We start from the raw sequence: 57671 nt of genomic DNA, 5'->3' as shown, positions 1-57671 counted from the left end.
GCAGGGCGGCTGCCCTGGACGAGCCACTCCTCGAGCAGTCCGAAGGTCCGGCGGCCGAGGTCCGTGAAGTCCTGGCGGACGGTGGTCAGGGCGGGCATCCACATGCGCGCGAAGGGCTGGTCGTCGAAGCCGACGATGCTGACATCGTCGGGCACCCGGCGCCCCCTCTCCTGGAAGGCGCGCGCGGCGCCGATCGCGAGTTCGTCGTTCCCGCACAGGAGCGCGGTGATCCGGGGGTCGTCCGTGAGCTTCTGCGCGGAGTCGTAGCCCGACGTGGGGGAGTAGCTCGCCTGCTCGACGGGAGGGATGGGAGCCCCCGCCTCTTCGAGCGCCTTCCGCCATCCCCACGCGCGCCCGCTGCGGGACCTCGTCGCCGGGATGGCGAGGTGATGAACGGTTCTGTGCCCCAGGGACAGCAGGTAGCGGGTGGCTTCGTACCCTCCGGTGTAGTCGTCGAGGAACGCGTGCGGTGTGTCGCCCGCGGGCCGTTGGGCGCCCGCCGCGGCGACGACGGGGAGCGTCGCGGGAAGAGCGGCGAGGGTCGCGACCCCCACCTTGTCGAACTCGATGACGATCGCGCCCGCGAGGGGTTGTGAGAGGGCGTTGTTCACGGCCCGGGCGATGTCGTCGGGGTCGCCGGACTCGACCACGGCGATGATGACGACGTACCCGGCGGCGCGTGCCGCTTCTTCGATGCCCTGCAACGTCGCCGCGTACCCGTAGCGGATGGTGTTGCGCGCGAAGACCGCGACGGTCGAGCGGCGGCCGCTGACCAGCGACTGGGCCGCAGCGTTGGGGCGGTAGCCGAGCTCCGCGACGGCGGCTTCGACCTGTGCCCGGAGCTTGTCGCTCACCCGGGTCCGGCCGGAGAGCACACGCGAGACCGTGGAGAGGCTCACTCCCGCCTTCGCCGCGACGTCGACGATCCCGGGGACGTGGTGACCGGATGACGACATCTCGCCAGCCTATGACCAACGTTGCTCTTTCGAGCCTGAAAGTTCTTGACCAACGTTTGCAGGCGTTCTATCCTCGACGTGGCTTGACCAACGTTTGCAGGCCCGATGACGGGCGATGGAAGGCGATGACGCTGTGACCACCCAAGTGATCCCCGAGATCCCCGAGGAGCTCGACGCGCCGTGGGCGCCCGTCGTGGCACTCCACGCCGCCGGCGTCTCCCTCGTGCTGGCGGTGCCCCGCGACGCCCTTCCTCACGTCGTGCACTGGGGAGCGGACGTGGGAGCGCTCGACGACGGAGCATTGCAGGAGCTCGCGGCCGACGCGCTGCCCCCGCTGGCCACCAACGGTGTGGACACGAGTGTCGTCGCATCCGTCCTTCCGGAGAACGCGAACGGATGGACGGGTACGACGGGACTGGCCGGCCACCGCGCGGGCCAGGCGTGGTCCCCCAAGTTCATCCCGGTCACCGTCGAAGTCGTCGAGCGCGGTATCCAGGGCGGTTCTGTTCTCGTCCACGCGACGGATGCCGACGCGGGACTGGCCCTGACCGTGTCGATCGAGATGCTGTCCAGCGGACTCGTGCGCCTCTCGGCGGAGCTCACCAACACGGGCGACGGCGACTACACCGTCGACGGGCTCCAACTCGCCCTGCCGGTGCCCACCCGCGCTGACGTCCTGTTCGACCTGGCCGGACGCTGGGGCAAAGAGAAGGTCCCGCAGTGGCGGGAGTTCACGGTCGGCACCCACCTTCGGGAGGGGCGACACGGTCGCACCGGCGCAGACGCGGCGACGGTACTCACCGCGGGCACCCCCGACCTCGACTTCGGTCACGGCGAAGCCTGGGGGATGCACGTCGCCTTCAGCGGCAACCACCGCACCCTCGCCGAGCGGACGTTCTCGGGAGATCGGCTCCTTCTGGGCGGTGAATTGCTGCTCCCCGGCGAAGTGACGCTGGCGGCGGGGGAGACGTACGCTTCCCCACGGGTCTTCGGAGCGTACGGCCTCGGCCTGGACGACGTCGCAGCCCGGTTCCACACGTACCTGCGCACCCGCGCCGGCCACCCGCGTCCCCCTCGCCCCGTGGTGATGAACGTGTGGGAGGCGGTCTACTTCGACCACGACCTCACCCGCATCCTCGAACTCGCCGACGCGGCCCAGGCGGTCGGGGTCGAGCGGTTCGTCCTGGACGACGGATGGTTCGGGTCCCGGCGCGACGACACCTCCGGTCTCGGCGACTGGGTGATCGCCGAGGACGTCTGGGGTGGCGGCAAGTTCCGCGCCCTCGTCGAAGGCGTGAAGCAGCGCGGTATGCAGTTCGGCCTCTGGTTCGAGCCCGAGATGGTGAACGTCGCCTCGGAGCTCGCGGCATCCCACCCGGAGTGGCTGCTCCAGGTCCCCGGTCGCCTGCCCATCGACTTCCGCCATCAGCAGGTGCTCGACCTCTCGCACCCGGGCGCGTTCGCCCACGTCGAGCAGCAGATCGTCTCCCTCGTGCGCGAGTACGGCATCGACTACATCAAGTGGGACCACAACCGCGACCTCATGGACGCCGGCTCCACCCGTACCGGTCGCGCCGGCGTCCACGAGCAGACCCTCGCCACTTATCGACTTCTCGACTCCATCCGCGCGGCCTGCCGCGGGCTCGAGATCGAATCGTGCTCGTCGGGCGGGGCCCGGGTCGATCTCGAGATCCTCGACCACACCGACCGGGTCTGGGCGTCCGATTGCATCGACGCTCGCGAGCGACAGCAGATCCAGCGGTGGACGTCGCAGCTGCTTCCCCCCGAGCTGGTGGGCAGCCACGTCGGGGCCGACCGCGCCCACACGACCCGTCGCCGTCTCGACCTCGACTTCCGGGCGGCGACCGCTCTGTTCGGGCATTTCGGCATCGAGTGGGACCTCACGACCGCCTCGGCGGAAGAGGTCGCGCGCCTCGCCGAGTGGGTCGCCTACTACAAGGACGTGCGGGGGCTCCTGCACACCGGCACGACCGTCCGCCGCACCCTCGAGGGCGGCGATCTGTGGCTGCACGGCCTCGTGAGTCCCGAGCGGAACCGTGCGCTGTACGCGCTCACCCTTCGCGAACGGCACGTCACCTGGCCCGCCGGTCGCGTGCAGCTGCCGGGACTCGACCGATCGACTCCGTACCGCGTCACGGTCGCCGGACCGAGCGCGGATGCCGAGTACGACCCTCGCATCCACCCGTCCTGGTACCGCACCGGCATCGTCCTCGCGGGAGCCGTTCTGGACCAGGTCGGCGTGAACATTCCGGCCCTGGATCCCGACACCACGGTCCTTCTCGATGTGGAGGCACTCGCATGAGCACCCGGACCGACTCGCTCGACACCAGAGCGATCATCGCCCCCGCGAGCAAGCGCCGCCGTCGCGGCGACGCGAAGGTCGCCCTGATCTTCATCGCGCCCGCGGCCGTCGGATTCCTCGCGTTCTACCTCGTTCCCTCGCTGCGCGGAATCTGGTTCAGCTTCACCGATCAGAACCTCATCGGTGCCGGGAGGTTCATCGGGGTCGACAACTACACGCGGATGTTCGCCGATCCGCTGTTCTGGAACTCCCTCGGGGTGACCCTCGAGTACGTCGTCATCAACATCGGTGTGCAGACGGTCCTCGCCGTCGGGATCGCCGTCCTCATGCACCGCTTGACCCGCTCCGTCGTCATCCGCGGGATCATCCTGCTTCCGTACCTCGTGGCGAATGTCGTGGTGGCGCTGGTGTGGTTCTGGATGATGGATTACTCCACCGGCATCATCAACGTCTTCCTCGACGCGGTCGGCGGAGACCGCATGGCGTTCTTCGGCAACGAAGCCCTTGCCATCCCCACGATCGCCCTGATCAACGTCTGGCGGTACGTCGGTTACACGGCGCTGCTCGTCTTCGCCGGCCTGCAGACCATCCCCACGCAGCTGTACGAAGCTGCCGCTCTCGACGGCGCGTCGGAAGTGCGCATGTTCCGCTCCATCACCCTGCCGCTGCTGCGTCCCGTGCTCGCCCTGGTCCTCGTGATCACCGTGGTCGGGTCGTTCCAGATCTTCGACACCGTCGCCGTGACCACCGAGGGCGGACCGATCAATTCGACCCGCGTCATCTACTACTACATCTATCAACAGGCCTTCGAACGCTTCGACCTCGGCTACGCCTCGGCGATGTCCGTCTTCCTCCTGGTCGTGCTCGCCGTCGTGGCGTACTTCCAGCTGAAGATCATGCGCTCCAACTCGTCCGATCTGGCCTAGGAGATTCCGATGACCGCCATCGCCACCCCGCTGCAGACGCCGACCCGGTCGCAGGCACCGTCGCGTCGCGACGACCCGTCGCCGGCCCGTCGCCCGCGGCGGATGAACCTGGGCCGCGTCCTCGCCTGGGCCGCGCTCGTCGTGCTCCTCGTCGTCACCCTGTTCCCGTTCTATTGGATGCTGCGGACCGCCCTGTCCACGAACACGGCGTTGTACACCCACGCGGGCAGCCTCCTGCCGGTCGAGTTCAGCTGGGGGGATTCGCACGCGTGCTGGGCCTGTCCACTCCCGAGCAGGCGGCGGCGGAGGGCGGCACCACCGGCTCGATCAACTTCTGGCTCTACCTGCGCAACACCGTCATCGTCGCGACCGTGATCACGATCGGCCAGGTGCTGTTCTCGTCGATGGCGGCGTACGCCTTCGCGCGGCTGCACTGGAAGGGGCGCGACGCCGTGTTCTTCCTCTTCCTCACCGCGTTGATGATCCCGCCCATCTTCGTGCAGCTTCCCAACTTCATCCTGATCCGCGATCTGGGGCTGTTGAACTCCCTGGCCGGCATCATCCTGCCGTTCTTCTTCATGACCCCGTTCGCCATCTTCTTCATGCGGCAGTTCTTCCTCGGCATCAGCCGTGAGGTCGAGGAGTCCGCCAAGATCGACGGCGCCGGTCACCTGCGCATCTTCTTCCGCATCGTTCTGCCGATGTCATCGACGCCGGTCTTCACCCTCGCGCTGCTGACCTACATCACCGCCTGGGGCGAGTACTTCTGGCCCCTCCTCGTCGGTCGCGCCGACGAGTCCCGAGTGCTCACCGTCGCCCTCGGCATCTTCCGGTCGCAGACCCCGCAGACCGGACCCGACTGGGCGGGGCTCATGGCCGGCACCCTCATCGCGGCCCTCCCGATCTTCGTCCTGTTCGTCCTCTTCGGCCGCAAGCTCGTCGACAATCTCGGCTACTCCGGCATCAAGTAGGCCCCCCGGCCCGCATCTCCCGCCCGGTGGCCCGAACCACCCGGCGGGACGTTCCACCGCATTCACATCACGAAAGGCACCTCTATGCGCACCACCTCACGCGCGCGCCGCACCGTCGCGGTCGCCGTCATCGCAGCAGCCGTCCCGGTCGTCCTCGCCGGCTGCGCCGCCCCCGGCAACACCGACTCCGCGAACGGCAAGACGATCACCTACTGGCTGTGGGACAGCAACCAGCAGCCGGCCTACCAGCAGTGCGCCGACGCCTTCCAGGCGTCCTCCGGGATCACCGTCGACATCGAGCAGTACGGATGGGCCGACTACTGGCAGGGCCTCACCACCGGCTTCGCCTCGGGGACCGCCCCGGATGTCTTCGCCGACCACCTGTCGTACTATCCCCAGTTCGTCTCCCAGGGTCAGCTCCTCGACATCTCCGACCGCGTCGAGAAGGACGGCATCGACCTCGGCATCTACCAGGACGGCCTCGCAGAGCTGTGGACGAACCAGGACGGCGGTCGTTACGGTCTCCCGAAGGACTTCGACACCGTCGCCACCTTCTACAACGAGAAGATGATCGCCGACGCCGGTTACACCGCCGACCAGCTCGCCGACCTCGCCTGGAACACCACCGACGGCGGCACGTTCGAGAAGCTCGTCGCCCACCTCACCGTCGACCAGAACGGCGTCCGCGGAGATGAGGCCGGCTTCGACAAGACCAAGGTCGCCGTCTACGGCCTCGCCCTCAGCGGCAACGGTCTCAACGCCAGCGGTCAGCAGACCTGGTCGCCCTACGCGCTGAGCGACGACTGGTACTACGGCGACAAGACGCCCTGGACCAGCTCGTGGAACTTCGGCGACGAGTCCTTCGGCAGCACCCTCGCCTGGTACAAGGGACTGATCGACAAGGGCTACATGCCGAGCGTCGACATCGCTCTGTCCGAGCAGGATCCGCTGAACGGATACCTCGCCGGCCGCTACGCGCTCGTCACCGACGGCAGCTGGATGAACAGCTCCTACCTCGGCCAGGATGCCGTTCCCACCAAGGTCGCCCCCACCCCGGTCGGCCCCAGCGGTCAGCGCGCCAGCCTGTTCAACGGGCTCTCCGACGGCATCTGGTCCGGCAGCAAGAACCAGGATGCCGCGTGGCAATGGGTCACGTACCTCGCCTCGGCCCAGTGCCAGGACGTCGTCGGCGAAGCCGCGGTCGTGTTCCCCGCGGTGAAGACGTCCACGGAGAAGGCCGAAGCGGCTTTCGCCGAGAAGGGCTGGGACGTGTCCGGATTCACGGTGCAGGTGACCGACGGCACCACCAAGCTGCTGCCCATCGCCGACCAGTGGTCCGAGGTCAACGACACCATGAAGGCCGCCATCGAGTCCTACCTGAAGGGCGCCTCGGACGAGAGCGCGTTGCAGACCGCCAACGACCAGGTCAACGCGCTCTTCAAGTAACCCGACTCCGGGGCGTCCGGCTGCCCCCGACCGACCGGACGCCCCGGGTACCCCCCCGTCCCCGTTCTCGTCTCCCGCTTCTGCCGTCGCTTCTCGATGGCCCGCCTCCCACACCACCCATGTACGAAGGAGTACTCGTGATCACCCCTCATTCCCGCTCGCGCATCGCGCGCGCGACGGCCTGCACGGCGCTCGGCGCGCTGGTGCTGTCCGGCCTCGCCGTCGGCGTCGCCGCCCCGGCCCACGCGGCCACGGTCGACGTCATCGGCGTCGATTTCAGCAAGACCGACGGAGGCGTCCAGGGCGGCGCCTCCGGCATGCTCTACGGTCTGTCCGACGACGGTGTCCCCACCGACGCCATCATCGCGGGAGCACGCCCCACGAACCTCACCCAGAAGGCCCCCCACGGCGCCCAGCACCCCAACGGCGACCCGCTCGAGGTGGAGCGCGCGTTCTTCGAGAACGGGGGCGAATACATGATGACCAACATCCAGGACTACTACCCCGACTGGGCGTACAACGGCGGGAAGCGGCCGTCCGACTTCACCACCTACCTCGACATCGTCCGCACGGTCGTCAAGAGCGTCGTGGACGAGTCCGACCACCCCGAGAAATACATCTTCACGCCGTTCAACGAGCCGGACGGGGGGAACTGGTACGGCGACTGGAACTCGATGAAGGACACCTACCTGCAGGACTGGAAAGCGGTGTACCAGGTCATCAAGGACGTCTACCCCGACGCCAAGATCGCCGGCAACGGCGACACGCGCTGGCAGCCCGGCCGCACCCGCGACTTCCTCGCGTACGCGAAGGCCAACAACGTCCTTCCGGACATGTTCACCTGGCATGAGCTGGGTCGCAGCAGCCTGCAGTACTTCCGTCAGCACCTCGCTGAGTACCGGCAGATCGAGAACGACCTCGGCATCACGGCGCGCCCTGTCAACATCACCGAGTACGCCATGCGGCGCGACATGTCGGTGCCGGGCAACCTCGTGCAGTGGTTGGCGATGTTCGAGGACGAGAAGGTCGACGCGCAGACCGCGTACTGGACCTACGCGGGCAATCTGAACGACAACATGGCCAAGAACAACAGCGCCAACGGCGCCTGGTGGCTGCTGAAGTGGTACGGCGACCTGTCCGGTCAGACCGTCGCCGTGACCCCGCCGTCTCTGAACGCACCCGACACCCTCCAGGGGCTCGGATCGATCGATGCGGCCAAGAAGCAGGCGACCGTTCTGTTCGGCGGTACGAACAACGCCACCCGCCTCGACCTCTCCGGTCTCGACCCGGCCGTCTTCGGCAGTACCGTCGACATCCAGATCCGCGAAGCGGAGTGGTCCGGACAGGAGGGCGAGGCGCAGGCCCCGCCGGTCGTCGTCGCCAAGCGCGTCGCCGTCGGGGGCACGATCCAGGTGGACGTTCCGAGCAGCAACCGGCTCGACGCCTACCAGGCGGTCATCACCCCTGCCCTGCCCGCACAGCCCGCGGCGGACGCGACGTGGTCGACCAGCATCGAGGCGGAGAACACCGTCCTGCGCGACGTGACGGCCTACACCCAGGACCCTGCGGCCGACTGGACGTTCTCGGCCTCCGGCGGCCGCGACGTGGGATCGACCAACCGGGTCACCTCGGCGCTCACGTGGACCGTGGAGGTGCCGACCACCGGGACCTACCGATTCGGCGCCATCGCCGGGGTGAACGGGTCGAGGATCGGACCCGGAAAGCACGCCCTCTTCGTCGACGGCCAGAATGCGTCGACCATCGAGTACGAAGCGGGCTTCGACTGGAGTTACCGCGGGCGCGGGGAGACACTCGTCCAGCTCACGCAGGGACGCCACGAGCTCTCCGTCCGCATGAGCGCCGACGGCTCCACGCTCCTTCCCGGATCCGACATCTCCCTCGACCGATTCGACCTCACCCGCATCGACGGACCCGAGACGACCACCTACCCGGCCGTCCTCGCCCGCACCGACGCCCCGCTCGATTACACCAAGGGCGCGGTCAGCCTGACGGGTGACCAGACGGCGACGTTCTTCCCCTCCGCGCGGGAGACCGGGTACTACGACGTCGCCATCCGTTACGCCACCACCGGCGCCGCCGGCCTGGGGGTCCAGGTGAACGAGCGCGGCATCACCGGTCTGGGCGCCGACAAGGGCGGGGTGTGGACCTCGACGGCACGCGTCCACCTCGCCGAGGGCATCACGGACCTCCGCATCAGCTCCGCACAGGGCGCTGCCGTGCAGTCCGTCACGCTCACCCGTGCGACGGACGGCGACGCCGCCACGGTCCGTGTCGAAGGCGAGGACGGCTCGAAGATCACGCGCAACGGGGCGGCACGTCTGGAGACGCCGGGCCAGCCGACCAACGTCTCCGGCCAGCAGCTCAGCTACTTGGGCGGTGGCGCGAACAACTACGCCACCCTCGCTCGGCCGGCGGGTCTCGGCGCCGGCGCCTACGACCTGACCGTGCGGTACTCGAACGCGGAGAAGAACACCGGTCACGCGTACAACACCGACGTCATCACCCGGTTTCTCGACATCACCGAGGACAGCGGGACGACCACCCGCGGTGCGTTCCGGAACAACTACTCGTGGAAGGGGTTCTGGACGCACACCGTGCCGCTGGATCTGTCGACGACGGGCGGCTCGCTGCGCCTGGGAAACACCACCGGCAACGCCCCGAACATCGATTGGCTCGCGCTGTCGCCGTTGGTGGTGAAGGCCACCAACACGGCCGATGTCCTGCTCACGGCGGAGGCGGCCGCGTCCACGCGGAAGATCGCCGGCAAGGCCTATGTGGCTGTGGAGGTGACGAACACGTCGTCGGTGCCGGTCGATGTGGCGATCGCCACCGGCTACGGAACCAAGAGTTTCACAGCCGTGCAGCCCGGGAAGAGGGTCAGTGCCGCGATCAACTCGACGAAGAGCTCCATCCCCGCCGGAGAAGCGATCGTCACGCTGAAGGGCACGGTCAACGGGTCGCCCGCGACCCAGCAGATCACGGCGGCGTACTCCGCCCAGAACTAGGGGCCGGTGGGGGGTGGGACTCCGCCCCCCACCGCACCACTCATCGAGGGACACGACACCCATGAAGACCCGTCGAACCGGGGGCACGGCCCCGGTGGCGGCGACCCCGCCTCCCTCGGCGGGGGCCCACCGACTGGTGTGGGTGAAACGGGGGGCCGTCGTGGCGCGCGACGCGGGGACGATCTACCTCGTTCCTCAGGGGCACGGCCTCTGGGCCCCCGCGGGCAGCACCATCTCGACACACGTCGCGCCCGGCTCCGACGTGGGAAGCACATCGCTGCACATCGCTCTGCTGCCCATGCGATTCGCGACAGTCGCCGGCTTCGAGATCGCGGCTCCCGCGCGCCGCGAGTCATGGCCCGGGACAGCGGACGGTCGCGAACGCGACACCTGGCATGCCGTCTCCGACGTCCTGACGCCGGCGCACCCCGCGATGACGCTCGTTCTTCCGTCCGACCCGACGCTGCGAGAGATCGCGGAGAAGATCCTCGGGGCCCCGTCCGGGTCTCACGTCACAGAGCGCTACGCGGCCGCGACGGGCATGCAAGCGGCGACGCTCAGCTCGCGCTTCCGGCGCCAGACCGGCCTGTCGCTGTCGCAGTGGCACTCTCGCGTGAGGCTGTACGCAGCCGTCTTCCTCCTCGGTCAGGGCATCTCGGCCGGTGAGGTGGCCCATTCGATCGGCTACGCGGGGCCCAGCGGTCTCAGCGCCGCTCACAAACGTCTCTTCGGGGTGACCCCGATGGCGTTCAAGAGGCGGGGGCGTCGTTCGAGCCTCGACGGCGCCGTGGGGTTCGAGGTCGATCTCCCGTGCCCGATCGCCGACACGCCGGAGCCCACACCACCCCACCAACCCTGAGGAGTCACCGGCCGAACGGCGCGCGGTACGCAGCCGTTCCTGGCGTGGTCGACAGGGAGCTCTGACCTCAGGCCTTCCGCCGAGAGCAGAGGCGGTCGCGAACGGGTGAGGCCGCGTCCGTGTCAGGCGGACGGATTCCCGGTCCCCGAGGTGACGGACGCACGCCCCGTACGTCGGAAGCCGGCCAAGTCAGTCGTGATCTGGTGTGTTGCTCACGAGCCCATGCCGAGGTGCGCTCCTCCTGCGACGTCGAGGGACACGCCGGTGATGTACCTGTTCTCCGGCGCCGTGAGGAACTCGACGGCGCGGGCGACCTCGACGGACTCGGCGAAGCGCTTCATCGGGAGCTGCGCGGCGCGGGCGACGCGAGCAGCGTGAGCCGCGCCCGACTGGTCGGCCAACTGCGACCACATCGGTGTATTCACCGGTCCGGGGTTGACGGCATTGACGGAGATGCCCGCGGGTCCGAGGATCTTCGCCATCGACCACATGATGTGCAGGACGGCGATCTTGCTCGCGTTATAGGGCAGGTAGTCGACGCGCGCCTCCTTCGCCGCTACGGACGACAGCAGAAGGATCGTGCCCGTGGTGCCCGCGTCACGCATGAGGGTGGCGGTCTCGCGTGTGATCGTGAACGTCCCCGTCGCGTTCACCCGCATGATGCGCTCGAACTCCTCGGTGGTGGTGACGAGGGGGTCTGCGGTCCCGCCGAGGACGCCCGCGCAATGGATCAACGCCTCGACGCGACCGTGGCGTTCCACGATGAGCCGGAGCACGTCTTTCGTCTGTCGCTCATCGGTGACGTCGAGCTCGAAGAAGTCGTCGATCTGCTGCCCGTCGAGCGGGGCGCGGTCAGCGCCGACGACGATGTCACCACGAGAGCGGAGGACGTCCACGACGGCGGCGCCGATCCCCCCGCTGGATCCGGTGACCAACGTGACCTGCTGCGTGACACGGCTCACTTGACTGCTTTGCTCGCCCATTGCCGTCCCTCCTGTTCGTGGGTCGGAAGACCCGAGACCGTGAGAATCCGGTCGAGCAACTGCTGCGTCTTCACGGCTTCCCACCCCGAGGTCAGGGGCTGCTGGCGGTCGCGGACACGATCGAGGAAATGACGGACGGCGCCGGCGAAGCCGAAGGTTTCCGTCGCCGTGGCCCAGCCGAACGCTTCCGGGCTCATGGACCGGACGGTGCGAATGCCGTCCACGGTGACGGCGACGAAGTCGGGAGCGATGACCTCGGCCGACCGCATCTGCCCGTAAGCGTCGAGCTTCTCGCTCCACGCGCCGGCGGTTCGCGCCGCCATCAGAACACCGGTGTTGCCGGTGGAGAAGCGGATGAGGGCGGCCGTGCCGTCTTCCTCCCACGGGTCGGTACCGGCGGCCGAGGCGCTGACATCGACCACATCCCCGCTGCAGAACCACCGCAGAAGATCGACCATGTGGATGGCGTTCTCGAACGTCGCCCGATACTCCGAGCCGGGGCGGTTCTTCTGGGCGACGCAGAACGTGGCGCCGCTCTCACCGAAGGCTTCGCGGGCGGCGACGTAGACGGGCGCGAAGCGTCGGTTGAGCCCGACCATCAGGATGCGCTGATGCGCGTCGGCGAGTTCGGCGAGCCGGACCGCATCCGCCGTCGAGGTGGCGAGCGGCTTCTCGCAGAACACGTCCACCCCGGCGCGCAGGGCGCTCTCCACGCCGGCGACGTGCTCGGAACGCGGCGTGAGCACGAAGACGGCGTCGAGGTCTTCGTGGGCGAGCATCTCGTCCGCCGTGCGGTAGACCGTGTCGAATCCCCAGCGGCGTTGCACCTGCGTCGGATCATCGCGCCGGGACACCAGGGCGCGCAGATCGACGTCGTCCCGCTGGACGAGGGTGGGCAGTTGGGCGATGCTCGCGATGTTCCCGGCCCCGACGACGCCGACGCGGATGGCCGTCACGACAGCACCTCGGCGTCGCGGTCGGCGGAACGGCGGGAGATCTCGGCGAGGAGACTCCGGATGTGATCGGCTCCGCGGCGGAACCCGATCTCGGGCTCATCGAGGTCCTGCGGATGCCACCGGTACTCGTACTCGAGCGTGAGGGCGTCGTCGTACCCGATTCCGCGCAGCCGCTGGAGGATTCGGGGCCAGTCGAGGGAGCCGTCCCCGACGACCCGTGAGATGACGGCTCGTTCGTCCGCGTGCACGCGCGCCGTCTCGGAGGCGACGAAGGGGGCGTTCGGGTCTTTGAACACGAGGTCTTTCACGTGGACGTGTGCGATGAGGTCCCCCTGCAAGGCGAACGCGTCATCGACGCCTTCGTCGTGCGTGAAGGTGAGGTTCGCCTGGTCGTAGAGCACGCGCACCGCGGGCGAGTCGACCGCCCGGACCAGCGCGGCGGTATCGCGAGCGGTCTGCGTCATCGTGCCGAAGTGGTTCTCGGCACACAGGACGACGCCTGCGGCCGCCGCGGGGGCAGAGAGCTCCTTCAGCGAATGGACGAGGCGCTCCCAGTGGGCGGCGTGTTCATCGCGATCGGGTTGCCACGACCCCGAGTAGATGCGGATCCGCGTCGCACCCAGGACGTGGGCGGTGTCGATCGCGCCGCGCAGCTCGTCGACGGCCGCGACGCGCTCGAGCTCATTCAGGGAGTTGAACGCCGTCGTATAGGGGGTGAGGCCGATGACGGGGATCCCCTCCCCGTCGGCGACGCGGGCAGCCTCGGCCGCGGCTGAGGTGTCGCCCACGCGCAGACCGCTGCGGTAACCGTCCTGATAGATGACCTCCGCGGCATCCAGGCCCGCTCGGGCGAAGAGCCGGAGGGCTTCCGGGACGGAGTGGTCGGGAGTGCCGAGGGTGTGGCCGGCGATGATCATGCGGGGTTCTCCGAAGTGTGCGTGGTCGGGTGGTTCTGCCAGTCGGCGGGACCGACGAGACGAGGAGGATCGACGACGCGCGAGCGGTCGACGAACTCGAGGATCAGGCCCCAGGAGGTGCGCGCGTAGACCCAGCGATTGCCGGCGACGGTGGGGCTGTCGGCGGCGACCTCCTTGCGGAAGCCCAGCACCTCGACCCCCGTCAATCCGTTGATCGCGTCGACGACGTCGTCGACGTCGTCGACGACGAAGCAGAGGTGGTGCCCGCCGGCGTCGCTCGCACGGGGGAAGGCGGGAGCGCGATCCGCGCTCCACCACTGGAAGAGCTCGACGTTCAGGTTGGGAGGGAGGCGCATCATGCGCAGTTCCAGACGCGCGTCGGCGGGAACACCGAAATGTTCCGGCATGACGTCGGCGTCGGGGCCGCGGGAGGAGCGGTAGAGCTCTTCGGCGCCGAGGAGAACCGTGAACATCGTGGCCGCCTCGTCGAGGTCGGGAACGGTGAACGCGACGTGGTCGACGTGTTGCAGGCCGGGAAGGCGGCTGGTGCTCATGAAGCAATCCTCGGGGTCAGGGGCGGGGCGATGCGTGGGACGACGACGCCGACGCGGGCGGCGACGAAGGGCCCGCGCTGCCGTCGGCCCGCTCCTGCGGTCGTTCGCCCGCGGCGGGGAAGGGGATCGCGGGCGTCGCAGACCACGTTCCCGGGCACGGGCGGACGGACGTGGTCATCCATGCGCAGCTCCTTCGCCTCGTGCGGCGATCCCGCAAATGAGAACGGTTGCTGAGATCGATTGCAAAAAGAGTGTCACAGGGTTCGCGATGCTGTCAACGTCGCTGTGGCCGAGCTCGCGGAGCGGCGCGAATTCGTGTATCCATCAGTGTCATGTTCCAAAAACTCGAAGTCCTGGAGACGGTCCGCCAATCCGGAAACGTCCTCATCGTCCGCTTACCGACCGCCGAGGAGGCATACGACGTCGCGACGGCTGCCGTTGACGGAGGCATCCGTGCCCTCGAAATCACCCTGTCCATCCCCGGCGCCCTCGGCGTGATCGAGCGTCTCGCCGAACGCTTCGCCGATCGCGACGTGATCTTCGGCGCGGGCACCGTTCTCGACGGGCACGCCGCATGGGCGAGCATCCAGGCGGGCGCGCGGTTCCTCGTGAGCCCGAACCTGAACCCCGACATGATCCGCGTCGCCAACCGGTATCAGGTCGTCACCATGAGCGGTGCGTACACGCCCACCGAGATCCTAGACACCGCGGAAGCCGGTGCCGACATCGTCAAGCTCTTCCCCACCGAGGCGGGCGGCATCCCGTACACGAAGGCGGTGCTCGCCCCCCTCGCCCACGTCCCGTTGCTCCCGGCCGGCGGGGTCACCACGGCGAACGTCGGGGAGTGGTTCGCCGCTGGCGTCGCCGCAGTCGGTGTCGGCAGTGCCATCACGAAAGCCGGTGGACCCTCTCGCGACCTGCGCAAGGTCACCGAGGCCGCGGAGGGCTTCGTCGCCGCGATCGACCGGGTGAAGCGGTGACAGCGGATGCCGACAGGCTCCCCCTCGCGTACATCACCCTCGGTGGGGCGGGGTCGGGCAAGTCGACCCTCTCGCAGCGGCTGAGTGCCGAGACGGGGGCGGTGTACCTCGATAAAGACACGATCGCCGGCCCCCTCGTGCGAGTCGCCCTCGACGCCCTGGGGCAGGACCCGTCCGACCGAGAATCCAACGACGTCTACGTCACGGCGATCATGCCCGCCGAGTACGAGACGCTGTTCGCCGCCGCGGGGAGCAATCTCGCGCTCGGTCACGCCGTCGTGCTGGACGCGCCATTCGTCGCGTACCTCGACGACCCCGGATTCCTGCGGCGCTCCGTCGCGCAGGCGGGGTGGCCCCCCGCTCGAATCCGGGTGATCCGGGTGCGCGCGTCACCGGAGGTCGTGCGGCGGCGCCTCATCGAGCGAGGCAGCGAGCGCGACCGCGCGAAGCTCGCCGACTGGGATGGGTACTGGGACCGGTTCGGCGCGCTCCTGTGTCGCTGGGAAGGAATCGAGATCGTCGACTTCTGGAACGAGGATGCCGATGCCCTCGACCGACTCGACGAAGTGACGGCACCGAGCGACGACGCAGATCCGACCGTCGCGGGACATTCCGGCCCGCCCGCTTGACAAGCGCGACCGACGCGTGTGAGCCTGCTGTAACAGCGTTACAAGACGCGACGGATCCACGAAGATGAGGAGGTGTCGTCATGGCTCTCGCTGATGATGTCGCCAACACCATGCGTGTTCTCGAGTTACTGTCGTCTCGCCCGGAGGGGCGGCGCGTTAGCGAGATCGCGGAGCGCCTCGAGATCAACAAGGCGATCGCCCATCGCCTGCTCACGGCTCTCGTCGGCGTCGGATACGTCATGCAGGATGCGCGCAGCTCGAGCTACGTAGCGACGCACAGCCTCGGGGCCCTGGGTCTTCGACAGCTGTCGTCGTCCGGCGTCGGCACCTGGGCGCAGCACACGCTGGAGACGCTTGCCGGAGCGTGCGAGGAGCTTGTCCGTCTCGCGGTCGCGACCAACGACTCCCTTCAGTGGATCGCCAAAGCTCAGGGGTCCAACTCGTCCCTTCGCCTTGATCCCGTCATGGGCCAAGACGTGGTGCCGCACGCGACGGCCTCCGGAAAGGCGTGGCTTTCGACGCTCTCCCGAGAGCGCGTCGAAGCCGTCCTCGATGGCGAGAGTCGCCTGAGCGTCGCGGCACGCTCGGCGCTTCATCGCGACGACCTGCTGGTCGAGCTGGACGAAGTACGTCACCGGGGCTACGCGACCACCTTCGAGGAGATGGACCTCGGCATCCACGCCGTGGCCGCTCCCATCTACGGCGCCGGACCCGACGGCGAAGCAACGGGAACCATCAGCATCGCGGGACCGTCCGTGCGCATGACCCGCGCGCGGATGGCCGAGCTGTCGCCTTCGCTCATCGCAGCCGCGGCGGAGATATCGAAGAGCTGGCCCAGCTACGCCTATCTCGTCGCCGACGCCGCACTGACCGCCTGACCCACCCGGCCGGCAGAAGTCGGTCATCCTTCTCGGCTCACACAGCCACCCGTCGACCGGGGCGACGTTCGTCGTGCCCGCCACTCATTGGAGAGTCCATGTCCACTCCGCACTCCGTCCCCGGTCGGGCGGCAGATCATCCGCCGGCACTCGCGCCGAAAGGCCGAGCTCGAAACCTCCTCGCCGGGACGGTCGGACACTTCGTCGAGTGGTACGACTGGTACGTCTATGGACTCCTCGCCGCGGTGTTCTCATCGCAGATCTTCCCCTCCGACTCCCCGTTCGCGTCGCTCATCGCCGCCTTCCTGACGTACGCGATCGGCTTCGTGGTGCGCCCGCTCAGCGGCATCATCATCTCGCCCCTCGCCGACCGGTACGGCCGGCGACGGATCCTCGCCCTGGCGGTCTCCGGCATGGCGCTCGGCGCTCTCATCATCGGACTCACTCCTCCGTTCGCCACCGTCGGCTACCTCGCCCCGATCATGTTCGTCGTCGCGCGCATCCTGCAGGGCATCTCGGCCGGAACGGAGGGGCAGAGCGCGATCGCGTTCATGGTCGAGCACGCCCCCGCCGATCGTCGCGGCCTGTTCGGATCGTTCACCAACATGGCCAGCGGTCTGGCCACCCTGGCAGCGACCGCCGCCGCGGCCATCGTCACATCGGTGTTCGCCAGCGACGCATTGCAGTCCTACGGGTGGCGGATTCCCTTCATCCTCGGCGGTGTCTTCGGCATCGTCGGTCTGCTGCTGCGCGCCCGTTCCGACGAATCGCCGGAGTTCGAAGCCAGCGCGGTCGTGGAGCAGAAGTCGGCTCCTGCTCGACTGCTCGAACTGCTGCGCTCCCACCCCAAGGCGCTCCTGCAGACGGCAGCGCTGTCGGCGCCCGCCGTGGCCTACTACACCTGGGCGACGTTCCTGCCGACGTACGCGAACCTCACGTCCGGCCGGGACCTGTCGTCGACCCTGGCGGGCAGCGTCATCGGGCTCGCCCTCCTGGTCATCGTGGTTCCGGTCACCGGGTATCTGTCCGACCGCCTCGGACGCCGCAAGATCTTCCCCATCATCGGCGCGAGCGGAATGATCGTGCTCTTCTACCCGCTCCTCCTGCTCCTGCAGACGCCCGGCTTCTGGGTGTACGTCGTCGTCGCGGCATCCGGATGGGTCGTCCTCGGCATCTGGCAGGCGGTGTATCCGACCATCCAGGCCGAGCTGTTCCCCGCATCCGTCCGCGTGTCGGGCATCGGCTTCGCTCACCAGATCGTCATCGCGGTCTTCGGCGGAACGGCCCCCCTGATCGCCGCCGCCTTCGTCGGCGCCGGACAGCCGATGCTCGTCGCGGTCTACATGATCGTCGTCGTCGGACTCTGCCTCGCCGTGTACTTCACATTGCCCGAGACCGGCAGCCGCGCGCCGGGTGCGACGGTATCCGCGACGGACAGCATTGCCACCATCTTGACGGCAGACGCCGCCGCCGAGGCTCCCTCGAGCCGCGGCCGCAGCGCGCGCCCCTAGTCCACCGTCGCCTCTGCCGGAAAGGCATTTCGCATGATCATCAACACCTTCTCCTACCTCTGGTCGATGTCGGCACTCGATGCCATCGCCGAGCTGGTCGAGGAGGGATACTCGACCTTCGAGATCCCGATCAGCTCACCGCACTGCTGGCCCGCCGACATGACGGCGCAGGAGCGCGCCGGCGGCGCGGCCAGGCTGCGCGAGATCGGCGCGTCGGTTCGCTCCCTCAACGCCGGCGGCTACGACATCAACCTCGCCAGCCCCGGCGCCAGCATGCGTCGAAAGAGCATCGAGCACATCTCCTCGGTGATCGACCTCGCGGGGGAGTGGGGTGCCACTGACATCGTCATCTCGCCTGGCACGCGGCGCCCGATGATCTCGCCCTCTCTCGACCGGGTGCACGGATGGCTCCTGGAGAGCATGCAGGAGTTGGTGCCGCTGGCTCGCGCTGCCGGTCGGCGACTGCTGTTCGAGAACACCCCGTACTGCTTCACTCCCACGATCGATGAGCTCGCCGCTGTCGTGACCACCATCGACGACGACGCGGTGGGGATCGTCTACGACGTCGCCAACGCCGCGTACATCGAGGAGGACCCGGTGGCAGCTCTGCGCGCGCATCACGAGCTCATTCCCCTCGTGCACGTCTCGGATACCGGGACCGATGTGTGGGGGCACGACCCGATCGGCACCGGAGTGATCGACTGGCGCGGTCTCGCTGAGGTGGTCGATTCGACGCTGGGCGTCGACAACGTCGTGCTCGAGATCATCCGCGAACAGGACACCCTGCGCGAGTTCGCGACGGGCGTCGATGCTCTCCGCGAGCGGGGCTGGACCATCTCGGCATGATCTGCTGCGGCGCAGGACGCGAGGGGTGCGGCGTCGAATGCGCCCGAACCGGACGACGGAAGGAAGAACGCGAATGAGAGCTCTGGTCAGCGGAGGAAGCAGCGGAATCGGTGCCGCGGCGAGCGTGAGGATCGCAGAAGCGGCGATCGCGCGCGGGGAGGAAGCGATGATCGCGGTCTGCGGACACACCGCGGGCGCCCGCCATGACGAGGTCGTCGAGCAGATCCGGTCCATCGGGGGTCACGCCATCGGTCTCGTCGGCGACCTGGGCGACCCCGATGTGCCGGCGCAGCTCGTCGCCGCCGCCGTCGAGGAGTTCGGTGGGCTGGACGCCCTCGTGGCGAACGCGGGGGTGGCGAAGCCCGGGCCGCTGAAGGACGTCACTCTGGAGGACTGGGAGTCGATGTTCTCGGTCAACCTGCGGGGGTCGTGGTTGCTGGCGAAGGCCGGTCATCCCCATCTCGCGGCCAGTCGCGGTGCCGCCTGCTTCACGTCATCCATGTCGGGACAGCAGCCGCACGCCGGGTCGGGGGCCTACAGCCCCACGAAGGCGGCGTTGACGATCATGGCGCAGACCTTCGCGCTCGAGTGGGCGCCCGAGGGCGTCCGTGTCAACGTGGTGTCACCGGGGATGACCCGGACCGGGATGACGGAGAAGATGTACCTCGATCCCGACATCAAGAAGGCGCGGGAGGGCATCATCCCGTTGGGACGCATCGGCGACCCCATCGACATCGCGAACGTCATCGAGTTCCTCGTGGGCCCGCTCTCGGCGTACGTGACCGGTCAGGACATCGGCGTCGACGGCGGCTTCTCGAAGTCGATCCTGAGCCATATTCCGGGGCGCCCCAGTTCGTCGTAGAACCCGGGGCTCCAGCGCGCGGTGACGGTCCGATCCGTCGCCGCGTTGCTGTGTGCAGCCCCTGTCGACCGCCGCGGAGAAAAGCGTTGACAGGGACACGTAACGGCGTTACATTCACTGCAACCGATCTCAGCAATCGATCTCATTGGAGAGATACATGACCAGCAAGCGATGGGGCTTGGCGCTCGTCGGAGCGACCACCGTGGGCCTCCTGCTCTCGGGCTGCTCCGGCACCGCGGCCACGGAAGACCCGAACGCTCCCGTGACGCTCACGTACTGGGACTTCCTGGACCCGAGCCAGGACAACCCCCGCTCGAACGCCCTGAAGGAGAACATCGCGAACTTCGAGGCGGCGAACCCGAACATCACCATCGACCTGTCGGTGGTCTCGCTCGCGGACATGCTCAACCGCCTCCCGCAGGCGGCGGCAGCCGGACAGGCCCCCGACGTGTTCAAGATGTTCACCCCCCAGGTGGGTCAGATGGCGGCGGCCGGCGTCTACTCGCCCCTGCCGGACGCCGCCGCCGGAGTCACCGACTGGCTGCGCCCCACCGACAACCTCGTCGACCGTGACGGAAAGCAGATCGCGGTGCCGTACGAGTACCGCACCTGCGCGCTGTACTACAACCAGAAGATCCTCGACGAGGTCGGCGCCACCGTGCCGACGACCTACGACGAGGTCGTCGACGTGGCGGCCAAGACCGCCGCGGCCGGCTATACGGGCTTCGGGATCGGCTTCTCCGACACCGACAACTCCGCCATCGTCAGCACCCCCTTCGACTGCTTCATGAGCCAGGTCGGGCAGGACATCTGGGATGGGGACGGAAACCCCGACTTCGCGACAGGCAAGGGAGAAGAGTTCGGCTCCTTCCTCGCCGACCTGCGCGACGCGGGCGGGCTGAACCCCAGCGTGGTCTCCGACAGCTACTCCACCGTCACCGACGGACTGACCAACGGCACCGTCGCCATGGCCGTCCTCGGCACGGAGCGTGCCATCACGTTCAGCAAGACGAACCCCGACTTGAAGTGGACGGCGCTTCCCGCCGCCTCGACGGGAGACACCACGGGGTCGACCTTCGGCTGGACGCTGGGTATCGGCAACGGTTCGAAGCACGCCGACGCCGCCTGGAAGTTCATCGAATACATGACCGGCCCCGAGGCCGGTGCCGTGATGGCGACGGGCGGAGAGGTGCCGACCCGTCAAGCGGCGTACGACGAGCCCTTCTTCTCCACACCGGATGCCGAGAACGTCAACAAGATCGCCGCGTACGTGCAGGAGAACAGCGAACCCCACCTGTACTCCGACGACTGGGTGACGGTGGCCACCGCGCTGTCGAACGCGGGACAGCAGCTCTACCTCAATGGTCTCTCCGGCAGCGAGTTCATCCAGACCGCGCAAGAGACGGCTAGCAAGTAAGTCGATGACGACTCCGGGGGGTTCGCCGAGCGAACCCCCCGGGAAAGAAGGACACGATGACCGTCACCACCGCCCTCATCGCCGAGGCGCCCCCCACCCGCTCCGCAGAGCAACCGCGAACCCGACGTCCTGACCGCCGCGTGTGGCTGTACGTGCTGCCGGTCGTCGCCGTCTTCCTCTTCGTCTTCGTCGGACCGCTGTTCTACACCGCGTGGACCGCGCTGCACGAGACGAACTACTACCAGATCGGTGAGTTCTCCGGGCTGAACTCCCTGGTCGACCTCTTCTCCGATCCCAGCCTGCCCGCGCAGATCGGCACGACCCTCACCTTCTCCCTCGGTGCACTCGTCATCGCGCTCCCGGCCGGGTTGCTGTCGGCCATCGTCCTGAACAACCTGCACAGCTTCAAGCGCACGGTCCGCAGTCTCTTCCTCCTGCCATGGCTCATGTCGCAGGCCACGGCCGGCACGGTGTGGCTCTGGTTCCTCAACCCGAACTTCGGCCCGGCATCGGCCATCACCACGTCCCTGGGATGGGGGCCGACCGACGTCTTCTCCACTCCCGGCGCGGCGCTCGTCGCGGTGACGCTCATCACGGCGTGGTGGTCCTACCCCCAGGCCATGCTGCTCTTCCTCGGAGCCCTGCAGACGATCCCGGAGGAGCTGCGGGAGAGCCTCCGCATGGACGGCGGGGGCGCGTGGCGCGGGTTCATCAGCATCACCCTCCCCTACCTGCGCAACACCATCGTCTCCGTCGTCGTCGTGCTGCTGATGCTCTACGTCCAGATGGTCACCATCATCCTGGTCACGACCCGCGGCGGTCCCCTCGCCGCGACGGAGACGCTCTCCATGCGCGTCTACAACCAGACCTTCAACGACTTCGACCTCTCCGGCGCCTCGGCCACAGCCCTGCTGCTGTTCGCCGTCAACACCGTCCTGACCCTGGTCGCCATCCGATTCCGACGGAAGGAAGCACTGTGAGCACGACCATTCAGAGGCGTCGTCGTCGTACGGCGGATGTCCTGCGATCGATCCCGGCCTGGTTCTACATCCTGCTCTCGGCCGCCATCGTCCTTCCGCCCGTGGTGTGGACACTGTCCACCGCTCTCAAGCCCGAGGAAGACACGATCGCCTTCCCGCCGTCGTGGATCCCCGACCCGGTGACCTTCAACGCCTTCACGGGCCTTCTCACCTCCACCAACATGCGCTTCTTCGCGAACTCGCTGATCTACGCGGTCGGGTCCATCGTCCTCGCGCTCGTCATCTGCATCCCCGCCGCCTACGTCGCCACGCGTTACAAGAGCCGGCGCATGGAATTCGTGATGACTGGCATCCTCATCCTGTCGATGGTCCCGGCGATCGTCGTGTTCATCGCGCTGTACTCGATGTTCGTCAAGACCGCTCTGATCAACACGTACCCGATGCTCATCGTCGTCTACACCGCGATCATCTGCGGACAGACGATCCTGTTCCTCCGGAACTTCATCGAGAACATCCCCGTCGAGATCGAGGAGGCGGCGGCCATCGACGGATGCAACAGGTTCCAGATCCTCTGGCGCATCGTCCTGCCGCTCATCCGACCGGGGATTGCCGCGATCGCGATCTTCATCTTCGTCTTCGTCTGGAACGATTTCCTCGTGGGCACGGTTCTGGCGACCACCGAAGACATGAAGACGGTGCAGAACGGCATCGTGCGCTACGTCACCACGGGATTCGGCAACTTCTGGGCCCTGTTCTCCGCGTTCGTCATCGTGGCCTTCCTCCCGGTTCTCGGGGTGTTCGTCGCCTTCCAGCGGTGGTTCATCGCGGGAATGACGTCGGGCGGTGTCAAGGGATGACATCCGTCCCGGACGTTCGGGTCGCGGTCGTCGGTGCGGCCGGCTGGGCGGGGCGCCGTCATGTCGACGCTTTCGCTGCTGCCGGAGCACGGGTGGCGGTCGTCATCGATCCTTCGCCGCACGCGGCGACCATAGCCTCCTCGGTGGGTGCGCAGGTGGGCGCATCCACCGAGGACCTCATCCGGTCGGAGATCGACCTCGTCGTGGTGGCACTCCCCAGCAGTGCCCAGCCCGCCGTCGTGGCTGATCTCCTCCGCCGCGGATTCCGTGTCCTCAGCGAGAAGCCCATCGGCTCATCCGCGCGCAACGCCGAACCGTTGCGCGACGTCGAGGAGATCGACGATCGTTTGATGGTGGGCTACACCTTGCATCACCATCCGGCGGCCCGGAAGCTCAGCGCGTGGGTACGCGCGGCTTCCGTCATCAGCGTCAGCGTCCGCTCCGCCGCCCACAAAGTCTCGCTGGATTCGTGGAGGACCGCCCCGGAAGAGGGTGGGGTCGCCGTGGTCAACGGCATCCATGCTCTCGAATTCGTCGGGTCGCTGTTCCCCGGCCGCGCCGTCGTGAGCGAGAGCTTCGCCTCGAGCGGGCTGCATCACACCGGTGCGACGGACTTCGCCGCAGCCACCGTCCATTTCGTAGGCGGCCCCGTCTTCCGCCTGGAGACGTATTGGAACCCGTGGAACCACACCTCGGGCCTGAATGGCGGGGACTGGTCGCTGGAGATCGACGTGATCGCCCATGAGGGACGTCGCCTCTGGTCGAACTGGCAGATCAACGCCTGGGATCGCCACGGCTCCGAGACCGTCGAGTTCTTTCCGCCGACGGATCTGTTCCGGCAGCAGGCGGTCGCGGCCCTCGAGTTCGCGCGCGGAGGTGCGCCGGTGGTCGATTATCGTCACGCGTTGCGCGCGACGGCACTCGCGGACGAGATCGTCTGGAAGGGGAATGCGGAGCGATGAATCGGTTCACGGCTCTGATCCTCGGACCGTCGCACTGGCACCTTCCGCTCTACGCGGACCGGATCGCGGCACGTTTCGACGTCATCGGCGTCAGTGACGCCAACGTCGACTCGGCGACGCCCTTCGCGGCGAAGTGGAATGCTCCGCTCTTCACGGATTGGCGCGAGCTGTTGTCCCGGCATCCGGTCGCGGACGTGGCGTTCGTCCTCACCCCGCACGACGAGATGCGGGACGCCGCCCTCGCGTTGATCGATCGCGGCATCCCCCTCGTGCTCGAGAAGCCCGGGGGGATCTCCGCCGCGCAGGTCGCCGAGGTCCGGCGCGCGGCGACCGAGGCGGGTGTCCCCGTGACTGTGCCTCTGGTGCAGCGCAACGGGCCCGTGGACGTATGGCTCGCTCGCGCGGGCGACGCGCTGTACGAGTCGACCCAGTTCATCGCCGGACCGCCGGAGCGCTACCTCGCCAATGGGAGCCCGTGGATGGTCGAGTCCGCGCGAGCCGGCGGCGGGTGCATGATCAACCTGGCCCCCCATTTCGTCGACCTCTTCCTCCAGTCCAGCGGAGCATCGACGGCGAGAGTGCATGCCGCGGTCTCTTCGGCACTGCACGGGCGTGAGATCGAGGACTTCGCCTCCCTGACGTTGCGGACGGCGGACGGCCGGGTCGCCACGATCGAGTCCGGGTACGCCTTCCCCTCCTCCGCGTTGAAGCGCTTCTGCGCCTATCGACGGATCGGCACGCGCGGCACGGCGACGATCGGCTCGGACGGCCGTGCCAGCTTCACCGACAACGACGGCATGACGGTGGAGGCGGTCCTGGATGTCGACAGCGACCCGCTCTATCCGGTCTTCGCCGACGCCGTCGCCGACGGCTTGACCGGCGGTTTCGCGGGAATGCCCGGGCTCCTCGATCTCGAGAGGGCGATGTCACTTATCTGGGACGCTTATGACTATGCCTCTCGAAGGGAAGCCGGTGTCCTCACCCAGCATTGACGAAGTCGCCGCGGCGGCCGGTGTGCACAAGTCCACCGTCTCGCGCGCCTTCTCGCGGCCCGACGCCGTGAAGCGGCAGACCCGTGAGCACGTGCTGGCGGTGGCCTCGAAGATGGGGTACTCGATGAGTCCCCTGGCCCAGGCGTTGCGCACGAAGTCCAGCACGCTGGTCCCCCTCATCGTCCCCGACATCACCAATCCGTTCTTCGGGGAGCTCGCCACCGCGATGACGGCTGCCGCGGAGGCGTTCGGATACCACCTGGTCCTCTGCGTCACCGGTGACGACGGTCGCGCGACGGCTGACTACCTGCAGGCGATGCAGGCGATGTACGCCCCTTTCGCGATCATCGCGCCCTTCGGTCGCCTCGACCCCGCCGACCTCCAGCAGTTCGGTTTCGGCAAGAGACTCGTCGTCATCGACCGGATCGAGTCGGCTCACGAGATCTCGACGGTGACGGTCGACAGCAACCGCGGCATCCGTCTCGCCTTCGACCACCTCGTCGGCCTCGGACACACCTCCATCGCGTACGTGTCCGGCATCGCGGGCACGCACACGGCGAGCGACCGGCGCGAGGCCTACTCCGCGTTGATCGACGAGCACGCGATGACGCCTGTCATGTTCGAGAGGGGAATGGGGGCGGGAGCGGGGGAGCGCGCCGCCGAGGAGATCCTACGGAGTGCCGCCCGTCCCACCGCGGTCATCGCGGCCAATGATCTCGTCGCCTTCGGGCTGATCAGCGCTCTGGGGGCGGGGGGTGTCCGGGTGCCGCAAGACATCTCGGTCGTGGGATTTGACGGGCTGGAACTCGGTGCCCGGAGCAATCCGCCGCTGACCTCGGTGCAGCAGCCCATCGCCGAGATGGGTCGAATCGCCATCGACCTGGCGCGTCGGGTGCTCGAGAGCGGAGAGATCGACCACGTCGTCTTGGAGCCGTCCTTGCTCATCCGGTCCTCGACCGGGCCGACGCGTTGACGACGCGCGCCGCCCGTCCTTGTCGCCGCCGAGGCGATATGAAAGCGGTCGACGCGAGTCTCAGGCCGCCCGCCCGCCTGCCATCTCCGGAAACCGACTGATGGAGTGGTTGGGCCTGGCGGTGCTGCTGGCCGTTGCCGTGGGGGCAGCCACGCAGGTCATTGCGGGCACCGGTTTCGCGCTCGTGTGCGCTCCTTTCCTGCTGCTGCTCCTCGGGCACGAGCTCGGCGTACGCGCTGTTCTGCTGCTGTCCGTTGCGTTGAACATCGTCGTGCTGGCGCTGACCTTTCGCCACACGCGCTTGCGAGACGCGCTGCTCCTCCTCCTGCCCGCCGCGGCCGTCGTCGTTCCGGCGGTGGCCGTCGTCGACGCGATCCGCGGGCCGGCGCTCACCATCGCTGCGGGGATCGTCATCATCGGTGCCACGGTGCTGGTGGTACGCGGGCGGGGCCTCTCGGCGATCGCCGGCGCGCGGGGGGTCGTCCTGGTGGGCGCTGTCAGCGGAGTGTTCACGGTCGTCGCGGCCGTGAGTGGGCCGCCCGTCTCCCTCCTGGCCATCGAGCGACGATGGCCGCCGGAGGTGACACGGGCGACGATGCAGGCGTTTCACCTTCCGCTGAACGTCCTCGCCCTCGTCGTTTTGGGCCCTGTCTCGGTGAACGCCGGCGAGTTGTGGTGGGCCGTCGGGGGATGCGTTCTGGGCGCGGTGGCCGGGGCGCTCTCGGTGCGGCGGGTGTCCGCGCGGATGGTGCGTACGGCGATGCTGCTCCTCGCGGCCGCGGGAGGGGCATGGCTCGTCGCGAGCGGGATCTGGCAGATGATCACCACGGCGATCGGCCCGCGGTGAGCATGCGCCGACTGCTCGGCCCACGCTTCTGGCCTGGCGACGGCGCCCGATCCATGTGTGAATGCGGATGTCGCCGTCGCACCCCATTGCGAGGCGCCCGCGCGTCGGCGGGACCGAGAGGTCCCGGACAACGACACAGGCCCCGGTGGAGGGGGAATCCACCGGGGCCTTCACCGTCACCCGAGGGGGACGGTGCGGGGGGTCAGCTGCAGGATCTCGCGGCGTAGGCGGCCGTGACCGTCCCCGTCGCCGATCCCTGGGTCACGCTCACCTTCGCCTCGCCGGCGGCGACCGACGCCGAACGGGTGGCGAACACGGCTGACGTGGTGGCGCCCGCGGCGACCGTCGCGTTCTTCGAGCCGTAGCTCGACGACATGGCGAGCGTGGCCGCCGTGTCACCGGTGTTCACGGCCTTGAGCACGAGCTGCACCTTGCCGGCGACGCAGCGCGCCTCGGCCGAGAACTGCACCTTCACGAGGGAGCGGACGGTGACGGTGGCTTCGACCGGCATGCGCGAGTCGTCCTGTGCGACGCCCGACACCGTGAAAGTGCCCGCGGCGGCGTACTTCGCGGCATCCACCGCGTCCCACTTCACATCGACCGTCTGCACCGAACCGTCGGCCTTGGTCAGGCGCGCCTGGGGCAGCACGGGCGCCGTGCCGGCGTCGGTGGTGACGTCGATGGCATCCACGGTCTTCACCGCGATGTTCGGCGCGTACGCCTCGAGCACCTTCTGGTACTCGGCGCGGGTGACGGGGATGACGGTGCCGTGACGCGGCTTGCCGCCGTCGGCGTTCTGCGGCAGGCCCTGGCGGAGCTTGCTGCCGAGCGGCTGCCAGCTGCCGGCCTGGTCGAGGTTGTTCGTCCCGAACGGCACGTAGTGGTTGGGGCCGCCGTGGTAGTTCGGCTGGTCGATGAAGAGGAACCAGTCGAGGCCGTTCACGTCGCCCTCGTTGGCCGCGAAGATGTTCGGGCCCTCACCGCTGGAGTAGGTGCCGTTCGGCTCGCCGTTGGGCAGGCCGCTGGCGACGCGCTCCTCGACCAGGGTCCACTGGTTCGCCGGTCCCGTCGTGCCCGGGAGCGTCCCCGAGATGGTCGCGAGCAGGTCGGTGGACTTCTCGTGGCGGAGGGTCATGCTCGCCTCGTCCTTCGTGAAGCGGTGGTAGACGCCGTCCTTCTCGGCCACGGTGGAGTCGATCAGACCGAGGCCGTTGCCGCGGCGCACGTCGCTCCAGACCTTCGCGTCGGAGAACGTGACGAAGTCGTCGGTCGTGGCGTACATCATGCGGTTGTAGGTCACGCCCGTGCGGTCGGCCGCGTTCGTGGTGGGGTACAGGTTGGACGCCCAGTAGACGACGAAGGTGTCGAGCTCGTCGTCCCAGTACGCCTCGGGGGCCCAGGTGTTGCCGGCGAAGTCCGACGACACCTTCACGTGACGCTGTGCCGACCAGGTGACCAGGTCGTCGGACTCCCAGACCTCGATGTACTTCGAGCCGGAGATCTGCGCCGTGGCGAAACCGCCCGCGAGGCCGTCGATCTTGAGGTCGGTGGCGATCATGTAGAACTTGTCGCCGTGGGGAGCGCGGATGATGAACGGGTCGCGCAGACCCTGGGTGCCGACGGTCGAGGTGAAGATCGGCTTGCCCTGGTTGAGGGTGTTCCAGCTCAGCGCGTCGTTGCCCTTCGAGGCGGCGATGCTGACGCGCTCGGCGCCGTCGCCCTCACCGGTGAAGTAGGTCCAGAAGTACGCCTCGGTCTTGTCCGTCGCGCCCGGCATCGGCTGGATGCGAGCGGTGAAGGTGCGGCTCGAGGTCGCGCCGCCGTTGGTGGCGGTGGCGGTGAGCTGCACGTCGACCGCGGGGGAGCCGGCGGCCGGACGCTTCACCTCGACGGTTCGCGAGTCGGCGCGCACGCCGTCGCGCAGCTCGGCGTTGGCCGCACCGGCGGGGGCGACCGACCAGACGATGGTCGAGCCCTCGGCGCCGGCGGTGGACACCGAGAAGTTGCCGCGGATGTTGTCGAGGTTCTGGATCGAGAGCGCGGCGAGGTCGCGCGACACCTTCTCGGCATCGGAGAGCTGCTGCGGGACCGTCACGGCGTAGGTCTGCGTGCGGGTCTCGGAGCCGACGGTGAACGTGGCGGTCAGCGTCACGGACGCGTCTCCCGCTCCGGCTGCCGGACGCGTGACCTTCGCCGCGCCACCGGTGATGGCGATGGCGGCGTTGTCGGACGCCCAGCTGACGGTCGCGCCCGCGCTGGTGGTGGGGACCGTGAAGTCGGTCAGCGCGGTGGTCTGCACGCTCACGCCCGCGACGGCGCGGTCGAGCGCCTGCGCACCGTAGAGCGCCTTGACGTCGCTCTCGCTGAGGGCCGAGGAGTAGACGGCGTAGTCGTCGACGAGGCCGCTCCAGCCCGCGTCGGGATACGTCGAACGGCCCAGGTACGAGACGAGGGACGACCCGAAGGAGGAGACGTCGCGCGAGATGGTGTTCTGGGCGATGCGCGTGCCGTTGATGTAGACGCTCAACTGGCCGGTGGTGCCGCTGATCACGGTCGTGTACAGGCTGAGCCCGGCGGGGGTGCGGGCGCCGGTGGATGCCGCGTTGGTCGCGCCGGGGCCGACCTCGGTGCCCCACGGGGCGCCGGCGTTCACCGTGTTTGTGACGACCGACTTGACGTAACCGCTGGGGTTGGCGGGGTTCAGGAGCCAGTACCCCGACGAGAACGACGCGCCGGAGGCGACGGGGGCGCCGATGAAGGCGGCGGCGACGTTGCCGTTGCCGGAACGCGGCGAGAGCCACGTCGAGATGGTGAGGTCCTTCTTGCCGACGAGGCCCGCGGTGGGGATGTCGAGGTAGGCCGCGGTGCCGGCCGAACCGCCGGGGAGCGACAGGGCGCCGCCCGTGACGGAGCCCCCGTTCTGACGGAGGGTCGCGTTGTAGTTGTTCCCGCTGCTGTCGGCGATCGTGGCGCCGTCGGCGCCGTCGAAGGAGTAGTGGATGAGTGGCTGCGGTCCGGTGGCGGCCTGGGCGGCCGTTGCGGTCGCGCCCAATCCGGTCAGGGAGACGGCCATCGCGGCCGAGACGGCCAGGCCCTTCCTCCACAGGGGTGATCGTGTGCGCGTGCGCATGGGCGGGCGTCCTTGCTCTTCGGGCGACGCGACGCGCATCCGGGCCCGGGACGGCGACGTCGGGGGCGCCGGGACACGCGTCTTCGCGGTCTTCGGGTGACCGCGGAGCGGTCGAGGGGCTGTGTTGTTACCGGAAACACCCGGTGGTCTCACGGTAGGACTCGGCGCAAGGGGGTGTCAAGCACGGTTTGCGCGACCCGGCCCGAACGAAGCAGGGCGCGTGGGGCGGGCGGGGTGCGCGGGCGGAGGACCTCTTGCTCTGCGCGCGAAGTGAGCGGTAACATGCGAATGTTCGCGCTCGGAAGAGCCCGATCATCCTGGCAAAGGAGCTGGAATGACGAACGCCCACCCGACCGCCCCCACCGCATCTGCGCGAGTCCCGGCCCGTCCCCGGAGGAGCGCGATCCTCAGCCTCGCCACCGGGTTCGCCCTCCTCGTCGGGGGCGTCGTCCCCCTGGCGGCGGCTCCCGCCGCGGCCGAGACCGCTATCCCCTCGTCGGGCCTGCGTGCGGAGTACGTCTTCGACGAGACCGCCGGCGCCAGCGTGCCCAACAGTGCACCGACGACGCTGGGGGCGGCGACCGTGATGAACGGCACCGACGCCCTGTGGACCGGATCGTCGCTCGTCTTCACCGGGGGTGCGAAGACCAGCCCGACCGCCAGCTGGGTCCGGCTGCCGAACGACGTCCTCACTGGTGCGCGCTCTGCGACGGTGACCATCGAGACCAAGCTCGACGCGTCGATGAAGAACAACTGGAATTTCCTCTGGAACATCGGCAGCGACTCCCCGACGCGGTCGTACTTCGCGTCGGTGCGCGACAACCCCCGCACCGTCCTCACCACGAACGGTGGTGGCGGCGAGGTCAACGCGCGATCCGGCTCCGCGCTGTCGGCCGACCGCTGGTACAGCCTCACGTCCGTCATCGACGGGGCCACCGGTCGCCTCACCTTCTTCGTCGACGGCGTGCAGGTGGCATCCACCGCCACCACTCTTTCTCCCGCCGACATCACCGATCAGACCCTCAATGCGATCGGCCGCGCGCCCTACCCCGACCCCATGTACAAGGGCGAGGTGTCGACGTTCCGCGTGTACGACCGGGCGCTCTCGGCCGACGAGGTCGCGCAGGTCTCGACGGCGGATGCCGCGATCCATGCCGATGCCCACCGCCAGGCCGCGCAGGCCGTGGTGGACACCGTGTCGCCGGTGACCGTCGACGAGAGCACGACCACCCTCCCGACCTACGGCGGCCGCGTGACCTGGGCCGCGACCGACTCCGGCGTCACGGTCGCCGCCGACGGCAGGACCCTGACGACGGCGCTTCCCGCCGTGGGCTCCCCGGCGCGCACCACCACGCTGACGGCGACCGCGACGGTCCGCGGGGTGACCGCCTCTCGTGCCGTGACCGCGACGATCCAGCCCGCTCGGGCCGCCGACGACGCGTTCGGATACGCGATGGTGCACTTCATCGAGGATGCCGACGGCTACGCCGAGAAGATCTACCTCGACGTCTCGCGCGGCGACGATCCCGAGGCCTGGGACCCCCTGAACGGCGGCAAGCCGATCCTCGCGTCGCAGTTGGGCACCACCGGCGTGCGCGACCCCTACCTGACCTACAACCCCGAGACGAAGACCTACTACATCATCGCCACCGATCTGCGGGTATTCGGCGGCGACCGCGGCGCGGCCGGCTGCACCGACTGGTGCTACTGGACGACGCAGGGCAGCACCAAGCTCAACGTCTGGGAGTCGAAGGACCTCGTCAGCTGGAGCGACCTGCGCCAGTTCGACGTCGCGACCTCGGCCGCCGGTGCCAAGGTCGCCGAGCTCGGCATGGCCTGGGCCCCGGAGGCGACCTGGGTCCCGGGGTACAACGCCGACGGCAGCGGCGCCTTCGTCCTCTACTGGTCATCGACCGTCTACTCCGACGCCGCCCACACCGGGTCGTCGTACTCGCGTGTCCTGTGGGGTGCGACCACCGACTTCACGCAGCAGACCTACCGCTACGGCGGAACGATGATCGACACCGGTCGCGACGCCATCGACACGACCGTCATCCAGAACGACGGCAAGACATACCGCGTCACGAAGGACAACGGCTTCGGCCGGGGCATCTACATGGAGTCGACGACGGCCGCCGACTGGTGGAAACCGTCGACGCCGTGGACCACTGTGCAGGAGCGCATCGGCGCGAACTACTCCGGCGGCAACCCGGGCGGCGTCGAAGGTCCCGCGGTCTTCCAGCGCCACGGCGAGGACGAGTGGTACCTCTACGTCGACGTCATCCCCTCGACCGGATACCGGCCGATGCAGACGACGAACCTCGACGCCGGCTGGACGCCCTTGGTGTCCGACACCTTCTCGATGGCGCCCAGCACCAAGCACGGCGGCATCGTGCCGCTGACCTTCGGTCAGTACGACGGGATCCGGAAGGCGGATGCCACGGCCGTCGTCACCACGGACCTCGGCGACGCCACCGTCACGCAAGGTGCCACCGCCCCGACCATCACGGCCGCTCTGCCCCGCGACGCGCAGGTGACGCTCGCCTACGGTCGCGGCACCGCCTCGCAGCCCGTGACGTGGAACCTCGCCGGTGTCGACGCCACGACGCCCGGGACCTACCCGGTCACCGGGACGGTGCGGACCATCGGCGCGAACCTGAACCAGTGGGCCGGGACCAACGGATCGACCGCCTACAACGCCGCCGACCGACGTCTGTTCAGCTCGACCGCGCTCACGGTCACCGCGGACGTCGTCGTGACCGCCCCCGCCCTGGCCGTCACGGCCACCGCCGAGACGCGGTGCGCCGCCGGCAAGGCGATCGTCATCACCCGCATCGCCAACGGCGGCGCGGCACCGGTCGCCCTGCGGGTGGACTCGGAGCACGGCTCGAAGACGATCGCCTCCCTCGGCGCCGGCAAGAGCACGATCGTGTCCTTCACCGCACGGATCACCCCCCTGGCCGCGGGCGAGGTCACCGTCGCCGCCAGCGCAGGCGGCGCCGCCTCGTCGGTGACGGCGCCGTTCCCGGCGACCACCTGCCGCTGACCCCTGCACCGCGCCCCGGCACCGNGGGGCCGGTGCCGCCGCGGGTCGTGCGGAGCCGCTGACCGCGGTGCGACGGCCGCGAGCGTCCCGATAGGACCACCCCATGCCCACCCCGCGCAGCTCTCCTACCGCTCCCGCGCGCGCGCGGCCGGAGCCCGCACCTCCGGCGCACGACGCCGGCGCGCGCCGGGTGCTCCTGGTCGCCGCCGCGCTGATCGCCGCCGCGATCGTCGTCCGATGGTCGACCATCGACGGCGACGGGTCCCTCCCCAGCGCCCTCTCGGACGGCATCACCCTCGCCGCGTCCGTGGTCATCGAGTCCCTGCCGTTCGTCTTCCTCGGCATCACGATCTCGATCGCGGTGCAGCTGTGGGTTCCGTCGCGTGTGCTGGATGCCGTCATCCCGCGCGCCGGCATCCTCCGACGCGCCGTGCTGTCACTGCTGGGGGTCGTGCTGCCGGTGTGCGAGTGCGGCAACGTGCCCCTGGCTCGCGGGCTGATGATGCGCGGCTTCTCCGTCGCCGACTCGGTGACGTTCCTGCTCGCGGCGCCCATCCTCAACCCGGTGACCCTCATCACGACGTACCAGGCGTTCGGGTGGAGCGACGGCATCCTGCTCTCCCGCATGGTGGGCGGTTTCGTGCTCGCCAACCTCGTGGGCTGGCTGGTCAGCCTGCACCCGTCGCCCGAGCGACTCCTGACCCCGCAGTGGGCCGCGGCGTGCGCCACCGCGGCGACATCGACGCGGGAACCTGCGACCCTCCGTCGCGCGGCGGTGATGTTCCGCGACGAGGTCTCCGCCATGCTGCCGGCGCTGTTCCTGGGCGCGGCCGTCGCCGGTGTCATCCAAGTGGCGGTGTCGCGCGACACGTTGACGGGGATCGGCGGGCATCCCGTTCTCGGCATCCTGGCCCTGATGGTGCTGGCCTTCGTGATCGCGATCTGCTCCAACGTCGACGCGTTCTTCGCGCTGTCGCTCGCGTCGTCGTTCTCGCCCGGCGCGCTGGTGGCGTTCCTCGTGCTCGGTCCGATGATCGACGTGAAGATGCTCGTGATGCTCTCCACGACGTTCCGCGTGCGCACGCTCGCCGGGATCACCCTCGTCGTGGCCCTCGGCGCCCTCACCCTCGGTCTGGTGGTGAACCTGCTTGTCTGACATCGTGTCCCGCTGGGCGGGTCTCGCCCTCTGCGGCATCGGTCTCGTCGCCACCCTCGCGCTCGCCGCCGCGGGCGACCTCACGCTGTACATCCACCCCCGGTACGTCGTCTTCACCGTGCTGCTCAGCGTGGTGGGGGCGGGTCTGTTCGCGGCGGCGGTCTGGGTGACCGCGACCGGTCGCGGCGCGGACCACGACCACGACCACGACCACTCCGCCCCGCGGCGCCCGCGCCGCATGCTGTCGGCGGCGGTGACGGGCATTCTCGTCGTCGTCGCCGCGGTCGCGCTGCTGGTCGCGCCCCCCACGACCCTGAGCGCCGAACGTGCCCTGTCGACTGTCAGCGCCGCCGACGCGGGCGGCGATGTGGCCCGTCCCTCCCTCCTCGGCAGCGATCCGACCCGCTTCTCGGTGCGCGACTGGGCGAGCATCCTCGGCAGCGGGGCCTCCGCCGCCGACCTCGTCGGGCAGCAGGCCGACGTGACCGGGTTCCTGTTGATCGACGACACCGGCTCCGTCCGCGTCGGACGCTACGCCGTCACATGCTGCACGGTCGACGCGCAGTTGTTCGCCGTGCCCGTGATCGCCGCCGATCTGCCGAGCGAGCTCCGCTCGGGCGACTGGGTGCACCTCACCGGAACCTTCACCGACGACGCGGGCGCAACCCGGCTGAGTCCCGAGACCGTCGACGCGGTGGAGGAGCCCGATGATCCGTACCTCTCCTGAGACGGATGCCGTCCGCCCCCGGTCGTCGCGGCGTTGGATCGTGGCGGGGGTCGCCGTCGTCACCGGTCTGGCCGCGGTGAGCACTGTTCTCGCCGCGGGGGCGCTCGAGCGCGGGCCGCGCATCCGCGCCGTCGACGGCGACCCCTCCCTCACGGTGCTCCAGTCGGGAGTGACCCTGGTGTTCCGCGCCGATCAGCCTCTGGACCCCCGTTCGGGCGAGGGAGTGGCGGTCGAACCCGCCGCGCCCTTCCAGGTCGAGGTGACCGGGTCGACGCTGCGTCTGCGCTTCACCGATACCGTCGACCACGCGCGCGAGTACCGGGTGAGTATCCCGGCTCTGCGCGGCCGGGCGACCGGAGCGACCGCGCCGGCCGCGTTCGACTTCCTCACCCCGCCGTTGACGGTGACCACCCTCGAGCGCGGCGGTGGCTTCGACCGCGCGGGCGGTGCCGACGATCGGATCGTCCGGCACGACCTCTCGTCCGACACGGAGGAGGTGCTCTTCTCGGCCCCGCGCATCCAGGAGTACGCCGACGACGGTTCCGGTGTGGTCGCCGCGGTGCTCGACGAGGACGGGCGCACCACCCTGGTCCGCGCCGGCCGCGAGACCGATCCCGAGCCGTTGCCCCTCCCCGGTGAAGGCACCGTCGGCCTGCTCCGGGCCTCCGCCGACGCCGGTCGCACCGGCTTCGTCTTCACGAGCACAGGAGGCGGCGACCAGTCGTACATCAGCACGCTGTTCCTCGTCGACGCAGCCGATCCCGGCGCCGGGCCGCAGGCGGTGCTCGGCATCGATGGCCTGCCCCTGCAGGCCGATTCGTGGTTCTTCATCCCCGGCAGCTCGTACCTGGTCGCGCAGACCCCCACGGGAACCCTCGTCCTTCTGGATGCCACCGGCTCGGCGCCGCCGCGCCTGCTCGGCGAGGTGGGATCCCTGCGGGAGGTGCTCCCCGCCTCCACCTCGCTCGTGGTCGACGGGACGAGCGGGCCGGCGGTGCTGGACCTGACGAACGGGTCGTTGACCGACATCGTCGGCGCAGTCGTCGACGACGTGTCGACGGGCACCGTCTTCCTCTCCGCTTCCGCCTCCGTGCAGTGGACGGCCACCGACGTCGTGCGCCGGGTCGCGTCGGAACCGGATGCCGCGGTGTTCCGCGCCGGCGCCGGCGGGCGCATCGAGGAGGTGTGCGTCTCGCCGAGCGGTCGATACGCCGCGGTCGGCGTCGTGCGCGCCGACGCCGGGATCGACGAGTACCCGACCCGTGCCGAGTGGCTGGGCCGCACGTCGACGGTGGTCGAGGTGGCTTCGGGCGACGTGCTCGCCGAGGTGCCGGGCACGCGCCCGGACTGGTGCGCCTGACGCGAACGCCATCGAAGCGTCCGGAGGGCCGGTGCGGGGTCCTGCACGACGAAACGCCCCGGGCTGACCTGTGACGGTCGCCCCGGGGCGTTCCCGGTGGATGTCCCGGGCGGCTGAGCATCGCGCGTCAGCCGCCCGGTGACGGTTCAGCCGCAGCTGCGGGTGTCGTACCCCGCCTTCTGCGTCGCGGTCGCCGTCTTGCCGTCGACCTGGCCCGTCGCGGTGATCGAGACCTCTCCGGCCGCGAGCTGCGTCTGACGGGTCGAGATCGCCTGGCTGACGCTCTTGCCCGGTGCGAGGTTCGCGATGCTCTTCTTGCCGAACGCGGTGGTCAGCTCGATCGAGACCGGCACGGCGCTCGTGTTCTTCATGGTGGCGGTGAGGGTCACCCGGCCGGAGATGCACCGCGTGGCGGCCGAGAGCTCGGTCGTGATCGCGGGGGCGGCGGCGGCCCGGACGACCTGGACACGGTACGTCTTGGTCGTCGTGTGGTCCTGCGCCAGCGAGCGCAGGGTCACGATCGTCGGCGCACCATCCGCGGCGAGGGGGATCGTCCGCTTCTGCGTGTCATCGATCAGGATGTCGCCGAGGTAGACCAGGCCACTGGGGGTGGCCGGGTCGGCGTCGAACGTCGCCGTCGTGGCATCCCGGGGGACCGTCACGGTGTAGTCGTACGTGCCGTCCGCCAGCTTCGGGCTGAGGGTCCCTCCGTCGAAGGTCAGCGCGTTCAGGTCGGCGTCGGTCGCGTAGGTCGTCGTCGTAGTCGTGTAGACCCCGAACACACCGCCGACGTAGCTGGTGCCGTTGCCCTGGAAGCGCACGGTGATGATGGGGATCTTGTTCCCCTTCTCATCGAGCACGTACGCGCCGGACTGATCGCGCTTGTACCGGTCCTTCGCGGCGATGTCGGCCATCGCCGAGGCGGGGATCTCGTCGTATTGGATGTAGAAGGAGTCCCCGTTCGCATTGGTGACGCGCTCGGACTTGAACTTCACGTCGTCGATGTAGACGTCGAACGTGCGCCCGTTGTCGCCGCCGAAGTACCGCACGCCGAGGTAGTTCTTCGGCGCGGACGGGTCGACGGCCATGTCGTACTGGAAGAACGCCTCGGTCGACCGCTCGCCGTCGCGGTACTGCTGCCCGAGGTGGGCACCCACCGACGAGCGGTTGAACTTGTAGTTCTTGCCAGCTTCGCTGTTGTTGTTGTCGAACGAGGTGAGGGCGTCTGTGGTCATCTCATCGATGCGGAGCTTCTCCTTCTCGCTCTTGATCAGCGCCTGCGCCGCCGCCGAGTCGGGCTGGATGAGGTTCATGTACAGCGCATAGCGGGCGTTGTACATGCTGTAGTACGGCTCGAAGGTCAAGGCGGCGGATGCGGCATCGACGTTCTGCAGCCGGAACTTCATGACGGTGCGCCCGTTGTTGTCGGCGCCGTTGGACTGACGGACGAGGTTCTTCTCGATCTCCTTCTTGAAGGTCTCGACGTCGGCGACGCGGACGCTGTTGGTGACCGACTTGTCGGCGACGCTGGTGCGCACCAGGATGCCGGCGGGCGAGGTCGCCTCGACGTTGGTGCGGTTGAGCTCGGCCGAGAGCACGACCGGGCCGTAGCGGAACGCGACCCAGTTGGGGTCTTCCGTGCCGGCCTCGACCTGCACCGTGGCGGGCAGCGTGTAGGAGAGCTTGTCGCCGACGGCGACGGGGATCACGACGTACCCGTTCTGGGTGGATGCCGCGACGTCGCGGGCCTGGCCGTTGACCGTCAGCGACGGGTTCGGCGACCAGCTCGGAACGCGCAGACGCAGCGTGGTGTCGGCGGGGAGGGCCCCTCCGTCGAGCGACGAGACCTCGAACGAGGCGACGTCACTGTTGGGGATGTCCGCCGTCTGCTTCAGCTTGAGGTTCTGCGGCTCCGACGAGAACTCCGTCGAGCGGAACATGTTCACGTAGACCGACGACCCCTTGCGGAAGTAGATCGAGTCACCGAGCTTGGTGAAGCTCTCGGTGGCCGTGCCGTGGTCGCACCAGAACTCGTCCTCCTTGCGTCCGAAGACCTTGGCGTACCCGGCGGTCTGCGGCTGGAAGTACGTCATCATGCCGGTCTCGGGGTTCTGTGACGCCAGGATCGTGTTGATGTAGGTGTTCTCGTAGTAGTCCGCGTACTTCACGTCGGGGCTCACTCGGAACAGACCATGGGTGAGCTTGAGCATGTTGTACTCGTTGCAGCCCTCGACCGTGGACTGCTCGCCGTACCCGGTGGTGATGCCGTTGGTGGCGAACTCGTGCAGGGTGCCCGGCTGCTGGAAGTGCTCCGAGTAGCTGTTGCCGCCGCCGATGTACGAGTGGTCGTTCACGACCATCTGCCAGAAGTTCTCGGCGGCACGACGGTACATGTCGAGGTCGGACTTCTCCGTCGCGCTCAGGCGCGCGTACAGGGTGGGGTTGTCCGTGAACACCGTGTAGCGCTTGAGGGCTCCGACGAGCTTGGGGATCGTGGTGTTGGCGTGCTTGCCGGCCAGGACGTCCTGGTTGGCGGCGAGCTGACGGAAGAGCGAGACCTCGTCGAAGAGCTCGGCGGCCTTCTTGTGCTGGTCGTTCTCGGTGATGCTGTACAGCTCGTACAGGGCCTCGTTCATGCCGCCGTACTCGGTGCTGAGCAGCGAGCTGGGGTTGGCCTGACGCGAGCCCCAGACGTTCAACCACGAACCGAAGCCGCTCGCGACCGTGAGCGCCTTGTCGGCGACCTCCTTCGGGGCGTACTGATGGGCGTCGATGAGACCGGCGAGCACCTTGTGCAGGTTGTAGAACGGCACGATGAGACCGTCGGCGCCGTGCGGCAGGTACGACACCGGGAACGGTGCGACGTAGCCGGCGTTGGACGGGTCCTTCTGGGCGTAGGCGGCTTGCGCGGCGGCGAGGCCGTCGACCGCCGTGGTCAGTTTGGCCAGCAGCTGGGCCTTGCGGCCCTCATCGGTCTCGGTCGAGTAGGCCTGCGAGAGCGCCGACACGAAGTGGCCGAAGAAGTGGCCCTGGAAGCGCGCGCCGGTCGTGCGCTCCCATCCGCCGTAGGGCTGTGCGGTGGTGGGGATGCCGGCGAGCTGGTCGAAGGAGTACAAGAACCTCTTCGGGTCGAGCGTGAGCAGCCAGTCCACCATCTTGGCGTTGCTGTTCTGCAGGTAGGGATCGGTGACCAGCACTTCGTTGAGGTCGGTGTCGTCGACGTAGATCGAGGTCGACACGCCCTCCTTCGCCACCTCGACCGCGAAGGTCCTGGTGCGCGGGGCGCTGTCGGCATAGGTCGCCGTCGCGGTGAGGGTGACCGTGGCGTTGGCGTCCTTCGGACGCGTCACGGTCGCCTGGCCGCCGTTGACGGCGATGACCCCGGGCGCGGACGAGGTCCACGTGAAGGCCGTGCCGTTGGAGGCGGAGGTGGTCAGCCCGAAGCTGGCCGACGCGCTCCCGGGCACCGACAGCTGCTCGAGGGCGCGCCCGGCCACGTCGGCCGGGTCGAAGGCCGGGTTGTTCGCCTTCGTGAGCCCGACGACGTCGGATGCCGAAGCGACGGCGTTGTAGAGCGTGTAATCGTCGAGGGCGCCGCGGACATAGGCGCCGTTGTACTGCGGGCCGTTGAAGCCGATGGACTTCGTCGTGGTGCTCTCGGAGGTGAGGGCGCCGGTGGCGGCGCCGCCCATGGCGCTCGCGACCGAGGAGACCTGCTGCTCGCCGTTGCGGTAGAACGTGACGGCCTTGGTGTCCTTGTCGTAGGTGACGGCGACGTGCGTCCACTGGCCCGCGGGGAAGAACGTGTCTCGCGAACCGTTCACGGTCACCTTGTAGGGCTGGCCCCCTCCGGGGCCGATCGACAGAGCGAGCGGGGTGTTCGCGTTCTCGGCGGTGAGGTACCACCCCGCGGAGTTGTAGACGCCCTTGTTCCAGGTGAACACCTGCTCGCCGGTGCCCATGGCGCCGTCGGGCTTGAACCAGAACGAGAGGGTCAGGTTCTCGGGCTGCAGAGCGGCGCTGGTGCCGAGGCTGACCGCGTCGGAGCCGCGCAGGCTCAGCGCACGGCCGTGGATGCCCTCGACGTAGGCGGCCGACCCGCGCAGCATGGACGTGGCGATCTTGTTGGGGCCTGCGTCGGCGAGGGAGTCGTCGAAGCCGAGGTCGAGGACCTTGGCCGAGTCGAGGGCGGTCGCTGCGGTGGCTGCGGTGGGGGCGATCACCGCCAATCCGCTGGCGATCAACATCGCGGTCGCGCTGAGCGCCACCGTCTTTCGGATTCGGGACATCGATGTTCCTCTCTGCGGCTCTGCAGAAATCGGTGATGCGGTTCGAGTGCCGTCGGACCGTAGCGACGTCGCGTGCGTCCGGGGCTTGCGCCCGAAGGGGGCGGCGAGGGTCATGTTAGTGCTAACAAGAGCGGAACACCACCGCCGATGTCCTCAACGCTGGAGCGGCCATCGATTCGTGCGCAGCGCTCGAGATGTCGCAAGTCAGGGTCGTCGCGATCGCGTCGGGGGCGGGTGGCGGTGCCCCCGGTCGCGGTGCCCCCGAGGAGGCATTCGTCGTGAATCGGCCATCGCCCGTCCGATCGCGGGCTTCCGCCTGCGCGCGACGCCGGCCCCGGGCGTGCGGTATCCACCCCGACTGCGCATTCGGCGGACGCTTGCGCTTATACGTATTCATGAAACACGATTGTTACCCATAGATCGTGGCACTTAGGCTTCCCTAAACGCTGTGCATACGTATACGGTTTGGCCATGTCATCCACTAGAAAGCGCGCTATCGCCTTCGTCGCCACGGCGACCTTGGGTGCACTCGCCCTCTCGGGATGCGGCGCGGGTAGCCGCACGGGAAACGAGAATGCCACCGAGGTCGCCTGCGACTACACCGCACCCGAATCCGCGACCACGGTCAACGTGCTCGCCTACAACTCCTCCGCCATCGACCCGTTCACCGACACGATGGTCTCCAGCTGCACCAAGGACGATGTCACGGTCAAGCACGACCCGATCGATTTCGGGGGGCAGGTCACCAAGACGACGGCGACGCTCGCGGGCGAGACCGGCAGCTACGACATCGTCGAGACGTACGGCTTCGTCATCCCGAGCCTGGCCGTCGACGACAAGCTCGTGCCGATCGACGACCTGTTCGCCGAGTACGCCGACAAGTACGACCTCAACGCCATCAGCGAGTCGATGCGTCAGGGCATGTCGTACGACGGCAAGCTCTACGCCCTGCCGATGCAGGCGCAGATGTTCGTCATGGCCTACCGCACCGACGTGTTCGACGAGCTGGGACTCGAGGTGCCGCAGACGTTCGACGACATGATCGCCGCCGCTGAGGCGATCAAGGCATCGGGCAAGATGCAGTACCCGATCGCGCTGCCCTGGCTCGCCACCGCCGATGTCACCACGAGCTTCCAGGCCGTCATGAACTCCCTCGGAAGCGACTTCGTCGACGCGAGCGGCAACGTCACACTCGACACCTCCGAGGCGAAGGAGGCACTGCAGGCCATGCAGAGCCTTCAGCCCTACATGGACCCGCAGGTGACCACCTTCGACCAGCCGAAGGTGCAGCAGCAGATGTACAACGACACAGCGGCGATGTCGATCATGTTCTCGGGTCGCATGAGCGACCTCACCAAGGCCGAGAACAGCAAGCTGTCCGAGAACTTCGGCTTCGCGGCACCGCCGAAGGTCTCGTCGTCGGCGCCATACCTGTACGACCGGTTGTCCATCGACGGGTGGTCGATCCCGTTCAACACCAAGCTCGACCACAAGATGCTCTTCGAGATGATGGCGTCGGCCGTCAGCGAGGACGCATCGACGGCGTCGGTGCCGGCAGCGTACCCCGCTCGCGAGGGAATGGTCACCGCCGACAACTCGCCCTACGGTCAGGCCGCCAACGACTCCATCGCGGGCGTCATGCCGCCGGTGGTCTCGCCCATCCTGGCCCCGATCAGCAACGAGATCACGCCGATCGTGGCGCAGTTCCTCGCCGGCGGCCTGTCGGCCGACGAGGCGACGGCGCAGATGCAGGCGGCGGGCGAGCAGATCGCGGGCTGACGCCCGGGATCGCCTGTATCCACCAGTGAAGGGGGCCCGGNGACCGGGCCGGGCCCGCCCGAGAGGAGTCGTCCCGTGAAAGCACGAGAATTCTGGGTGCTGTTCGCCCCCAGCCTGGCCATCATGAGCGCCCTTCTGGTGTTCCCCCTTCTGCGCACCGTGCAGTGGAGCCTCGAGAACGTGCGGTACGGCGTTCCGGGCACCTTCGTCGGTCTGGCGAACTTCACCGATGCCCTGGGCGACCCCCGCTTCCATCGGGCGGTGGTCTTCACCGTGGTCGTGACGCTCGTCACCACGGTCATCCTGCTCGTCTTCGGCTACCTGATCGCCATCGCGGTCAACACCCTGCGGCTCTCCCGGCCTCTTGTGCTCGGCATCATGCTGGTGTCATACGTGCTCCCCAACCTGGTCGGGGCGGTCGCGTTCTCGTGGCTGTTCGATGACAACTTCGGCGGGGTGGTCAACAGGCTCATCGGGTTGTTCGGCGGGACGCAGGTGCTGTGGTTCACCGATCAGGTGCCCAATGCCGTGCTCGTCATCCTCAACACCGTCTGGCAGATGCTGCCCTTCGCGATGCTCATCATCCTCGCCGGGCTCCAGGGGGTTCCCGTCGAATTGCGCGAAGCCGCCCGTATCGACGGCGCCAACGCCTTCCAGACGCATCTGAGCGTCATCATCCCCACCATCCGCGGTGTGCTGGGCTTCGTCTGCCTCATCACGATCATGGACGTGCTGCGCATCTTCGACGCCCTCATCCCCCTGTCGCCACAAGCGGAGACGATCGGCAACGAGTCGATCATGTTGTACGTCTACGCCGTCGCCTTCGCCAACGGCGCGCAGGAACTCGGTCTCGGCAGCGCCATCAACGTCCTGACCATCCTGCTCATCCTGGTCATGCTCATCCCCTTCATCCGGGGCATCTTCAAGGAAGCGAAGGCCGCCCGATGACCCTCAGCAGCGAGACGCTCTCGACCCGCGCCATCACCACCGGCGACATCGAAGGCAAGGGCCGCCGCCCCCGGCCGAGGCGCCGCATCGTGGGCGTCACAGGCCTGCTCCTCGGCATCCTGTGCTTCCTCATGCTGAGTCCGTTCGTCTGGATGATGCTGTCGGTGACGAAGCCGACGGACGTCGCCTTCGCCAACCCGCCCGTGCTCGCCGGATACGAACCGACGCTCAAGGCCTTCGTCGACCTGTGGGAGACGACGTATTTCGCCGACTACCTGGTCAACACGCTGGCCGTCGCGGTCATCTCCACGTTGCTCGCTCTCATCATCGGCATCCCCGCCGCCTACGCGCTCTCGCGCTTTCCGAGCTACATCTCGGCGCTCCTGCTCGTGCTCGCCCTGATCTTCCGCGCGCTGCCGCGATTCGCGGTGGTGCTTCCCATGTACGACATCAGCCGCGCGCTCGGCATCTACGACACGCAGTTCGCCCTGGCGATCGCGCTCGTGGCGATCAACCAACCGTTCACGATCTGGCTGCTGCGCAACTTCTTCGCGGAGATCCCGCGCGAGCTCGACGAGGCCGCGATGATCGACGGCTGCACGCGCATCGGCATGCTGAGGCGCGTGATGATCCCGCTCATGGGTCCCGGCATCCTCACCGCCGGCATCTTCGTCTTCCTCTTCGCGTTCCAGGAGTACCTCACCGCACTCGTGCTCACCGACACGTCGTCGAAGACCGTGCCGGTGTTCATCGCGACGCAGCTCGGCCAGACGCTGCCGATGCTCCAGCAGGCGGGCGCCGCTTCGATGCTCCTCACGATCCCGGTCGTCGTCATCGCCTTCATCGCGCAGAAGTACCTCGTCGCGGGACTCAGCGACGGAGCCGTCAAGGGGTGACCGTGCCCGCGGTGCCGCTGGTCCTGTTGGCGGGGATGAACTGCACCCCCGAGCTGTGGACGGGATGCGGGCTCGACGAGGCGCTCACCCCCGCGGTCGACGCCGACGACATGAACACTCAGGTCGACCGCCTGCTGGAGCAGCTCCCCGACGCCTTCGTGATCGGGGGGCTGTCGCTCGGCGCGATCGTGGCGATGGCGGTGACCGTGCGCGCACCGGAGCGGGTGCTCGGGCTCTGCGTCACGGCGACGAATGCGAAGGCCCCGACGCCGGCGCAGCGCGCGGGATGGGCGCGATGGCGTGATCGTCTGTCGGCGGGCGAGACACCGGCGGACCTCCAGGCCGAGATCCTGCCCGTGCTCCTCTCGGAACGGGTCCGGGCGACGCGGCCCGATCTGGTGAAGCGCACGCTGCGCATGGCGGAGCAGACGCGGGATGCCGTGCTGGCGGCGCAGCTGCGCCTGCAGGCGACGCGCGTCGACCTGTTGCCCGGGCTCGACGCGGTGCGCGTGCCGTCGCTCGTGATCGCCGGCCGGGACGACGCGCTGTGTCCGCCGGGATTCCACGACGAGATCGCCGACGCACTCGCGGGGTCCCGGCGCGAGCAGTTGGACGCGGGGCACCTCGTGCCGCTCGAGCGGCCCGCCGAGTTCGGCGCCCTCGTGCGCGACTGGTGCGCCGGTGTGGGTGCCGCGACGCTCGGCCGGCGGTCGCGCGCGGACGGCACCGGTGCGTGGTGAGCGGACGACGTTCCGCCTGACGCCGCAGCCCCGTCGGAGCCGCGCGCCGGCGCGTCGCGGGGGCGATGCGGCGAGCGTGACCGTCGACGTTCTCCACGGCGTCGTCGCCCCGCGCGGCGGATGGATGCGTCATCCGCTCGGTTGCCGCAGATGGTCGACCGCCCGGGGACGTGGGGGCGATGCAAGGCGAAGCGCTGAGCGGGGCGGGGTCGGTCGGCGCGGATGGTCGGGGTTGAGAGGGCCGGCTGCCGGCGGCGCGCGGTGGCGTCGCGGCAGGCTCAGTCGCGGGCCGCGCGCAGGTCCCGCAGGTGCCCCATGAGCGAGGATGCGAGGTTGTAGACCACCAGGCGGGCGCCGTCGTCGAAGGCGGCGGTCGCGGCCGCGGGGGTGCCGACGATGTCGAGGCGCAGGCCGCCGGCAGCCGCCACCGCGCGGTGGACGATCGACGTCGCCGCGCTCACGGGCAGGTCGTCGGGACCAGAGGATGCCGCCAGGTCGGCGGGACCGACCATGATGCCGTCCACGCCGGGGGTGCGCGCGATGGCATCGGCGGCGGCGACTCCCGCCGGCGACTCGATCATCGCGAGGACGAGGGTGTTCTCGAGATACCAGTCGCGGTGCTGCGCGGGGGGCGTCTCGCCGAAGAACCCGGCGCGGCTGTAGGTGGCGAAGCCGCGGGTGCCGCGGGGAGGATAGTGCGCGGCGGCGGCGACCGCGGCGGCCGCCGCGGCATCGTCGATGTGCGGCACGAGAACGCCCTGAGCGCCCTGGTCGAGGGCGCGGAGGACCATGCCGGGATCGTCCTCCCCGACGCGGACGATCACCGGGACGCCGTGCAGGCCGGCCACGGCGATGTGCTGGCGCAGGGCGATCACGTCGGCGGGGCCGTGCTCGGCGTCGATCAGCACGAAGTCGAAGCCCGAGACGGCGAGCATCTCGACCAGCTCCTCGCTCGGCATGCGCACAAGCGCACCGATGAGTCGGTCGCCCGCCCGGGCGCGGCTGCGCAGTGAGGCGGGGCGCTCGGCGGATGCGGACATGCTCATGCGATCATCCCCGCCGAGAGGTCGACGTCGGCTCCGCACATCCCGGGCATCGACAGCATCGCCACCACGGCGGCGCCGACCTCGTCCTCGGTGATCATGCGTCCCAGTGCCGCGCGCGAGACGAACGCGCTCTCGGCCTCGTCGACGCTCGTGCCCGAGCGCTCGGCCTCGAGCCGGAAGTTGCGTGCCATGCGTTCCCCCTCGACCGGACCCGGAGACAGCGTGTTGACACTCACCCCGGCGGGACCCACCTCGAACGCCAGGGTCGAGGTCAGGCCCAGGACCGCCATCTTCGACGCGGTGTAGGGGGTGCGATGCGCCAGGGGGCGTTTGCCCGAGACGGAGGCGACGTTGATCACGTCGCCGCTGCCGCGCGCCACCATCGGGGGCAGGAACGCCCGGCACAGCAGGAAGGTACCGCGCACGTTCACGGCGAAGACCTCGTCCCAATCGGCGACGCCGATGTCCGTGAGGGCGGCGACGGGTCCGGCGATGCCGGCGTTGTTGACCAGGATCGACACCTCGGTGTCGGCGAGGGCGTCACGCAGGCGCGACACCGAGACCTCATCGGCGACGTCGCAGACCTCCGCGTGGGCGGGCCCCGGCAGCGCCGTGGCGACCGCATCGAGTTTGCGCGCGTCGCGACCGACGATGACCAGCTCGGCCCCGGCGTGCGAGAGCGCTCGCGCGATCGCCGCGCCCAGCCCGCTCCCGCCTCCGGTGACCAGCGCCGTCCGCCCCCGGAGATCCGTCATCGCGTGCCCGCCCGGCTCTCTTCGATCCACGGGAACGTCGCGCCGCCGTGACGCCATGCCCGGGCGTCGCCGGATCGGGCGTGCCCTTCGAACAGCTCCACGCGCGCGGCCCGACCGCAGACCTCTCCGAGCATCGCGGAGGATGCCGGGTCGGTGATCTCCTGGTACGTCACGGTGCGCAGGTACTTGCCCACCCACAGTCCCCCGGTGTACCGCGCGGCGCCGAGGGTCGGCAGCACGTGGTTGGTGCCGATGACCTTGTCGCCGTAGGAGACGCAGGTGTTCTCGCCGAGGAAGAGGGCGCCGTAGTCGTGCATCTTCTCGAGCGCGGCGCGCGGCTCGTTCGTGAAGATCTGCACGTGCTCGAAGGCGAAGGAGTCGGCCAGGGCATAAGCCTCGTCGAGGTCGTCGACCACGATGACCTGACCCCAGTCGCGCCACGCCGGTTCGGCGTAGTCGCGGGTCGACATGCCGGGCAGGATCTCCTCGACCAGTTCGAGGACCCGCTCGCCGAGCGCGCGGGAGGTCGTGATGAGGACAGCGGGCGATTCCGGCCCGTGCTCCGCCTGCGACAGCAGGTCGACCGCGGTGAGGAACGGGTCGGCGTCGTCGTCGGCGACGATCAGGATCTCGGTGGGGCCGGCGAAGAGGTCGATGCCCACCTCGCCGAACAACTGCCTCTTCGCCTCGGCGACGTAGGCGTTGCCGGGGCCGGCGATCATGTTGACGGGGGCGATGGTCTCCGTGCCGACGGCCATCGCGGTCACGGCCTGCACGCCGCCGAGGATGTAGATCTCGTCGGCCCCGGCGAGCTTCATCGCCGCCACGGTCGCTGCGGGGATCTCGCCGCGGATCGGCGGGGTGCACGCGACCACGCGGGGGACGCCGGCGACCTTCGCCGTGATGATCGTCATGTGCGCCGACGCTGTGAGCGGGTACTTCCCGCCGGGGATGTAGGCGCCTGCGGCGCGGACGGGCACGTGCTTCTGGCCCAGGTGCACGCCCGGGAGGGTTTCGACCTCGATGTCCACCAGGGAGTCCCGCTGCGCCTGGGCGAATCGCCGCACCTGGTCCTGCACGAAACGGATGTCGTCGATGACCTGCGGTTCGAGGGTCGCCATGATGCGATCGACGTCGGAGTCGTCGAGCCGGAACGGCTCCTCCCACCGATCGAAGGTCGCGGCGTGCCGACGCACGGCGTCGTCGCCATGGGTTCGGATGTCGGCGATGATCGAGCCGACCGTTGCCGCGACGTCGCTCTGTGCGGTGTCGGTGAACGACTTCGTGGGCGCCTTCTTCAGGTACAGGGGCATCGTCGCGTCCTCTCTCTGCATACGTATGTTGTCATCATGACTGCGTATGCACGCGAGGTCAACCGTTCGCTAGACTTCGACCCTCAGCACCCGATCGCCAGGGGGGTCCATGGCCGTCACGAGCAGAGACGTCGCTCGACTGGCCGGCGTCTCCCAGCCCACCGTGTCGCGCGCCCTTCGCGACGATTCCCGCGTGTCGGAGGAGACCAAGAAGCGGGTCCGCGACGCGGCCGTCCTGCTCGGTTACGTCCCGAGCGAAGCGGGCAGGGCGCTGTCGTCGGGTCGCACCCGACGCATCGGCCTGCTCGTGACGGATCTCGAGAACCAGTTCTACGCGCACATCATCGCGCCCCTGCACCGCGAGCTGGAGAGCTGCGGGTACCAGCTGGTCCTGCACACAGAGACCGCCGATGAGTCCGTCGCCGAACGGCTCATCGCCAACGGTCTCGACGGCGTGATCCTGGCCACCACGACGGTGGAGTCGGTGGTGCCCCTGCGCCTCCGCGACCGAGGGCTGCCGTTCGTCTACTTCAACCGCACGGCGGCGCTGGTCGACGCCGACGCCACGGTGGTCGCCCCGGCCGCCGGGTTCGAGGTCGCGGTCGACCGTGCGCTGGCGCTCGGACACCGACGGATCGGAGCCGTGCTCGGTCCGCAGAACACCAGCACCGGACGCTCGCGCGAATTGGCGCTGCGGGCGGCCTTGGCTGCGAGGGGTGCTGCGCTCGATCCCGGGGCGGTGCGCCACGGTCCGTTCGATACGGCTGCCGGAGACACCGCGACCGCGGAGCTGCTGGCACTGCCCGATGCTCCGACGCTCATCTTCTGCGGCAACGACGTCATGGCCTATGGGGCGTTGAACGCCGCGCGCCGGGTCGGCGCGTCGGTTCCCGCCGACATCTCGATCATCGGCTTCGACGACCTGCCTCCCGCGTCGTGGCCGCTCATCGAGCTGTCCACGATCGCGTACGACTACGTGCAGATGGCCCGCGAGGCGGGCCGACTGATGGTGGAGCGCATCGAAGAGCGACCCGAGGAGTTCGCGCACGTCGAGTTCTCCACGACCTTCGTCGAACGGCTCACGCTCGGCGCGGCGCGCTCGCACTGACGGCGGCGCCGTCCCGCGCCACCGAGCCGACGGGGTTCGCGGTCCGGCCCGTCGGATGCGACTGCACTCGCCGCGACCGGGTTCGGGTCTCGAACCACGGAGCGCACCGCGACCGGGTTGAGACCCGGGCCGCGGAGCGTACCGAGACCGGGTTCGGGTCTCGAGCCACGGAGCGCACCGAGGCCGGGTTGAGGCTCGCGCCACGGAGCGTACCGCGACCGGGGTCGAGGCCCGGGCCGTCGCGCGCCGGGCGCTTGCATCCGAGTTGTGCATACGCATACACTGCCGACATCGCCCCCGCGCGTCGTCGCGACGCCCAACCCGAAGGAGCCCCCGAGTGCCTCTCGACCCGGTCGCCTACCAGCCGTACGCGGATCCCGACGACTTCATCCGCGAGGTGACGGATCTCATCTGGGTCGATCGGTCGATCAGCTTCATCCGGGACAACTACGAGCCCGACTCGATCGTCCACGGCGCGTACGGCACGTCGACGACACGCGACGAGGTCATCGAGGGCACGCTCATGCGCATCTCCGCGACCCCCGATCGCACCGGTCAGGCCGAGGACGTCATCTGGGAAGCCCGGGGAGACGACGCCTTCCTGAGCTCGCACCTCGTCCTGTCGGGACACCTGCAGACGTCGGAGTACAGCCGCACCATCGCCAACTGCCTCTACCGGCGCGGCCGCATGGTCGAGGAGTGGGTCGTCCGCGACACCCTCGCCGGCGCACTCGTGCTGCGCAGCGATCTCGACGAGCTCGCCCGCGCCCAGGCGTTCCGCGGCTACACCGGCACCTGGACCGAACCGGCCCCGGCCGACCCCATCGCCGTCGGCGACTCCGGCCCCCGGCCCGACGAGTACCGCCCCGAGGTCGAGCGCGTCGTCGAGATGATCGAGACGGTGTGGAACGACCGCGACCTTCAGAAGGTCGAGCGGTTCTTCCACCGCGACCTCGTGCTGCTCACCGTCGGCAACCGCCTCGTCATCCGTCCCGAAGGGTACCGACGTGCGCTCCTGGGCTTCCTGGAATCGTTCCCGTCGGGGCGCTTCCAGGTTCGTGACATCCAGACCAACTACGACGTGCGCTACGCCGGTCTCCGGGTCGCCGTCACCTGGAAGTTCGTCGGCGACTACAACGGCGTCGCCAACTACGGTCCCCTCACCGGCCGCCCCGTCGACGTCCTGGGCATCTCCCAGTTCACGTTCCACCAGGGCGCCCTGGTGAAGGAGGTGCGGTTGTGGGACGACATCGCCTTGCGCGCGCAGATCGCGGGAATGCGAGGCGACGAGCCCGTCGTCCTCGGAAACATCTACTGACCCAACGAAGGAAGAGAACAATGAGCACGGATCACCTGAGCCACGACACCGTCGTCGACGGGGCGGAGATCGAGCGGCGGACCATCCGCAAGAGCGACTGGGCTCCGCACAACGCCGCTTTCATCGACTGCCGCACCCCCGGCTCGGACCGCAAGCAGAACTACGCCTTCATCGGCGGGGGCGTCTCCCAGAACGCCGGCCAGGTGATCAACCTGACCGAACTGCACGGGTTCAACACGGGTGCCGCGGGCATGCCCAACGGCATCTCGAACAACCTGCACCTGCACTTCACCGCCGAGGTCTTCGTCAACCTCGGGGGCGAGTTCCGACTGCGGTGGGGGATCGATGGCAAGCAGGGCGAGTACGTCAGCACAGACGGCGACGTCATCTCGATCCCCACGTGGATCTTCCGCGGCTTCACGAACGAGGGGCCCGACGACGGCATCCTGTGGACCGTCCTCGGACGTGACGTGACGGGCGGCATCATCTGGGGCCCTTCGGTGCTCAAGGAAGCGGAGTCGTACGGTCTGCACCTGACCGCCGACAACCAGCTCATCGACACCGTCGCCGGCGACGAGCTGCCGACCGACGTCCCCCTCATCAAGCCGATCCAGCAGCGCTACATCGACGAGCTCACACCGTTCACCGTCGAGCAGATGCGCGGGCGAGTCGTGCAGCCGGGTGACCGCGTCTACAGCGCGAACGCGCTGCTGTGCGCCGCACTGCCCGGCGGCGCGGCCGAGCTCAGCCTCGCGATCGGCTATGGGATGACGGAGGACCGCCGTCAGGTGCCCCGCATCCACGAGCCGCACTCCTTCAACATGGCGTGGGTGCGAGCCGCCGCCGACGAGGGCATCCTCCGCCACCGGCACGACAAGAACCAGGCGCTGCTGGTCAAGAGCGGACGTTGGGCGGTCACGCTCAACGGCGATCCCGCCACGACCGTCGAGCTCGAACCGTCGGATTCCTTCTCGGTGCCGGCGGGCGCCTGGCGCGCCTTCCGCTGCATCGACGGCGGCGACGCCGGAGCCGGTGAGCTTCTGGTCGTGAACTCGGGAGACGACCGCGTCTACCTGGAATGGGCCCCCGAGGTCGTCGACGCCGCTCGCGACGCCGACTGGATGCTCGACCCCAACGGCTACCTCGCGCCGGTCGGTGTGATGGTGACGGCGACGGAGGACGACTGATCGCCGAGCGCGCGCTCGCGGTCGCCGCGACCTCCCCCCGCATCGACGTGGGCGAGGTCGCGGCGAACATCGACACACTGCGCGAAGCGTTGGCCGAGGCCGTCGCAGCGGGGGCGCGACTGGTGGTCGCCCCCGAGCTGTGCCTCAGCGGGTACGTGTTCGCCGACGAGCGCGAGGCGCGTGCCGCCGCGGTGCGTCGCGACGATCCGCGTTGGGGGCGGATCCGCGCCGCACTGCCGGCCGGTGTGGTCGCCGTCGTCGGCTACGCCGAGGATGCCGGCGACCACCTCTTCAACACCGCGGCGATCTTGACCCGCTCGCACCGGATCGGCGATTACCGCAAGTCGCACCTGTGGGGGAGCGAGACGCGCTTCTTCACCCGGGGCGACGCGGCCGGGGAGATCTTCGACACGCCCGTCGGGCGCCTGGGCGTAGCGGTCTGCTACGACAACGAGTTCCCCGAGGTGCCGCGCCGGCTCGCTCTCGCCGGCGCCGAGATCCTCGCCCTCCCCGTGAATTGGCCGCTGGTGGACCGCCCGGTGGGGGAGCATGCGCCCGAGACGATCCAGGCCATGGCGGCGGCGCGCACGTCGCGCCTCGCGACGGTCATCGCCGACCGCCACGGAGAGGAGCGCGGCGTCCCGTGGACCGGGGGGACGGCGATCATCGACGACGACGGATGGATCACGGCCGAGGCTCCCGACGGGGCGGGGCTCGCCCTCACCACGCTGCGGCTGCGGCATCCGTCCGACAAATCCCTGCCCCCGCACAACGATCTCTTCGGCGACCGCCGGCCCGATCTCTACGGCTGAGGCGTCTTCGACGCGTAGTTCATCGGGGGGCCACGCGTCCCGGATGTCGTGTCATCCGCGCCCGCAGCATCTGCTGCGCCATGTCGGCCAGGCGTCGTGCCGCGGGGGACAGGTCGGCGCCCTCTCGACGGGCGAGGGCGACGGTGTCGTACAGGGGCTCGGCGAACGGCACGACGCGGATCTGCGCCGGGAAGGTCGTCGCCTCGGCTATGGAGCGCGACACGATGGTGTCGGCGGTACCGGATGCCACCAAGCCCAGTGCCGTCTCGACGTTCTCCACCTCGATCGCCGGCTCGATCGAGTGCCCCTCGGCGCTCGCCCTTTCCCGAAGCTGTCGACGCGTGGGGTCGTCCCACCCGGCGTACGCGTCGTAGAGCACGAGCTTGGAGGCGGCGACGTCGGCGAGGCTGACGGGCCCCGTCGGCGCGTCGGCGCGCGCGGAGGCGAAGACCACCTCGTCGCGGAAGAGCGGCGTGATCGACAGGCCGGTCTCGTCGACGGGGAGGACGAGGAGTCCGGCCTCGACCTCGCCGGCGGCGATCGATCGGGCGACGAGGGCGGAATTGATGCCGACGAGACGCACGCGCACGCCGGGGTGCCGTTCGTGGAAGCGCTGCAAGAGCTCCGACAGGTCGTAGTAGGCGGCGTTGCGCAGGACCCCGAAGGTGCAGGTGCCCGACTCCAGCGCGGTGAGCGCACGGATGGTCTCGACGCCGTTGTCGATGGCGCTCACCGCCCGCTCGGCGTGCGCGCGCAGCGCGAGGGCCGAGTCGGTCGCCACGAGGCGGCGTCCCCCGCGTCGGAAGAGCGCGACGTCGAGCTCGCGCTCCAGGCGCGCGACCAGCTCCGAGACGGAGGCCTGCGTCGTGTCGAGGTCGGTGGCGGCTGCGGTGAACGATCCGTTCTGGAGCGCGGACAGGAACGCGCGGAGCTGCGTGATCGTCACGTGCCAATGGTAAACCTTGTGGTTCGTATCGTCTTCATCGTTCTTGTGGGGGGAATCGAGAGCTTCTACCGTTCGGGTATGCGATTCACGCCCGCGCTCCTCGAGCGACTCGACGGTTCCTTCCACCACCTCAAGACACCCCTGATCGACGCCCCCGCCGCGCAACGCGATCCGGCCGTCATCGACACCGTCTCGTCGATGCTCGGCGACATCCGGCGTCGCGGTCTCGATGCGGTCCTCGATCACGCCCGCACGCTCGACCGGTACGAGGGCGGCGACATCGAACTGACGGCCGCGCAGATAGCCTCGAGCGGTGACCGGCTCGCCCCCGACCTGCGCGCCGCGATCGAACTCGGTTCGCAGCGCACCAAGGCCTTCGCCGCGGAGCAGCGCGACCGCCTGCACGACTTCGAGACGGAGCTCGTCCCCGGGCTCTTCACCGGGGTGCGGTACGTGCCGGTCTCGCGTGTGGGCGCCTACCTCCCCGCGGGGCGCTTCCCCCTCACCGCCAGCGCGTTCATGACGGTCGGGGTGGCCAAGGCAGCGGGCGTGCCCACGGTGATCGCCTGCACGCCTCCCCAGCCCGACGGGGGCGCGAACGACGCCGTCGTCTACGCCGCGCACCTGTCCGGGGTCGACCGCGTCTTCGTCCTCGGCGGGGTGCAGGCACTCGCCGCCATGGCCTACGGACTGCTGGGCGACCTGCCGGTCGACATGCTGGTGGGCGCCGGCAACGCGTTCGTGGCCGAAGCGAAGCGCCAGCTCTTCGGCACCGTCGCCATCGACCTTCTGGCGGGACCGTCCGAGGTCGCCGTGCTCTCGGATGACAGCGCCGATCCCGAGATCGTGGCGGCCGACCTCCTCGGTCAGGCCGAGCACGGCCCGAACTCGCCCGCCGCTCTCATCACCACGTCTCACGAGCACGGTGCGGCCGTGATCGCAGCCGTCGAACGCCAGTTGCTGACGCTGGCCACGGAGCCGATCGCCGGGCCGGCGTGGCGCGACTACGGAACGGTGACCGTCGCGGCCGACCGCGATACCGCGGTGGCCTTGATGGACGACCTCGCGCCCGAGCACCTCGAGGTGATCACCGACGACGACGAGTGGTACCACGACAATCTCCGCAATTACGGGTCCCTCTTCCTGGGGCCGTGGAGCACCGTCGCCTACTCGGACAAGGGGATGGCGGGCACCAACCACGTGCTCCCCACCGCCGGGGGCGCGAAGCACAGCGCGGGCCTGTCGGTGTCGCGGTTCGTCAAGCCGCTGACCTACCAGCGCATCAGCCGGGAGGCGACGCCGGCCCTCGCCGAGGCCGTGCAGACGATCTCCGATTCCGAGGGGATGGCGGCCCACAGCGCCACCGCGACGATGCGCCTGGCAACCTACGCACAGGATTGAGCGCCGGCGCGGACCCACGGCATCCTGCATCGCGATGATCGCGGGGCGGGATGCCGTGGACCCGGTCGTCCGAGCCGCGGGTGTGCCTGGAGCCGCGTCAGCCGAGGAACTCCCGAGCGGCCACGACGAGGTTCTCGACCCCGCGGTCGATCGTCGGCTGCATGACGGGCGCGAAGAAGGGGGAGTGGTTCGTCGGGATGTCGCGCTCCATCGTGCCTCCGGCCATGGCATCCGCGAACGCCTGCGGGTCGACGCCGCCCCAGAACCAGAACACCAGCGGAGCGCCCGACTCGCGGGCGAACCACGACACGTCCTCGCTGCCGGTGAACATGCCGGGGTCGACCACCGCGGCCTCGCCGAACGAGCGCCGGAAGGCCGAGGTCAGGCGGGCCGTGGCATCCGGGTCGTTGATCGTCGGCGGCAGGGTGTGATCGGTGCTGATGGTGGGTTCCTGCTCGGCTCCGGATGCCGCAGCCTCCGCGCGGACGATGCGCTCGACCTTCGACATCACGCGCTCGCGGGCGACGTCGTCGGGGTAGCGCAGGCTCAGCTCGAGCTTCGCCTCGGCGGGGATGATGTTGTTCTTCAACCCCGCGTGCATCGAGCCGACGGTGACGACGGCGACGTCGCGCGGGTCGACCTCGCGTGACACGACCGTCTGCAGGCGCATGACGGTGGCCGCCGCCATGACGACCGGGTCGATCGTCGAGTGCGGGCGCGAGCCGTGACCGCCGCGGCCGTGCAGCACGACGGTGAGCCCGTCGGAGGCCGCCATCTGCGTGCCCGGGCGCACGCCGATGACCCCGGCGGGCAGGGGGGTGACGTGTTGGCCGAGCACGATGTCGGGGGTCGGGTAGCGCTCGAGCACGCCGTCGGCGATCATCGCCTGCGATCCCGCGCCGTACTCCTCGGCGGGCTGGAAGACCGCCACGATCGTCCCCGACCACTCGTCGCGGGTCGCGACGAGCCGCTCGAGGGCGCCGATGAGGGCGGTGACGTGCATGTCGTGGCCGCACGCGTGCATGACCGGTACCGCGTTGCCGGCGGGATCGGTGCCGCGCGCGGTGCTGGCGTAGGCAAGGCCGGTCTGCTCCTCGACGGGGAGGGCGTCCATATCGGCGCGCAGCCACACCACGGGACCCTCGCCGTTGTCGATGCGGGTGACCACGCCCGTGCGTCCCACACCCTCTTCGACCTCGAGTCCCAGCTCGCCGAGGTGCCGCGCGATGACGCCGGCCGTACGCGTCTCCTGGAACGACAGCTCCGGGTGGGTGTGCAGGTCGGTGTACAGGCTTTCGAGGTCGACGCTCATGGGTCGAGCCTAGTTCGCGCCCCCGACACCGGCACGGTGTCCCATCCGGGCCGGGCGCCGCGTCCGGGCGCCGGCCGGCGCGACGCCATGACGCAGGAGAAACACGCCGTGCGCCCACCCGGACCCCGAGAAGGCGGGCAGCGCCTTTCGCAACTCCTGCGTCGTGTTCTCCAGCACCGCTGCCCCGGCTCGCTACCGGACGCCGCCGACTCCCGCAAGCCGTCCGATCCGGCCGGGTGCGAGGGTGAGGCTGGCCGCATGACGACGACACACTTCGACTACCTCATCGTCGGCGGCGGGATGGTCGCCGACTCCGCAGCCCGCGGCATCCGCGAGATCGACGCCGACGGGACCATCGGCATCCTGAGCGACGACGTCGACGAGCCCTACACGCGGCCCGCCCTCAGCAAGAAGCTGTGGACCGACGACGACTTCACCTGGGAGAAGGTGCCGCTCGGCACGGCCGACGACACGCGCGCCGACATCCGGCTGCGCACCCGCGCGACCGCCATCCGCCCCGATGCGCACGAAGCGGATGCCGAGGGCGAGACGTTCTCGTACGGCAAGCTCCTGATCGCCACCGGAGGCGCGCCCGTCGCCCTCCCCCTCGACGACCGCTCCCACGGCGAGCGCGCCCTGACCTTCCGCACCGCCGAGGACTACCGGCGCCTGCGCGCCCTCGCCGACGACGTCGATCGCATCGCGGTGGTCGGCGGTGGGTACATCGGCTCCGAGCTCGCCGCCGCACTCGTGCAGAACGGCGTCGACACGGTGCTCGTCCACACCGGGTCCGTCCTGGGCGACGCCGTCTTCCCCGCCGCCCTCGCGGAGCGCTTCGAGAAGCTCTTCCGCGAGGCGGGCGTCGAGATCGTCGCCGGCTCCAAGGTCTCGGGGGGAGAAGTGGATGCCGATGGCGCCCGCCTCGAGCTCGAGAACGGCGACGAGGTGCGCGCGGATGCCGTCGTGAGCGGTCTCGGGATCAAGGTGGCCACCGAGCTGGCGGAGGACGCCGGACTCCGTGTCGACGACGGCGTGCACGTCGACGCGCAGCTGCGGACCTCCGCCGACGACGTCTACGCCGCGGGGGATGTCGCCAGCTACCCCGACCGCCTGCTCGGGCGCCGCCGCGTGGAACACGTCGACAACGCCAACGAGCAGGGGACGGCCGCGGGCCGCAACCTCGCGGGGGCCGCCGAACCGTACACGCACACGCCGTACTACTACTCGGCGGTCTTCGGCATCCGGTACGAAGCGGTGGGAACCCTCGACTCGTCGCTCGAGACCGTCGAGGACTGGATCGACGGCGAGCACGGCGTCGTGTACTACCTCGACGAGGGACGCGTGGTGGGCGTGCTGCTGTGGAACGTCGAAGACGCTCGGGATGCCGCTCGCGAGGTGCTCGCCGCGGCCGACACCCTCACGCGCGACGACCTGGTCGGCCGAATCCGCTGAGCCCCAGGGTGTCGCCGCGACACGCGGGCTAACCTGGATCGACGCTGCGAGCCCGCGGCGGATGAGCGAACGTCGCGATCCCGCGGCGAATGATCTCGGGAGCACCCCCATGCCGGCCGCCGAACTGCGACTCTCCCTTCCCGCGGATCCGGCGCGCGATGCCGTCGCCGCGGCTCTCACTGACCAGGGCTTCGACGTTGCCGCCTCCTCCGACGCGCTGGTCGCGTCGCGCACGGCGACGGACGACGGCGACGTCGTGCCCGACCGGTTCGACGTGCGCCTGTCGGAGGTGCCGGAGG

Annotated in this window: 45 protein-coding genes and 1 pseudogene (2 of these 46 cut by a window edge); 34 read left to right on the top strand and 12 right to left on the bottom strand. The window is 69.2% G+C overall.

Annotation, left to right across the window (positions count from 1 at the left end; genetic code table 11):
• Positions 1–956, bottom strand: the 5' portion of a protein-coding gene (locus ACTJJP_RS15095) for a LacI family DNA-binding transcriptional regulator (protein ID WP_440775797.1). Its footprint begins 82 nt before the window's first position; 956 of the gene's 1038 nt are visible here — the first part of the coding sequence; the start codon lies at positions 954–956; its stop codon lies beyond the left edge, outside the window.
• Between the two features lie 133 nt (positions 957–1089).
• Here ACTJJP_RS15095 and ACTJJP_RS15090 point away from each other — a divergent pair, with 133 nt between their 5' ends.
• The 6 genes and pseudogenes from ACTJJP_RS15090 (at position 1090) to ACTJJP_RS15065 (ending at position 10507) form a co-directional block, all read left to right on the top strand.
• On the top strand, positions 1090–3279 hold the full coding sequence (locus ACTJJP_RS15090; RefSeq protein ID WP_440775796.1) for an alpha-galactosidase: 2190 nt from the start codon (positions 1090–1092) through the stop codon (positions 3277–3279).
• On the top strand, positions 3276–4205 hold the full coding sequence (locus ACTJJP_RS15085) for a carbohydrate ABC transporter permease (RefSeq protein ID WP_440775795.1): 930 nt from the start codon (positions 3276–3278) through the stop codon (positions 4203–4205). Before ACTJJP_RS15090 ends, ACTJJP_RS15085 begins: the two co-directional genes overlap by 4 nt.
• Positions 4206–4214: 9 nt before the next feature.
• Positions 4215–5176: pseudogene (locus tag ACTJJP_RS15080) on the top strand (carbohydrate ABC transporter permease).
• Between the two features lie 84 nt (positions 5177–5260).
• Positions 5261–6622: an ABC transporter substrate-binding protein gene (locus tag ACTJJP_RS15075; protein ID WP_440775794.1), complete on the top strand. Its 1362-nt coding sequence runs from the start codon at positions 5261–5263 to the stop codon at positions 6620–6622.
• 137 nt (positions 6623–6759) lie between these two features.
• On the top strand, positions 6760–9648 hold the full coding sequence (locus tag ACTJJP_RS15070; protein WP_440775793.1) for a hypothetical protein: 2889 nt from the start codon (positions 6760–6762) through the stop codon (positions 9646–9648).
• A gap of 61 nt (positions 9649–9709) precedes the next feature.
• On the top strand, positions 9710–10507 hold the full coding sequence (locus ACTJJP_RS15065) for a helix-turn-helix domain-containing protein (protein WP_440775792.1): 798 nt from the start codon (positions 9710–9712) through the stop codon (positions 10505–10507).
• Between the two features lie 212 nt (positions 10508–10719).
• Here the strand turns inward: ACTJJP_RS15065 and ACTJJP_RS15060 are convergent, their stop codons facing one another.
• From ACTJJP_RS15060 to ACTJJP_RS15045, 4 genes are read right to left on the bottom strand one after another with little or no spacing between them, the layout of a single operon-like run.
• On the bottom strand, positions 10720–11469 hold the full coding sequence (locus tag ACTJJP_RS15060; RefSeq protein WP_440775791.1) for an SDR family NAD(P)-dependent oxidoreductase: 750 nt from the start codon (positions 11467–11469) through the stop codon (positions 10720–10722).
• The gene (locus tag ACTJJP_RS15055; protein WP_440775790.1) at positions 11466–12446 is read right to left on the bottom strand and encodes a Gfo/Idh/MocA family protein; all 981 of its coding nucleotides are present in this window, start codon (positions 12444–12446) and stop codon (positions 11466–11468) included. Before ACTJJP_RS15055 ends, ACTJJP_RS15060 begins: the two co-directional genes overlap by 4 nt.
• Positions 12443–13363 carry a sugar phosphate isomerase/epimerase family protein gene (locus ACTJJP_RS15050; RefSeq protein WP_440775789.1) on the bottom strand — a complete coding sequence of 307 codons (921 nt, stop codon included), beginning with the start codon at positions 13361–13363 and terminating at the stop codon, positions 12443–12445. Before ACTJJP_RS15050 ends, ACTJJP_RS15055 begins: the two co-directional genes overlap by 4 nt.
• Positions 13360–13917 carry a VOC family protein gene (locus tag ACTJJP_RS15045; RefSeq protein ID WP_440775788.1) on the bottom strand — a complete coding sequence of 186 codons (558 nt, stop codon included), beginning with the start codon at positions 13915–13917 and terminating at the stop codon, positions 13360–13362. The genes ACTJJP_RS15050 and ACTJJP_RS15045 overlap by 4 nt, the downstream gene beginning before the upstream one ends.
• A 332-nt stretch (positions 13918–14249) precedes the next feature.
• Here ACTJJP_RS15045 and ACTJJP_RS15040 point away from each other — a divergent pair, with 332 nt between their 5' ends.
• The 13 genes from ACTJJP_RS15040 (at position 14250) to ACTJJP_RS14980 (ending at position 26651) form a co-directional block, all read left to right on the top strand.
• A complete protein-coding gene (locus tag ACTJJP_RS15040; RefSeq protein WP_440775787.1) occupies positions 14250–14897 on the top strand; it encodes a bifunctional 4-hydroxy-2-oxoglutarate aldolase/2-dehydro-3-deoxy-phosphogluconate aldolase in 648 nt (215 codons plus the stop codon).
• Positions 14894–15526, top strand: coding sequence for an AAA family ATPase (locus ACTJJP_RS15035; RefSeq protein WP_440775786.1), 633 nt, complete (start codon positions 14894–14896; stop codon positions 15524–15526). The genes ACTJJP_RS15040 and ACTJJP_RS15035 overlap by 4 nt, the downstream gene beginning before the upstream one ends.
• Before the next feature lie 80 nt (positions 15527–15606).
• Positions 15607–16404, top strand: a complete 798-nt coding sequence (locus ACTJJP_RS15030) for an IclR family transcriptional regulator (RefSeq protein WP_440775785.1) — start codon at positions 15607–15609, stop codon at positions 16402–16404.
• Between the two features lie 98 nt (positions 16405–16502).
• Positions 16503–17915, top strand: a complete 1413-nt coding sequence (locus ACTJJP_RS15025; RefSeq protein WP_440775784.1) for an MFS transporter — start codon at positions 16503–16505, stop codon at positions 17913–17915.
• A 33-nt stretch (positions 17916–17948) separates the two neighbouring features.
• Positions 17949–18761 carry a sugar phosphate isomerase/epimerase family protein gene (locus ACTJJP_RS15020; RefSeq protein ID WP_440775783.1) on the top strand — a complete coding sequence of 271 codons (813 nt, stop codon included), beginning with the start codon at positions 17949–17951 and terminating at the stop codon, positions 18759–18761.
• Between the two features lie 73 nt (positions 18762–18834).
• Positions 18835–19623, top strand: coding sequence for an SDR family NAD(P)-dependent oxidoreductase (locus ACTJJP_RS15015; protein ID WP_440775782.1), 789 nt, complete (start codon positions 18835–18837; stop codon positions 19621–19623).
• Between the two features lie 157 nt (positions 19624–19780).
• Positions 19781–21040 carry an ABC transporter substrate-binding protein gene (locus ACTJJP_RS15010; protein WP_440775781.1) on the top strand — a complete coding sequence of 420 codons (1260 nt, stop codon included), beginning with the start codon at positions 19781–19783 and terminating at the stop codon, positions 21038–21040.
• 56 nt (positions 21041–21096) lie between these two features.
• Complete coding sequence (locus ACTJJP_RS15005) at positions 21097–22020, top strand: carbohydrate ABC transporter permease (RefSeq protein WP_440775780.1); 924 nt, start codon at positions 21097–21099, stop codon at positions 22018–22020.
• Entirely contained in the window at positions 22017–22877 is an 861-nt protein-coding gene (locus tag ACTJJP_RS15000) for a carbohydrate ABC transporter permease (protein WP_440775779.1), read from the top strand. The genes ACTJJP_RS15005 and ACTJJP_RS15000 overlap by 4 nt, the downstream gene beginning before the upstream one ends.
• Positions 22874–23839 (top strand): Gfo/Idh/MocA family protein, encoded by a 966-nt coding sequence (locus ACTJJP_RS14995; protein ID WP_440775778.1) that lies wholly within the window; start codon positions 22874–22876, stop codon positions 23837–23839. Before ACTJJP_RS15000 ends, ACTJJP_RS14995 begins: the two co-directional genes overlap by 4 nt.
• Entirely contained in the window at positions 23836–24831 is a 996-nt protein-coding gene (locus ACTJJP_RS14990) for a Gfo/Idh/MocA family protein (RefSeq protein ID WP_440775777.1), read from the top strand. Before ACTJJP_RS14995 ends, ACTJJP_RS14990 begins: the two co-directional genes overlap by 4 nt.
• Positions 24791–25804, top strand: coding sequence for a LacI family DNA-binding transcriptional regulator (locus ACTJJP_RS14985; RefSeq protein ID WP_440775776.1), 1014 nt, complete (start codon positions 24791–24793; stop codon positions 25802–25804). Before ACTJJP_RS14990 ends, ACTJJP_RS14985 begins: the two co-directional genes overlap by 41 nt.
• A gap of 100 nt (positions 25805–25904) precedes the next feature.
• Positions 25905–26651 (top strand): TSUP family transporter, encoded by a 747-nt coding sequence (locus ACTJJP_RS14980; protein WP_440775775.1) that lies wholly within the window; start codon positions 25905–25907, stop codon positions 26649–26651.
• Between the two features lie 202 nt (positions 26652–26853).
• Here ACTJJP_RS14980 and ACTJJP_RS14975 read toward each other — a convergent pair whose 3' ends face one another.
• On the bottom strand, positions 26854–29781 hold the full coding sequence (locus tag ACTJJP_RS14975; RefSeq protein ID WP_440775774.1) for an immunoglobulin-like domain-containing protein: 2928 nt from the start codon (positions 29779–29781) through the stop codon (positions 26854–26856).
• Between the two features lie 334 nt (positions 29782–30115).
• On the opposite strand from ACTJJP_RS14975, the gene ACTJJP_RS14970 reads away from it, so the two are divergent.
• The 4 genes from ACTJJP_RS14970 to ACTJJP_RS14955 all read left to right on the top strand — a co-directional run bounded on the left by ACTJJP_RS14970 (position 30116) and on the right by ACTJJP_RS14955 (position 36070).
• Positions 30116–32827, top strand: coding sequence for a LamG-like jellyroll fold domain-containing protein (locus ACTJJP_RS14970; protein WP_440775773.1), 2712 nt, complete (start codon positions 30116–30118; stop codon positions 32825–32827).
• Positions 32828–32930: 103 nt separating this feature from the next.
• Positions 32931–33983 carry a permease gene (locus ACTJJP_RS14965; protein ID WP_440775772.1) on the top strand — a complete coding sequence of 351 codons (1053 nt, stop codon included), beginning with the start codon at positions 32931–32933 and terminating at the stop codon, positions 33981–33983.
• On the top strand, positions 33976–34710 hold the full coding sequence (locus ACTJJP_RS14960) for a TIGR03943 family putative permease subunit (RefSeq protein ID WP_440775771.1): 735 nt from the start codon (positions 33976–33978) through the stop codon (positions 34708–34710). Before ACTJJP_RS14965 ends, ACTJJP_RS14960 begins: the two co-directional genes overlap by 8 nt.
• The gene (locus ACTJJP_RS14955) at positions 34691–36070 is read left to right on the top strand and encodes a hypothetical protein (RefSeq protein ID WP_440775770.1); all 1380 of its coding nucleotides are present in this window, start codon (positions 34691–34693) and stop codon (positions 36068–36070) included. The genes ACTJJP_RS14960 and ACTJJP_RS14955 overlap by 20 nt, the downstream gene beginning before the upstream one ends.
• Before the next feature lie 146 nt (positions 36071–36216).
• On the opposite strand, the gene ACTJJP_RS14950 is transcribed toward ACTJJP_RS14955, so the two are convergent.
• Complete coding sequence (locus ACTJJP_RS14950; protein ID WP_440775769.1) at positions 36217–40359, bottom strand: beta-L-arabinofuranosidase domain-containing protein; 4143 nt, start codon at positions 40357–40359, stop codon at positions 36217–36219.
• A gap of 471 nt (positions 40360–40830) precedes the next feature.
• On the opposite strand from ACTJJP_RS14950, the gene ACTJJP_RS14945 reads away from it, so the two are divergent.
• From ACTJJP_RS14945 to ACTJJP_RS14930, 4 genes are all read left to right on the top strand, one after another.
• A complete protein-coding gene (locus ACTJJP_RS14945) occupies positions 40831–42138 on the top strand; it encodes an ABC transporter substrate-binding protein (protein ID WP_440775768.1) in 1308 nt (435 codons plus the stop codon).
• A gap of 75 nt (positions 42139–42213) precedes the next feature.
• Complete coding sequence (locus ACTJJP_RS14940) at positions 42214–43086, top strand: carbohydrate ABC transporter permease (protein WP_440775767.1); 873 nt, start codon at positions 42214–42216, stop codon at positions 43084–43086.
• Positions 43083–43982, top strand: coding sequence for a carbohydrate ABC transporter permease (locus ACTJJP_RS14935; protein WP_440775766.1), 900 nt, complete (start codon positions 43083–43085; stop codon positions 43980–43982). The genes ACTJJP_RS14940 and ACTJJP_RS14935 overlap by 4 nt, the downstream gene beginning before the upstream one ends.
• Before the next feature lie 2 nt (positions 43983–43984).
• Positions 43985–44722 carry an alpha/beta fold hydrolase gene (locus tag ACTJJP_RS14930; protein WP_440775765.1) on the top strand — a complete coding sequence of 246 codons (738 nt, stop codon included), beginning with the start codon at positions 43985–43987 and terminating at the stop codon, positions 44720–44722.
• Between the two features lie 278 nt (positions 44723–45000).
• Here the strand turns inward: ACTJJP_RS14930 and ACTJJP_RS14925 are convergent, their stop codons facing one another.
• The 3 genes from ACTJJP_RS14925 to hisD (ACTJJP_RS14915) are packed head-to-tail and all read right to left on the bottom strand — an operon-like array spanning position 45001 to position 47836.
• The gene (locus tag ACTJJP_RS14925; protein ID WP_440775764.1) at positions 45001–45768 is read right to left on the bottom strand and encodes an HpcH/HpaI aldolase family protein; all 768 of its coding nucleotides are present in this window, start codon (positions 45766–45768) and stop codon (positions 45001–45003) included.
• On the bottom strand, positions 45765–46523 hold the full coding sequence (locus ACTJJP_RS14920; protein WP_440775763.1) for an SDR family NAD(P)-dependent oxidoreductase: 759 nt from the start codon (positions 46521–46523) through the stop codon (positions 45765–45767). The genes ACTJJP_RS14925 and ACTJJP_RS14920 overlap by 4 nt, the downstream gene beginning before the upstream one ends.
• Positions 46520–47836: a histidinol dehydrogenase gene (gene hisD, locus ACTJJP_RS14915; RefSeq protein WP_440775762.1), complete on the bottom strand. Its 1317-nt coding sequence runs from the start codon at positions 47834–47836 to the stop codon at positions 46520–46522. The genes ACTJJP_RS14920 and hisD (ACTJJP_RS14915) overlap by 4 nt, the downstream gene beginning before the upstream one ends.
• A 109-nt stretch (positions 47837–47945) precedes the next feature.
• On the opposite strand from hisD (ACTJJP_RS14915), the gene ACTJJP_RS14910 reads away from it, so the two are divergent.
• The 4 genes from ACTJJP_RS14910 to ACTJJP_RS14895 all read left to right on the top strand — a co-directional run bounded on the left by ACTJJP_RS14910 (position 47946) and on the right by ACTJJP_RS14895 (position 52261).
• Entirely contained in the window at positions 47946–48944 is a 999-nt protein-coding gene (locus ACTJJP_RS14910; RefSeq protein ID WP_440775761.1) for a LacI family DNA-binding transcriptional regulator, read from the top strand.
• A gap of 337 nt (positions 48945–49281) precedes the next feature.
• Positions 49282–50262: an ester cyclase gene (locus tag ACTJJP_RS14905; RefSeq protein ID WP_440775760.1), complete on the top strand. Its 981-nt coding sequence runs from the start codon at positions 49282–49284 to the stop codon at positions 50260–50262.
• A gap of 20 nt (positions 50263–50282) precedes the next feature.
• A complete protein-coding gene (locus tag ACTJJP_RS14900) occupies positions 50283–51449 on the top strand; it encodes a cupin domain-containing protein (RefSeq protein WP_440775759.1) in 1167 nt (388 codons plus the stop codon).
• Between the two features lie 47 nt (positions 51450–51496).
• Entirely contained in the window at positions 51497–52261 is a 765-nt protein-coding gene (locus ACTJJP_RS14895; protein ID WP_440775758.1) for a nitrilase-related carbon-nitrogen hydrolase, read from the top strand.
• A gap of 19 nt (positions 52262–52280) precedes the next feature.
• Here ACTJJP_RS14895 and ACTJJP_RS14890 read toward each other — a convergent pair whose 3' ends face one another.
• Positions 52281–53207, bottom strand: a complete 927-nt coding sequence (locus ACTJJP_RS14890; RefSeq protein WP_440775757.1) for a LysR family transcriptional regulator — start codon at positions 53205–53207, stop codon at positions 52281–52283.
• Between the two features lie 78 nt (positions 53208–53285).
• Between ACTJJP_RS14890 and hisD (ACTJJP_RS14885) the strand changes: the two genes are divergently transcribed.
• On the top strand, positions 53286–54608 hold the full coding sequence (gene hisD / locus ACTJJP_RS14885) for a histidinol dehydrogenase (RefSeq protein ID WP_440775756.1): 1323 nt from the start codon (positions 53286–53288) through the stop codon (positions 54606–54608).
• Positions 54609–54705: 97 nt separating this feature from the next.
• Here the strand turns inward: hisD (ACTJJP_RS14885) and ACTJJP_RS14880 are convergent, their stop codons facing one another.
• A complete protein-coding gene (locus tag ACTJJP_RS14880; protein WP_440775755.1) occupies positions 54706–55920 on the bottom strand; it encodes an amidohydrolase in 1215 nt (404 codons plus the stop codon).
• Positions 55921–56178: 258 nt separating this feature from the next.
• Between ACTJJP_RS14880 and ACTJJP_RS14875 the strand changes: the two genes are divergently transcribed.
• Complete coding sequence (locus tag ACTJJP_RS14875; protein WP_440775754.1) at positions 56179–57372, top strand: NAD(P)/FAD-dependent oxidoreductase; 1194 nt, start codon at positions 56179–56181, stop codon at positions 57370–57372.
• A 61-nt stretch (positions 57373–57433) separates the two neighbouring features.
• On the top strand, positions 57434–57671 hold the beginning of the coding sequence (locus tag ACTJJP_RS14870) for a septum formation family protein (RefSeq protein WP_440775753.1). It continues 896 nt past the right edge of the window; 238 of the gene's 1134 nt are visible here — the first part of the coding sequence; it begins with the start codon at positions 57434–57436; its stop codon lies off the right edge, out of view.

The sequence above is a fragment of the Microbacterium sp. 22296 genome, assembly GCF_052045385.1.
In the GTDB taxonomy this organism is placed as follows: domain Bacteria; phylum Actinomycetota; class Actinomycetes; order Actinomycetales; family Microbacteriaceae; genus Microbacterium.
Note: the sequence above shows the minus strand (reverse complement) of the source record. Positions and strands in the feature narration are given on the sequence as shown.

What these genes read in the sequence shown, in the direction of transcription:
- ACTJJP_RS14965 (WP_440775772.1), top strand. Translation starts at nt 32,931, where the DNA reads ATGCCCACCCCGCGCAGCTCTCCTACCGCTCCCGCGCGCGCGCGGCCG.
- ACTJJP_RS14985 (WP_440775776.1), top strand. Translation starts at nt 24,791, where the DNA reads ATGCCTCTCGAAGGGAAGCCGGTGTCCTCACCCAGCATTGACGAAGTC.
- ACTJJP_RS15040 (WP_440775787.1), top strand. Translation starts at nt 14,250, where the DNA reads ATGTTCCAAAAACTCGAAGTCCTGGAGACGGTCCGCCAATCCGGAAAC.
- ACTJJP_RS14975 (WP_440775774.1), bottom strand. Translation starts at nt 29,781, where the DNA reads ATGCGCACGCGCACACGATCACCCCTGTGGAGGAAGGGCCTGGCCGTC.
- ACTJJP_RS14945 (WP_440775768.1), top strand. Translation starts at nt 40,831, where the DNA reads ATGTCATCCACTAGAAAGCGCGCTATCGCCTTCGTCGCCACGGCGACC.
- ACTJJP_RS15030 (WP_440775785.1), top strand. Translation starts at nt 15,607, where the DNA reads ATGGCTCTCGCTGATGATGTCGCCAACACCATGCGTGTTCTCGAGTTA.
- ACTJJP_RS15065 (WP_440775792.1), top strand. Translation starts at nt 9,710, where the DNA reads ATGAAGACCCGTCGAACCGGGGGCACGGCCCCGGTGGCGGCGACCCCG.
- ACTJJP_RS14995 (WP_440775778.1), top strand. Translation starts at nt 22,874, where the DNA reads ATGACATCCGTCCCGGACGTTCGGGTCGCGGTCGTCGGTGCGGCCGGC.
- ACTJJP_RS14910 (WP_440775761.1), top strand. Translation starts at nt 47,946, where the DNA reads ATGGCCGTCACGAGCAGAGACGTCGCTCGACTGGCCGGCGTCTCCCAG.
- ACTJJP_RS15010 (WP_440775781.1), top strand. Translation starts at nt 19,781, where the DNA reads ATGACCAGCAAGCGATGGGGCTTGGCGCTCGTCGGAGCGACCACCGTG.
- ACTJJP_RS14900 (WP_440775759.1), top strand. Translation starts at nt 50,283, where the DNA reads ATGAGCACGGATCACCTGAGCCACGACACCGTCGTCGACGGGGCGGAG.
- ACTJJP_RS15005 (WP_440775780.1), top strand. Translation starts at nt 21,097, where the DNA reads ATGACCGTCACCACCGCCCTCATCGCCGAGGCGCCCCCCACCCGCTCC.
- ACTJJP_RS15045 (WP_440775788.1), bottom strand. Translation starts at nt 13,917, where the DNA reads ATGAGCACCAGCCGCCTTCCCGGCCTGCAACACGTCGACCACGTCGCG.
- ACTJJP_RS14875 (WP_440775754.1), top strand. Translation starts at nt 56,179, where the DNA reads ATGACGACGACACACTTCGACTACCTCATCGTCGGCGGCGGGATGGTC.
- ACTJJP_RS15075 (WP_440775794.1), top strand. Translation starts at nt 5,261, where the DNA reads ATGCGCACCACCTCACGCGCGCGCCGCACCGTCGCGGTCGCCGTCATC.
- ACTJJP_RS14920 (WP_440775763.1), bottom strand. Translation starts at nt 46,523, where the DNA reads ATGACGGATCTCCGGGGGCGGACGGCGCTGGTCACCGGAGGCGGGAGC.
- ACTJJP_RS15020 (WP_440775783.1), top strand. Translation starts at nt 17,949, where the DNA reads ATGATCATCAACACCTTCTCCTACCTCTGGTCGATGTCGGCACTCGAT.
- hisD (WP_440775762.1), bottom strand. Translation starts at nt 47,836, where the DNA reads ATGCCCCTGTACCTGAAGAAGGCGCCCACGAAGTCGTTCACCGACACC.
- ACTJJP_RS15015 (WP_440775782.1), top strand. Translation starts at nt 18,835, where the DNA reads ATGAGAGCTCTGGTCAGCGGAGGAAGCAGCGGAATCGGTGCCGCGGCG.
- ACTJJP_RS14935 (WP_440775766.1), top strand. Translation starts at nt 43,083, where the DNA reads ATGACCCTCAGCAGCGAGACGCTCTCGACCCGCGCCATCACCACCGGC.
- ACTJJP_RS15085 (WP_440775795.1), top strand. Translation starts at nt 3,276, where the DNA reads ATGAGCACCCGGACCGACTCGCTCGACACCAGAGCGATCATCGCCCCC.
- hisD (WP_440775756.1), top strand. Translation starts at nt 53,286, where the DNA reads ATGCGATTCACGCCCGCGCTCCTCGAGCGACTCGACGGTTCCTTCCAC.
- ACTJJP_RS14955 (WP_440775770.1), top strand. Translation starts at nt 34,691, where the DNA reads ATGATCCGTACCTCTCCTGAGACGGATGCCGTCCGCCCCCGGTCGTCG.
- ACTJJP_RS14925 (WP_440775764.1), bottom strand. Translation starts at nt 45,768, where the DNA reads ATGAGCATGTCCGCATCCGCCGAGCGCCCCGCCTCACTGCGCAGCCGC.
- ACTJJP_RS14980 (WP_440775775.1), top strand. Translation starts at nt 25,905, where the DNA reads ATGGAGTGGTTGGGCCTGGCGGTGCTGCTGGCCGTTGCCGTGGGGGCA.
- ACTJJP_RS14990 (WP_440775777.1), top strand. Translation starts at nt 23,836, where the DNA reads ATGAATCGGTTCACGGCTCTGATCCTCGGACCGTCGCACTGGCACCTT.
- ACTJJP_RS15050 (WP_440775789.1), bottom strand. Translation starts at nt 13,363, where the DNA reads ATGATCATCGCCGGCCACACCCTCGGCACTCCCGACCACTCCGTCCCG.
- ACTJJP_RS14880 (WP_440775755.1), bottom strand. Translation starts at nt 55,920, where the DNA reads ATGAGCGTCGACCTCGAAAGCCTGTACACCGACCTGCACACCCACCCG.
- ACTJJP_RS15025 (WP_440775784.1), top strand. Translation starts at nt 16,503, where the DNA reads ATGTCCACTCCGCACTCCGTCCCCGGTCGGGCGGCAGATCATCCGCCG.
- ACTJJP_RS14950 (WP_440775769.1), bottom strand. Translation starts at nt 40,359, where the DNA reads ATGTCCCGAATCCGAAAGACGGTGGCGCTCAGCGCGACCGCGATGTTG.
- ACTJJP_RS14970 (WP_440775773.1), top strand. Translation starts at nt 30,116, where the DNA reads ATGACGAACGCCCACCCGACCGCCCCCACCGCATCTGCGCGAGTCCCG.